The organism is Synergistaceae bacterium, assembly GCA_017450125.1.
GTDB lineage: Bacteria > Synergistota > Synergistia > Synergistales > Aminobacteriaceae > JAFUXM01.
The window spans coordinates 1-57,671 of sequence record JAFSWZ010000017.1 but is presented as its reverse complement, the minus strand read 5'-3'; the positions used below and the strand labels follow the sequence as shown (position 1 = coordinate 57,671).

The following is a 57,671-nucleotide window of genomic DNA, read 5'->3' as shown; positions in this document are numbered from 1 at the left end:
CAGCCGAACTCCTCAGTCCTGAACCCCAGAGACTGCATTATCCTCCTCACGTCGTGGGCGCGTGTAGTGTCAATCAGTATGTCGTAGTCGGACATCTCGCGCATTCCGAAGCGCGGATAGTAATCTTTCAGCACAGCACCTTTCAGCGGCATGTACCAGATCCCCGCTTCCTCAAGACCAGCAAGAACTTCACGGTTCGCCGCCTCAAAGCATACGCTCTTCCTCACCGAGAACGCTATATGCTTCCGAATGTCCCTGCCCGTGAACCCTGCATCTTCGAGCCCCATCGCGACAACCGCACCCAGCATGTGATACGACGCGAACGACAGCAACGCTCCGAAGTCTGCTCCTGCGAGCCTCTCTGCATCCGGCTTCGTACCGTTCACCGCACAGGAAGCGAGGTATATCACCGCCTCCGCCGTGCCTGTTATCATCGCCCGATCAGCCCCTTCACTGAACGCTTCAAGAATATCCGCAGAGGAGCAATCTTCAGCCACACGAACGAATATACCCTGTACGCAAACTCCTTCACGCTGTGTTCTCTGCCGCTGCGGATGAATGAGGTCATCACTGCCAGAATGTCGCCGTCCTGAATGCCGTACTCCTTCGCCGTGCAGTTGTCGCCAAGAATAACATAATCCTTCTCCCGAACCTCAATTACACGGTGAAGCACGTACTGACGCTTCCGGCGGTAAAGAACCACATCACCGGCTCTGCAGCGTTCAGCCCCCTTCTTCTCTAAGAAGAATAGATCCTTCCCTTCACGCAAAAGCGGCAGCATACTCACTCCGACATTCGCGGAGATTACGCGTCCGTGTTCTGACAGGTATTGTTCAAGGCTGCTCAATTAATGCCCCCACGCTCCGCAGAACTTCTACTGCTTTCCTGACATCAAGCTCTATTGCTCCGTCCGGCGCGCTGTACTTTTCACGCAGAGCCTTAACGATTTCCGCTTCTGTCGTGTCAGTCTTCAAGAGCTCGATGACTTCACCGAGTGATTCATTGCCCCTCACTAATCCCCGAAACTCAACGTTTCCCGACGGCACTAAGTACGCTTCACCGCCGCTCGTGTGGGTCAGAAATTCATCCCTTAACCTCATAGTCTATCCTTTCATCGCGCTGTAAGACATTTCCGCCGCCTCCAGCTCCTGATTGCAGGAGAGCCTGTAGAACCTCACAGCTTGGCCAAGACCGTCCAGAAGCTCCAGAGTCCTGCCGAGCATCATTCTGTCCGACGGGTGATAAGTCTGCTGGAGAAGCACTGGGTACACCTCGCTGAAGCCCGCCTCTCTGATGCTGTTAGTCTCCGAACGCTCAAGAACGCAGACTGCCTTCAACGGTACTGATATGTTCGTGTTCAGGCCTTCCTTCCCGCTGTACGGGCTTCCGCAGACTATCGCTTCACCGTCGGCAACCCTGACAAACGGTTTGTCGTCGTTCACCATCACGGCCCGGCCTCCCAGAAGTTCGCGCCACAGCCTCGCGTGCGTTGATTTCCCCGTCCCGCTCTTCGCCGTGAACAAGTAACCTTCCCCGTCAACAGCAACTGCAGAGCCGTGAAGCATGAACGTACTGTACTCCGGCATTCTCTCCGCTATCTTCCTGAACACCGCAGAGACCTCCGCCCATCCGCCCGCAACTTCCGCGCTTACCGTCCTGCGTTCGGCCTCAATGTCCGCATACGTTGTCTCCACCTCAAAATCAGGCTCGCTGTCCGTCTGGTATTCAGCGCAGTAAACGTGAATGAACGAGAACAGCGAGCTGATCCGTATGTTCCTGTCTGCTATACGGTAAACCTTATCCATGATAAGGAGTAGTAGTAGCTCCGTCGCTTGTCGTGATCACGTCTTCGTACTCGTAATCTACGACCTCAATCTCAAGCCTCTTGTACTCTGCTTTATGCTCCATTCTTAATTCACCTCCTTCCTGCTAGTCCGAATACCCTGCCGCTGTCCTGTAGGCCTGATTCGCCTCGTAATACTTGTACAGTGCAGCAGCAAGCTCCGGCTCATACGCATAATCAGTGCTGTCCGTCAGAACGGCGTAAACGTACGACATTGCCGACACGTTCACTTCGCACGAGCTGTTTCCGGCGTTTATCACAACATCGAATGTCTTGGTGAGTTCGTGGGCAGGTATGTTGTCCAGCTCGATAAGATAACGGTTATTGTCCTGAGGCACGACCTGAAGCCCGCCTCCGTTCTTGAGGGACGCTGTTACCTCTGAGGCCGAGTTCACCAGTACATTGATGGTCGTGTACGAGTCCAGCGCAAGGCTGAAAGTTACTTCTTCAATGTCAGAGCCGCTGATAGTCTTGCGGAAAGCGTATTGCTCCGTCGCCGACTTAATGCTGTTCACTAGAGTTACATCACTGCTCGCGTAAGTGTTCTCGTTCTCGATCGGAGCATAATCCCCGCCGAGACTCCAGCCCCTGTACGCAGAGAGCATCAGCTGTGCGTAATGCCCGTAATCCTTGATTGCCTTCATCAGGTTTCGGACTGCGACGCTGTAATCATCATTCCCTGCATACTTCTCATCTGCGAGCATGTCGTTGAGGTACTGCCTCGCCGTGTAATCCTTGCTGACGACCAGACCATCACCGTAATAGAACTCGGCTCTGATGTTGTTCGCCATCTCGATGGACTTGATTCCGCAGTCGAAGTAGTAATATTTGCCCGTCCCGTCGGTGAAGCTGTCGGTCTCATAGAAAGGCTTGCGGTTGTTTGAGGTTCTGTCGCCGCTGATGTCGAACATCATATAGCTTCCTGAACGCACCGTCTCATCAAGTGAAGATAGATCCATCGCGAACCTGACCGCTATCTTCCCGTCGAGCACGAGAGCCTGATACTTGAACTTAGGCGCGCCGGACTCTGGTGATGTTCCGCCGTTCTGCTCCCACACTGCGGAATACGCGCGGTTTCCCGTCGAGCCCTGCGCAATCGTTACGGTCTGTGTTGCTTCGGTGAGGTCTGTACCAGTCCAGCCCTTGAAGGTGTAACCGTCCTTCGCGGGGTTCGTCAGGGTTATGGGTGTGTCCTCGACCGTGTAGCTCGCGGGGTTGCTCACGCCGTCTGCAAGACTGCCGCCGTCAAGGTTGTACGTGATTGTGTAGGGGATTGGCGTAAACGTTACGGATATAGTTACGCTGACAGCAGGCATCGTGAACGAATAGACACCGTTATTAGCGGTTATTTCCGTGTCGTTATAGCTCACCGTGCCGATGCTGTAGCCATCGACGGGCGTAATAGTCAGGGTAACAGTATCACCCTCGACAGCCCCGGACTTGCCCGCAGTAACTCTGCCATTCTCAATGCCGCCAGCAACGGTGATAGTGTAGTGCTTCTGTGTGATGACTCTGCGGTCGCCGTCCTCGCTGATGGTGAAGTAGTCGGTCTTGTTGGCGGTTACGTTGGTCTCGCTGTGCATATAGACCACGCTGGTGAAGTCCTTGATGCTCGAAGCGTCAACCTTGTCGATGCCGTCATAAACCGTTACTGTTCCGATTGCGTTTGTGCATGGGCTGTAGGTGTATCCTGTTCCGATTCCGTCTGCATCAGTGCCGCCTGTTGCCTTTACCGTGCCGCCCTTGATGGTGATGTTGCCGAGTCTTGCGGTCTTCGCGCTGCCGTTACCATAGATAACGCCCGTGCCGATACCTGCGCCCCAATAGCCGCCGTTTGCAGTGATAGTTCCGCCCTCGATGATAATATCGCCGCCGATGACATCATTGGCAGGATCCCAAGCACGACTAAGGCCGATCCCTGCTGAATGTTGGCCGCCGGTTGCCGTCAGCGAGCCGTTGCCCTTGATAGTGAGCGTTGTGTTCTCTCCGCCGACCTCGATACCTGCCTTTTGGGTTGCGCCCGTCGCACTGTTCGTACCGACGAGGGTAATCGTAGCCGTGCCGTTGCAGACTATGCCGCCGCCAATGCTCACATCGGAAAGCGTAATGCTTGCTCCGTCGGGAATCGTTACCGTGCCGGAGGTCGAACCTGTCAGCACGTCGCCGTTCTGTGCCGTATAACTCTCGCTTCCCGAAAGGGTCTTGTTCGGTTCAGCAGCTTTCTTTATCGTGGCGGTAATGGTGATGTCTGCATTTCCTAAAGCTACAGTATAAATACCGTCTTCGTCTGCGGTCAGCGTTTCAGTTCCATTCTTTACGTCGCCGTCAACCACATAATCCGGCGCAGCCTTGAATCTGATATTTGTACCTGACGGATATTTACCGCCGACCGCCGCATTGTCAGCACTGACGATAATCATATTCTCAGGCAGAGTTACACGATACATCTGCCCCTGCGTCCACAGTGCGTACAGCGTCATATCAGAAGTAACGCTGCTGTCAAAGTCCCACTCATTACCATCCGTGAAGTCCTCATCGGTGTACCATCCGCCAAAGCTCCAGCCCTCGGCTGTCGGCTCAGTCGGTTCAACCAGCTTATAGCCGCTTAACAGGCTTACCGCTTCAATAGCAGAGCCGTGCCCTTGAAGGTCAAAGGTTACGGTTCTCATGGCTGTTCCGACAGCAATCTCCGTTCTGTCCTCATTCTAGCCCATTACGAGCGTTTGGCCGTTGTTGTCAAGCGAAAAGTATGTGCCGAGCGATATATTGCTGTGATATGTGCCATAGCCGCTTGTGATCGTAACGGGCGCATTGTCGGTGGGTATGCTGCCGCCACCTTCCGTGATACCGATATTTGCTCCAGCGGTCAATTCGCCCGCAATGGTCAAGACAGAAGCGTCGCCATAATACAGCATGACATTTGCGTTGGTATTATTCGCGATGACAGGATTGCCTGACACGGAAACGCTGTTGGTCTGCGACCATATTCCCGTAGTGTTGCCGCTGATTTCACCGCCGGATACCGCAACATTGCCATATGAATGAATACCATATACATCACCGGTAATCTTTCCGCCGGAAATGGTAATGTTCGAATTATTAGGGGCCAAAACCGCACTGTTATATTGATTGCTCGTGTTTCCGATAAGCGTACCGCCTTGCAGGGTGAATACGGGGTTGCTATTCTCACTGTAAACCAAAACGCAGGAAACATGTTCAGTGCTGGAGTCCATGCCGCCCTTTATCGTGCCGCCCGTGCCGCTGTCTGTAACCGTCAGGCTGCCCTCAACCCGGATAACCATTCCGTTCGTTATGGCACTTGTCAGCCCACGGTCAATAGTATGCCCGGCAAGGTCGATTGCAGCCGTAACGCCTTCAGGAACGTAGATATATCCGGCGGTGTTGACATCTTCTGTCAGCGTATAGGTCTTGCTTTCGAGGGTGTAGTAACCGCTTGCGCCGTTTGTCCCGGCGGTCAGCGTTCCGAAGACGGTTTTCAGCACTTCGTCCGCCGTAACTTCATGAGTGCAGGCTTCATCGGTGAAATACTTGCTGCACACGGAGCATTGCCAATACTCAATATGATTCGCGTCTGCTTCGTGGTGTACGCCTGTGTGGGGAATCTTATCAATGAGGCCGTTGCCTACGGTCAGCTCAGTAGTACCGTTTGCATCCGAGAAATACTTGCCGTCGTTTCGCAGATAGCCGCCACTCGACAGACCGTATTCCGTGCAGGTCGCAGCCCTTGCGGATACAGGGGTATATGTAAACTGGGCATAAATCTGCACTTCGTCCAAGTCCACCTTCATTGTTGTGCCGACTTCGTAAACCTCAAATCGGAAATACTGATACTGATTGCCCGCGTCGTTGGTGCAGGCAATCTCGAAAGTCTTTCCCGCACCGAGCGTTGTCGTTGAGGAATGAATGGCAGTCCATTCGTCGCCCTCGTTCAGTTTCGCCTTGAACGCCCACTGCACGGGTTTCCAGAAGCCGGCGTTCTCACTGTCGCAGGTCAGGACATAGCCCTTCGGTATGACAGGCGAATCGGCGTGGAACTCCACAAATGCGGGGTCTTCCGTGCCGCCTGCGAAATCATTCGTTGTCCCATCGTCGTAATTTTTCAATGCACTCCAGTCGGTATTGGTATTGCCGTCCACAAGCTTAGCGTAGTTCTTGCCGTTTCCGCCCGTAGCGGTGAAGCCCGTGAACAGCAGGTAGTCCGTGCCGCTTACGGTGATGGTCGAGGTCGTCGTCGCCCAAGCCGTGCCGGATGACGCTAGGAACAGTACGATGACGAGCGCAATATGCCTCAGGAATTGCGGGAAGTTACAGTGTGGAGAGTATAGTTTGACCGTGAGCCGTGAGCCATTATACCGAGTATCATTCACTTGTGTCAATCCTTTCTGTGTGGGATTCATGGGTGAATTATCGCCGGTTTTGCGGGGAAATTCAATCGGCGGAGAGAACGTTCACGCAGGAAAATCAACTTTCGCGCAGAACTCAAAAGTTTTTCAGGATGTCGTGATGCCCTATGTCAACAAGAGCAACTAGATTTTCTCCCTCGTAAAACCAGATGACTCGAATATCCATGTTGACGCTGAACTCAAATAATCCGTCAGTACCCTTAATGTGTTTCGTTCTCAGCGAAGGGTGAAGTGGATTATCCGCAAACACATCGAGCTTCCGCCTGAATTGAGCTTTCTCGTCCGCTGAAAGTTTCTTGTAGTGCTTCTGGAAACGTTCAGAGTAAGTGATTTTCAGCATCAGGACTTCTCCAGAGCCTCAATCATCGCGTCAACGCTATCGAACACAGGCTGTTTCCCTGAAGATATGTTATCTCTGAGTTCTGCCGTCTCTTTGCGGAGCTGTTCAACGTAATCAACGGGGTAAACTGCTACAGGTATCATGCTTATTGTTCCGTTGTCAGCAAAAATTTCGAGCTGGTCGCCCTCTTTCAGCCCCAGACTTGAGATAACAGAAGCAGGAATTGTTATCTGTGAATGTGAACGCAAGACCGCCACTGCCAACGCTGTCTCCTCCTTTCCTGCGGGAAAAATTCAAGAGGGCGGGGAAGTCCTCTGACGCTGTCAATCGTCATCGTTGAACATCACAGCTTCCCATCCCTCGAGGTATCCGATGCGCTCATACGTCGCTATAGCGTATGCATTGTAGTCGTCAAAGCCGTCATTCATGTACTTCCTCGCGGCTCTGTCCCGCCCGGACTTTATCCAGTCGCGCTGTTCCGCCTTAAGCATCTCGAACACAGAACGTGCAGGCTTAGTGATTTCGTCCTCGATTCTGTGCCATACTGCGCCGAGCTTCCTGTCTGCCTCGCGGAAGACGCTGCTCTCCCTCTTCATCCTCGTGTAATCCTTGTCGCTGAGGCCGTACGCTGAACCTGCGAGCACCGCGACCAGCAGCAACGCTGAAAGTATACGCTTCACTGATGTTTCCTCCTTTATCATTTTTCTTGGCCGTCTTCTCAGGCTTTGCAGAATAATTATAGCCCACGTTATTGTATAATCGCCTCATCTCGGGAGGTGCAAATCACAATGAAGAATTACACGCTGCTGTTTCTGGTTCTCTGGCCGATGTTCGGAGGACTACTCTCCTACGTAGCAGGACGCTACAGCCGGAAAGTCCGCGATTACGCCGCAGATGCCGTCTGCCTCGTTGAGCTCGCCGCAGTCCTGACGCTCTACAAGCACATAGGCTCGGAGCTCGAACTTCCGGGAGTCTGCGGGCTTGGCATAAAGTTCACGCTTGACGGCTTCAGGTTCATCTACGCGCTGATCATCGCCTTCATGTGGGCGGCAACGACAATCTTTTCGCGCGAGTACCTCAAGGGGCACAGAAACCGCAACCGCTACTACCTTTACGTTCTCTTGACGCTCGGGAGCATAATGGGAGTGTTCCTGTCTGCGGATCTCTACACAACGTTCATATTCTTCGAGATGATGTCGCTGTTCTCGTACATCATGGTTGTTCAGGACGAGACACCTGAAGCCCAGAGAGCCGCCGAAACCTACCTGGCCATTGCGATAATCGGAGGCCTCGCGACATTGACGGGGCTGGTGCTGCTCTACGCTAAGACCGGCACGCTTGACATCGCGGCACTCTACCGCCTCGAGGACAGAAGCGGCTTGTACTTGGCCGGAGTGCTGGTGTTCATAGGTTTTGCGGCGAAGGCAGCGATCTTCCCGTCGCACATCTGGCTTCCGACCGCACACACTGCCGCTCCTGCACCTTCAAGCGCACTGCTCTCAGGCCTGCTCACGAAGTCAGGACTGTTCGGAATCATCGTGCTGTCTGCAGGGCCGTTCCTTCATGACCCGCTGTGGGGGTTCATGCTGCTCATTCTTGCGGTGATTACGATGGTGCTCGGGGCTGTCCTGGCCGTCTTCTCCGTCAACATCAAGCGCACCCTTGCGTGTTCGTCGATGTCCCAGCTCGGCTTCATCCTGACGGGCATAGCGATGCAGTGCTTCTTGGGCAAGGACAACGACCTCGCGATACGAGGAACAATCCTCTACATGGTCGGGCACTCGCTCGTGAAACTCGTTCTGTTCCTCTGCGCAGGTGTCGTACACATGAACACTCACCAGCTCAACCTCAACGACATTAAGGGTTTCGGCAAGGGCAAGAAGACGCTGATGTTCGCGTTCGTCATGGGGGGGCTTGGCCTGATGGGTGCTCCATTCTGGAACGGGTACTTAGGAAAAACACTCATCCACGACGCAATTGTCGAGCACATCCACGAGCTCGGAAACGTAATGCGCGGAGCGTCGGGAACTCTGCCGTTCATGACAGCGGGAGGAGAGGCGGCACTCTTCAGCGTGTGCGAGTGGCTGTTCCTGATCTCGGGCGGCCTCACAACCGCTTACGTCATCAAGCTCTTCGTTGCGCTGTTCGTCGCTTCGCCGTCGCCGTCAATGCACCAGAAGGACATCTACATCTCCCGCAGCAATGCCTTCATCCTCGCGTTCTCTGCTCTGCTGCTGCCGGTCATCGGAATGATGCCGTACAGTGTCGGCGACAAGATAAGCATTCTCGGAGCACCGTTCATGAACAGCACGGGTCATCACCACATAATCCGCTACTTCTCCTCCGAATGCCTCGAGGGGGCGATAATCTCGATCGGCATCGGCATAGCGGTCTACTTCCTGCTGATACAACACTTCCTTCTTGAACGCAGGGGCGATAATGTCGTCTACCTTGACCTGTGGCCGGAGAAGCTGAACATTGAGAACGCGTTATTCCGCCCGGTAATAGGGACGATTCTGCCGTTCATCGGGGCATTGTTCGCGCATGTTGTTGACCTGTTCACGGCCGGGCCGGTGTCGTGGATGCTGTCGAGGGCTTCGCGCGTGAAGTTCGTTCGTCCGCCGGAGGACACAGATTTCGGGTACTACCAGGAAGGGCCGAAGGGAGAGACTGCGGGGAAACTGCTGCCGTCGAGCCTGGCTTACGGGCTGATGACGTTTGCGGCGGGGCTGCTGTTCGTGATTGCGTTCATGATGGCATAAGGAGGGAGAAAGAATGATTGCGGACATTGAAGAGATTTTCGAGATAACCGTACAGCTGGGAGTTCTGCTGATGGAGTGCGTAGGTGTTACTGTCCTCATGGTAACAACCTTCAAAAGTATCTGGGGCTGCCTGAAGAGAGACCCTCACGTGAGGCTGACGCTTGCGCAGGGGATTGCGCTTGCGCTGGAGTTCAAGCTGGGCGGGGAGGTCTTGAGGACGGTTATTGTCCGTGAGTGGAGCGAGCTAGCGATTCTCGGGGCAATAATCGTGCTGAGGGGAGCATTGACGTTCCTGATTCACTGGGAGATAAAGACGGAAGAGGCACACTTAGGCTGATGTGCTATCATTCGGGCACAAAGGAGGAATCATTCATCATGAGAAAACTTATCGCACTATCACTGTCTCTCCTGCTTCTGGCTTCGTTCGCCCACGCCGAACCCCGCGAACAGTGCTGGGATCTCGAGGAGCTCACAGTCCTCAACAAGCAGGACGTAGCCGGAGGACGCGGAACGCTCTACGGGGAGTTCGCCTACACGCGCGACAAAGCCGGAGACGACTGGGCCATCAAGGAGATCGGCTTCATGACCCTCAAGCACGGCGACTTCATCGGCCTTCATGCCCACGCCGACAACGAAGACGCGTACCTGATACTTTCGGGAACAGGAATCTTCACCGACGGAGAAGGCAACTCTTGGACGGTCAAAGCCGGAGACATGACGATAGCCCGTCCCGGGCAGTCTCACGGGCTCGCAAACCTTTTCGGTGAAGACCTCGTGTTCCTCGACATCATCGCCAAGAACGCCAGCGCAGACCTCGAAGCACTCAAGGCTAATCCGACTCCGCAGGTTTTCCCTGCCGAAAGACTACGCAAGCTCAACAAGCAGAACGCAGGAGGAGCGGGCAAGGGAACTCTTTACGGGAAGTTTGCCTTCCGCCGCGAGGACGCAACACCAAATCAGGCCATCAAGGAAATCGGAATGATGACGCTCAGGCCGGGAGACAGCATCAGCCTTCATTCACACGCGGACAACGAGGACACGTACATTATTCTGTCGGGCGAAGGAATGTTCACTGACGGGGACGGCGGAGAATACGTCGTAGGGCCTCAGAGCGTAACTCTTGCCGGACCGGGACAGTCCCATGCCCTAGAGAACACCGGCAGCGAGAACCTAATCTTCATTGACCTCATCGCACAGAACCACGCCCTCAAGAAGTAAAACAATCCCCCCCTGATTCGTGCAGAGGGGGAAACTCTTTCTCTACCTCAGGAAATCCAGAAGGCTCGGCTGAATCAGTCTCGCTATCACCGCAAGATTCGCCTGATACATGTAATCCGCCATCATCAGCTGGCTTATCGCGTCCGCAGGGTCAATCTTCGCCAGACTATCGTACGTCTCCTCCATTATCGCATTCTCCTGCGTGAGGCGTTCGCCGTTGTAGGTGTAGCGCGCCTGAAGTGCTCCGTCCTCCGACATCACAGAAAGCAGGTTGCTGATGAAGTCGTCAATCTTCGGGAGCATCTTGCTGGACAAGTCGTCCCTGTTGCCCGACTCTATCGCCGCAATAATGTCGTTGATCACTCCGAAGCCGTTCTGACGCATAGTGTTCGCGCCGCTCCGTATCGTTGCGTTCTGGCCGTGCATTCCCGTGCTGTACATGTCGTTAGCGTCAATCCCGCGCGTCTGAGCTCCGCCCTCGAGGTTGTACCCTCCTCTGTAGTAGCTCCGCGACGAAGACTCCTCGCCGAGAAACGTTGCTGTAACATCAGACCCGTTATTTGTGAACTCCGCCTCTACGGAGTACCCGCGCAATGACCATATCATCAGCTCGTTGTCCCTGTTGACCTCTGCGCGAACGTCGTAGTCCTGCATTCTGGCATTGATGAACTCCGCGATGTCGTCCGCCTGAATCAGTCCGTCGGGGTCAGGCGTAACGCTCCGAATCTCCGTAAGGTCAATCGTGTGAGAGTAGCCCGCCACAGTGAGCGTGAGTTCTGTCGCGGGGAAGCTATCGTTCTCAATGTCCCACACGAAGCTGTCAGACATTATGCCTTCTCCTGTGCCGTCGGGGTTAAGACGCGTCTGAATGCCGGTGCTCAGTCCTAGATTGTCCTGCGCTACATGCCCCTTCACATCGAGAACGCTCACCGCAGAACCATCCTTCGACGAGAGCGAGATTATCGGGTAGTCGCCGGTGTTGCGGGTTGCGTCCTGCCCCATGTGCTGATCGTAGTAGTTCACGTACAGCCACTCTCCGGCCTGAGTGCGAAGCCTGTCCAGAACGTCCTTCACCGTGTCGCTCTCTCCTACGTCGATTTCTACGCTGTGCGAAAGGTTCGCGAAACGTATCGTCCCGCCCCTGAAGTCCTCAACAACTGCACCAAAAGTATCGTTGTCCTTTATGGGCTGTTCGGTCTTGGCCAAGTTCGAGGTTACTCCGCCGTGAATGCCCATCTGCGCCGCTATTCCGCCTGAATAGTCGTTCCATTCAGGGTCGTTGAAGGGCATATCCACGACGGTGAAGGCTTCGCCAGACAGGAAGTATATTGCGCTCGAGTCCGCTATCTCCTCTCCCGCCGCGTCAAGGTGAACCGTGCAACCCATAACTTCATGGCCTTCCTGAGCGTTCACCTCGTCGACAATCGCCCGCATCACTTTTGTGCGGTCAACAAAGCCCGTCTTTACGTTGATGACTTCTGCCCTCTTGATGTTTATGTCGTAGTACATTCCGCAGTTCATCTGCACCCTGAGCGGTATTCCTACGTTGTCGTCAACGCACGGAGCAGAGGGGAAGTTCACGCACTTAGTGCCCGTTCCCGCCATGCTGCTGGTGTAGCCGTCTGTCCGCAGAACCGTAGACAGCCCGGCCTGATCCGCGTAGTTGTACTCGTTCATGTCCAGCATTATGACCTGCTCGCCGTCGAAGCCACGCATAACGATTCTCTGTGTCTTGGCCTCGCCGTCAGTGATGTTTGCTGTAAGGCCTGTCTCCGTAGAATCTTCCTCTAGCGTAACTTCAAGCCATCCCGCACCGGCATTCTTGAGCCGGTCCGCGAGCTGCTCGAGCGTGTAGGACATTCCTCCGTTCAGCTTGATGTCCGCGCTCCGTCCTCCGCTGATTACGCGCCAGTGAAGCTCTGTTCCGGCCTTGACCTCAAGAGTTTCCGTAGGGTCAAATTCCCTGCTCTTCATCGCGGTTTCCATCCCCAGAACGTCGAACACGTCCATGTGGCTATGGTCAAGCTGCCTGCGCGTCGCTGTCGCCTTTAGTGAGTTCTCGCCTTCCGGGAAGTCGAACAGTTCAGCAGCTCCGCCTTCGCCCGTAATCGTCATCGCAGGGTAATGCAGCTCTTCCGCCGCGTCGTTGTTCGCGAGCCTGTCTTCAGGAGCATCGCCTATCCTCTGCGCAATCACCGTGAGGCTCGTTCCGTCAGCGTTTGTCCGCGAGAACAGTCCGCCTATGCCGTTAATCTTCTCCGCAACGTCCTCAAGAGAGTCGTCGTCGTTGATGAATATCTTTGTTGTGCCTTCCTCTTTGCCGCCGACGTTTATTGTCAGTGATGAGGTCGTGCTTGAGATTGTGCCTTCCTTGCCGAAGAGCTCGCCGATGTTCCCGGAGACCGTGATTTCTCCTTCTTCCGACTGAAGCACAAGCCGCCCCTGAAGGTTTCCTGACGACAGCGACGCAAAAGGTGTCCCGTCAGAGATTCCCGAGAACTCCTCGTTGATGGCCTTCACGAGGTCGGTTGATGATGCCATCGACGACAGGTTGAACGTCTCCGTTCTGTCTCCGGCGGTAATAGTCATTGTTCCGGAAGTGCCCTTCCAGCTGAGGATGTTCGTCTTGCCCATGAGGCCGTTGACGCTTCCCTCTCCGCCTGTCTTCCACGAAGAATCATCGTCCGCGAAGGTCTTGCTGGTTGCCGTCGCGGGTATCGGCATGTAGTCAGTGTCAGGCCAGCCAGTTATACCTATCTTCTCGCCGGTGTTGGACTTCATGATGAGCTGCTGCGTTCCGGCCTCCATGTCCTTCTCTACGGTAACTTTCACCAGCATGTCAGCTCCCTGCTCCTCAAGGGATCTGTTCACGATTTCGGCCAAGTCATCGAGGGTTATGCCTGTGTGTTCGCGCGGGTCTCTGAACTGGTTGTAGTCGGTGTAGTTGATGTCTCTTGTGCTGGTCTTTGTGGTGTCGATGTCGCTCCAGTCTTCGGGAATGAACACTGAAAGCGTCCTGCTCCCTACGGTGATCTGTACCTTCTCCTCGCGTCCCTGCCACGTCCAGTCTATAGGGACATTGTGCGAGCATATGAAGTACGAGTCGTCGTCTGTCGGCACAATGTCGCTCCCCGCAAACGTAACATCCCCCAGCAGCCCGTCGCTCACTGCGTACTTTATGCGCTCGTCCGAACCCTGATAGACTATGCTGCCGTCCGGCTTCTCGACGAAAGGCGGGGTTGTTGTGTCCGTTCCACCGAAGATATACTGTCCCGCAACCCGCGTGTTGAGGTTGTCGAGCATTATCTTTTTGTTCGCCTCAATCTGCGCCGTGATGTCCTTGAGCTGGCTGCTGTCTAATGAGCCGTTCCCTGCCTGTATGATTAATGAACGTATCGCCTGCGCCGCGTCGAGAACGTTGTTCAGTGCCCCGTCAGCGTAGCGCAGCATCGTTACCGCGTTGACGGTGTTCTGTGCATACTGTGCATTGGCGTTCAGAGCGGACTGCACCTGAAGAGAACGCGCAACCGCCGAAGGGTTGTCCGCAAGATTAGTGTATTTGTTCCCGGAAGCTATCTGTCTCTGCAGATCCTGAATCATTTTCTGGTTCTGCTGTAACGAGTCCATCAAGCTCCCGTACATTGTTGCTGTAGTTAGACGGCTGTACATGATAACTTTCTCCTTATACAAATATACCCCCCGCATCCTTCGGAGGGTTTGTCTCGAAAACTTCAACGGGTCTGCAGAAATTATCGGCCTACAAGACCGAAACCGTTAATTATCTTGTCGAGCATCTCATCATACGTCGTAATGTACCTCGACATTGCGCCGAACGCCCTATTGAGAATCACCATGTCCATGAGTTCCTCGTCAAGGTTTACGCCCGAACATGCCTGACGCTGTGAGTTAATCTGTTCCGCGACGGTAGCCTGTGTGGTGTACATGAGCTTTGCGCTCGCCGCCTCAGTGCCTATCTGTGAGAGCATTGCGTCATACATTCCGCCGACGCTCAGGGTGTGGTTCTCGAGAATCTTGCTGAAGTTCAGGCTGACCATGCGTGAAGCGTTTGTGCCGTCTCCGCTTCCGCCCGTTGTGCCGGTGAGTGCGAGGCCGTCAGCGTTCTTTTTGCCCATTGCCGCACCGATGAGCGACGGGTCAGCCGACACCCTGTCATCAACGCTGAGCTTCTCTGCCGCTCCTGCCTTAGTGTTCAGCGTGTTGAAGAACGCAACGCCCGTCGTCGTAATGTCCCCTCCGACACCGTAGCCGGAATACTGGTAGGCGTTCACGTGCTTGGCCAGACCGTAAGCCATGCTATCGAGGTTGTCTTTGAGGTCGGGTATTATTCCGTCGCGGATCTCCTCGAGTGCCTTCATCGAGCCGTCCCGGATGTGATGCCGAACGTTGATTGTCGTTGAGCCTGCGGCCTTCAGGTTCAGCCACATTCCCTCGCTGACTTCGCTGAGTTCCTTGCCGCTGTAACGTTCCCGTGAATCGCCGGTGAGTGCGGGGATTCTTCTTGCCCGGTTGAACTTGTTGTCCGACGAGAGATAGCGCACGTTGTTCAAGGTGAACGACGCATCACGCGCAACACCTGACTCCGGGATGTAGGCTATCTCCCTGTAGCTGAAGAGTGCATTGCCTTCGTCGTCGGTTATGTCGGTAGCTATTCTCTGGTTCGCAGTCAGGCCAAGACGGCGCAATACCTGCATGTTTCCGTCCGTGCTGCCCATCAGCGTAATCCTCTGCGCCTCGCCCGCAACGTTCGCGGAAATCTCTAGGTATCCGTTGTCTACAGAGGCATGTACCCACTGCTCGGGCTCTGTGAGGCCGAACTCCTCCTGATACTTCTCGTTTATCTTGTTGCGTATGGTTATAAGGCTGTCGGTGTTCTCTACGTCAATCGTGATTATGGGGTTGGGATTGGCGATACCGAGCTGTTCGGCCAAGTTACCTTCAACGTCGGAGATCGACAGCAGATAGTTATCATTCGACTCGAGGTAGAACTGTGTTATCGTTCCTGATGATGCCTTGCCGGTTACGACTCTCATTCCCGCAAGAGCAGGGTTGTCTGCGTTCGACGCATCAATGAACGTCTGCGAGATGAAGTCCGTCAGATCCTTCACTGTAAGAACGTGCTCGCCTTCGCTGTTGACGCTGTCGACTATTCTGCTCTCAGTGCTCAGGTCAGAGTTCAGCACCCACTTGCCTAATGAGTTGTTCCACGACACGGAGAAATCCGCCTGGTCTCCCGACACTCCGACCCTGAAGGTGTACTTGTCGCCTGCTTGGCCGGGATTCAGAATCTCTCCCTCGCCGAGCTTCTTGCCGCCGTTCTCCTTGAAGTTGTTTGAGGTTACGCGCGTTCCCTGAGTTCCTACCTGAATCCTGAATGACCCGGACAAGTTCAGTGCGTCTTCCACGTGCGCGGGGGTTACCCTCATGTTTACGCCGGTGAGTTCGCGCCTGGCCTCAGTCAGTCCGCCCAGCATCCCGCTGTAGTCCGTGAGCTCGACGGGCGAGTCGTAATCAGCCGTGAACATAAGCGCGTAGGTGTCGGGGTCTTCGCTCATCTGCACTTCCTCAACAGAGAGGTTCATCCCGTCTTCGCCCGCATTGGCCGCAGCATTAGTGATGAACGCCTCCAAGTCAGTCGTCGTGAGCGTAGCCGCTCCTGTATCGGTGGTCATGTCGTCCATCGCAACACCGTCCGCCTCTGCCCTCAGCATCCACGTGCCAGATTCTGTCTTGTCTATCTTGATGTTCAGCACCACAGGAGTCCTGTCCTCATTAAGCGTCCTGAACTGCAGCTTGTAGGGTATGTCCTCAGAGTTCGCGTCGAGGATTATTCCGTTGTTGAAGGCTGAAGTCCGCACCGCGTAAGTCTCTATGCAGTGCGCGTTTCCGCCGCCCGCCGTCCACTCAACGCCGTTAGCCACACGGTCAACAATGAGCTGATATGTCCCGTCCGGGCCCGTCGCCAGAGCATCAGCTACGCTGGGGTTGCTAACAATGTCAAACTCGTTCTCCGACACCTGAACGTCATAGTACACCTGCTCGTCCCACATGAACGCATGAGCCGCCAGCTCCCTCACGTGAGTTCCCTGCACGAGTACCCTGCCGTTCACTGACAGAAAGAACTCTCCCTTGATGCCGTCGCGTTCAAGCGGTTCGTTGTAGGAGATGTCCATCATGCTGGATAGCTTGTCGAGGATGAGGTCTCTCTGGTCGTAAAGATCGTTGGCATTCTGGCCGAGTGCCTCTGCGTTGGATATCTTGAGGTTTATCATGGCAAGGTTGCGTAGCATTGTGTTCGCCTCGTCAACGGACTGCTTCAGCTCCATGTTTATGCGCTCATTGTAGGTGTTGAAGCTGTCGACGAGGTTGCCGAGCATCATGCCCAGAGAGTTCGCGGAAGTTACGAGAGCCTGACGCGCCGATGTGTCTTCGGGTGTCTGCTGGAGGGTCTGAATGTTCGTGAAGAACGTATCCATCGCCGAGCGTATCCCGGAAGATGCCGGCTCTGAGATGTAGGTCTGTATCGAGTCGTATAGGTCATTAACCTTCGTCCAGTAGCCCAGCGTCGCCTGTTCGTCCCGGAACTGGAAATCGAGGAACTCATCACGGATTCTCTCGATCTCCGCAACGTTCATCCCCTGCCCGAGCTGTCCTACGTTCGGAATGTCCTCAGGAGTAACCGTCTTGAACACAGTGCGCTGTCGTGAATAACCCTCCGTGTTCATGTTGGAGATGTTGTGCCCTACTGTCTGCATCCCCAAGCGGAAGGCGTTAAGCGCGCTCCTGCCCATTTCCATGCCGCCGAATGTACTGCTCATTCTATCTACCCCCTGAAATCAGCCCCGCCAGACTGCGAAACCCTGTCCCCGTTAAGCCTCTGCCATTCAGAGAGCAGCATTGACGTATACTGTTCGTTCTGGTCTATCAGGCCGTTAAGTATAATCATTTCGCTCTTCAACACAAAAACGGACTGCGTGAGTCTGTCCGCAGCCCCGTTGAAGATTGCACGTTCATCATTATCCATCTTTGACGCAAGAGAACTCGCTGTAGGTTCGCAGGAAAACTTTGCGGCTAACTTGTGCGCTAGGTCATTGCGGAGTGCGTCCTGCGTCTGTGTCTCGAAAAATATATCGCGCGTCTCATCCATGAGAGCATTCACGGAGTCGATGTCGCGTTCAGTCATTGCCTCGCGCTGTTCGCGTATGGCATCTATAAGGTCATCTATGCAGTCCGCCGTCCCGGCAACAGCATCAATAAGCTCCTCAACTTCGGCACGCATAGCATGTTATTCTTCCGTCGCGTCGAGAATACCGGCTATGTACAGCGCATTCGCCACTTTGTCCAGCGGAGGATTATAGCTGCCGGATTCTACCTGTGCTTTCAGGGCAGCTACTCTGTCTTCACGGATTTCGGGGATGTTCCTGAACTCGGCATTCACTCTCGAGAGCAGTGAGCCGAACGAACTGATGTCTGCGTTGTCGGATTCCTGCTGGTATCCGCTTCCGTAGGAGACATTGTGCCTTGATTTTCTGCGGTTGAGGGCTTCGGTTGAATACTGCCCTGATATTCTGCCAATCATCTCTGTTTTTCCTCCTTCTTCGTGAGATTCATAACGCCCCAAGTGTTGCAATAATTCTCGGTGATTCCCGCGATTATCTTTAACAGCTTACGCGTTTTGTTAATGTATAATTGCATTTATGAATCCAAGACGATTAATAGACATTCTTATGACCATTGCCTTAATGCTGCTGATGTCGAAGCAGATCACCGAGCAGGCAGGACATGAATACATCGGAATCACAATGTTCGTGCTGTTCCTCGTCCACCAGTACCTCAACCGCCGGTGGTACGGAGCAATCTTCAGGGGCAGGTATACGCCCGCACGGGTTCTCTCTGTGCTCGTGAATCTCTCGCTGCTAGTGTCGTTCGTGATGACTGCATTAAGCGGCATCATAATCTCTGAAGAGTTCCTGTTCCTCAACGTCGAGGCTCTCACGTCGTTTGCGCGGACGGCACACCTGTGCTGCTCGTACCTGAGCTTTGTCCTGATGGGAGTACATCTCGGCCTGCACTGGGGAATGATTGCGGGCAGGATAAGTTCTGCTTGGCGCGGACTTCTCGGGAGCGCGCTTGCGGGCTGGGGATTGTATGTGTTCATGAACCTTAGGCTTTACGAGTACATATTCTTGATTAACGAGTTCGCCTTCATCGACTACGACAAGAATCCTCTGTTGGTCCTCGCAGAAAATATTGCTATGCTGTCTTTCTGGACTCTTGCGGGCTATCAGGCAGGACGTATTCTCTCGGGAAAATTCCTGCGTCCGGCAGTAAGTGTTGCTGTTGCACTGGGAGTGTTCGCGGTACTTGTTGTGTGTCTAGGGCTTCAGGAGGCGATGTTCTAGCATGAACGTAGCGGGCGTGGTCATCGGGCTGTCATGCTTCGTGATAATCGGCATCTTTCACCCCGTCGTAATCAAGTGCGAGTATTACTTTGGCGCGCGGGTCTGGCCGGTGTTTCTGGTGCTGGGACTGGCAGGGTTGGGAGTGTCGCTCGTGGTTGAGGACGTGATTCTGTCGGGAGTTGCGGGGGTGTTCGGGTGCTGTTCGTTGTGGAGCATAGGGGAGCTGAAGAAGCAGGAAGAGCGTGTCGCAAAGGGATGGTTTCCGCGAAATCCTAAGCGCAGATAATCCGTGTGATATAATTGCACAAAATTTCACTGGGAAGGAAGATTTGTGAAATGGCAGAAAAAACCTGTGTGTATTGTCATAAACCGTTGAAGCTCAAGGAAGCCGGTTACCCTATGGGAAGCGCGCTCCTGAAAGCTGACAGGGTTCACGTGGACATCTACGAGTGCCCGGAGTGCGAGAGGATAGAGCTTTTTGCGGCGGAGAGCGATCTCGTTACGTGCCCGAAGTGCGGTTCAACCCACAGCAAGAAGGAGAAGTGTGCGGTCTGCGCAATGAACGCGGCTATCGACGAGGCAACCAACAAGTAGGCAAGACAACAATAATCCCCCTGCCCTTGATGAGCGGGGGGATGTTCTTTATCCTTTGACGAGCCTCTTCAGCATATCATACGGTCCGGGCAGCAGCTTCCTAATGAAATGCTTGATGTTAGGGAGGGATAGAGACGACACAGGTACAGTTGGAACATGATGAAGCCTCAGCCAGCGGTTGGCGATCTTGAGGCGTTTGAGTTCTGTTCGGTGCTCCGACGGAGGAATGTACTCGCAAGGCCTGCCATTGATGACATCATCAAAGAGCTTCAGCCACCGCTTCACGAGAACTTCCGGCAAAAACGCCTTCTCCGCAAACTCTTTCGCCTGCCTGCCCAGCCTTATGTTGAGATCCCTGTCCTTCAGCAGAAGTATTATGTACTTCTTTATCTCATCCGTGTTCCGGCCAAGATAACCTGTAGTTCCGTGTTTGATTACGTCCTGCACACCTCCATGTGCCATATTGACGACGGGAAGACCGCAGCCTTCCATTTCGAGCATACTAAGGCAGAACGTTTCCATCCCGAAATTGGCGATCCCTACGCTGGTTCTGTAATACACTTCCACCTTATCAGTTCCGAGATTCCCCATGAACTTGACTGACGGCAGTATCTCTCCGCTTTCAGTCAGGTACTTCATGAACACAGCCTCATACTTCGCATCAGCCAGCCTGTAAGGCCCTAGCTCCGCGTACTTGTTATAGAGCCTGCCGCTGCCTATAACGTAGAATTTTGCGTCTGGCACTTCATGCAGAATATCCTTCCACATTGCGGCTAGGACGTGGAAGCTCTTGTCCGCGTACAGCCCGCCTGTATAAACTACTGCAGGTTCCTGCGGAAGCTCCCTCAGCCTGCAGTGCCGTCCGTCATACATGTTGTGAATGTACGTTGACTTCATGATAGCAGGATGGTCGAGGTAATAATCATAGTGTTCACGTCCGACCATTACGATCCGCCTTATCGCCTCTGTCCTGCCGAGATAGCTTATCAAGTCGTAGGGCATGTAGTTATGAGACCAAGCGACAACCTTGATTCCGGCTTCCGCAGCACGTTCGTATAAGTCATAGAACGCGGGAGTAGGCTGTGCCCTGAGAATAACTACATCATTTCCGTCGGCCTTGACCTGCCTGATAAGGTCTGGGTTGCCGCTGACAACATGAACTTTCACGCCGTCAGGGTAGATGTTGCTGTCTTCATGGCAGTACAGATTGACTTCAGCATCAGAGAATCTGGCGAGAGCATAGGACAGCATGATAAACTCGTATCTCGTCCCACATATTCCGGGATTGCCGAGCTGAGGATTCCTGAAGTCTGTATTGCGGAAAGAAGGTATGTTATTGCTGTAATCGTGTAGGTGAAGGGCTATCTTCATCGCGGAAGTCCCTCCGCAAATGAAGAAACGGTGAAAAGACAGACTAAGCTACTGCGAACTGCGAAATTATACAGACTTCGCGCATTCGTGTAAACCTCCTTTGTACAGAAATTCCCCGCCATGTTTCAGACGGGGATTAGTGATTGCTATGCTCTTATTGCTTCTGCCCTTCCCGGGTAAGCAGCTATAGCGTTCTTCAGAATGTATAACGCCCTCTCTATGTCTTCCTTCTTGAGGACATATGCCATTCTAACTTCATCGAGGCCAAGACCGGGCTGCGCATAGAATCCGCTTCCTGGTGCGGCCATCGTGGTTTCTCCGTCAATGTCGAAATTCTCCAGCATCCAGATTATGAACTTCTCCGAGTCATCAACCGGCAGCTTCACCATCGTGTAGAATGCTCCCTTAGGCTCGTGGCACACAACGCCGTCAATTGCAAGAAGCCCCTTGTACATCACGTCGCGGCGCATCTTGTACTCCTTGTTGACCTCCTGAAGGTAGCTCTTCGGGGTAGTCCTGTACAGCGCGGCAACTCCTACCTGTTCGACCTCAGAGACGCTCAGCCTGCCCTGACACAGCTTCATCACCTGCGCGTTGAACTCCTTGTTCTTTATGGCTATCCAGCCTATACGCGCACCGCACACGCTGTAACGCTTCGACACAGAGTCGATCATTATCACCCTGTCCCGTGCGTCCTCAACCTGCCCGAAGCTCACATAATCATCAGCCTCGTACACAAACTCACGGTAAGCCTCGTCCGCAATCACGAAGAGGTCGTGCTTCTTCGCGAGACGGCACAGCATGTGGACTTCATCCGGCGTGTACACAACTCCCGTAGGGTTGCAGGGATGCGACACCCAGAACGCGCGGGTTCTCGGGGTAATCAGGCTCTCGACGACTTCTTCAGGCGGAAGGTGGAAACCCGTCTCTGCCTTCGTCGGAATCGGCACGATTTTTGCGAGGGACAGGCGCGCAAAGGTGTTGTAGTTCGCGTAGAAAGGTTCGGGAACTAACAGCTCGTCGCCGGGATCGCAGAGAATGTTCACCGCGAATGACAGTGCTTCGCTTCCTCCGCAGGTGATGTAGATGTCGTTCGGCTCAAAGGGAACACCCAGAGCGTTATAGTACTTCGCGACTTCTTCGCGCAGAGGAAGAATACCCTGCGAGGGCTGGTAGGCTATCGTGTCCGTCGTGAAGTTGTGGATTGCCTCAAAGTATCCTGCAGGAGTCTTGATGTCGGGCTGTCCTATGTTCAGGTGATAAACCTTCTTGCCCTTCGCCTTCGCCGCGTCCGCATAAGGTATCAGCCTGCGGATTGGCGAGATCTTCAACGCCTGTATTCTGTCGGAAAAATGCATGATGCTTCCTCCTTGCGCTACTTCTTTGCGCTGCCCTGCGAGGCTACTGCTGCCTGTGCCGCCGCGATTGCCGCCGCATCACCAAGATAGCGGTGTGAAATCGGCTTAAGGTCATCATTAAGCTCGTACACCAGAGGCACGCCGGTCGGGATGTTGAGCTCGAGAATGTCCTTCTCCGAAATGTTGTCGAGGTACTTCACGAGGGCGCGCAGTGAGTTTCCGTGTGCCGCAATGATAATCTTCCTGCCGGACTTTATCGCAGGCACGATGCTCTCCTGCCAGAAAGGCACAACACGGGCTACTGTGTCGGCGAGGCACTCTGTGAGCGGAAGTTCTGCTTCAGTGAGGCCGGTATAGCGCGGGTCATGTCCGGGATAACGCTCGTCCTCCTTCGTGAGCACTGGGGGCTGAATGTCGTAGCTTCGCCGCCAGATCTTCACCTGAGCGTCGCCGTACTTGGCCGCAGTGTCCGCCTTGTTGAGGCCCTGTAACGCTCCGTAATGCCTCTCGTTGAGCTTCCACGAGTGCTGTACGGGAATCCACATCCTGTCCATCTCCTCAAGGACGAGCCACAGAGTCTTGATTGCTCTCTTCAGCACCGACGTGAACGCGTAGTCGAACGCGAAACCCTCAGCCTTAAGCAGACGGCCTGCGGAACGTGCTTCCTCTATGCCCTTTTCCGAGAGCGGTACGTCTGTCCAGCCGGTGAAGCGGTTCTCTTTGTTCCATGCTGACTCGCCGTGGCGTATTAACACGATTTCGTACATGATTGATTTATCCTCCTGTTTGTCTGTAGAATTTTGCAGGTAAGATTAGCAGAAAGTTCGAAAAATTCAAAGCCTCACAATTTTTTCACGCTCTCAGGGTTATAATCTATGCATACCACACTAAGGAGAAAGGCATTCATGGCTTCACAGAATAATACTCTCGGCTACATGGTCATTGAGGGAGGAGAAGGACAGCTCAGAGGCATCGCGCTGGTTGCTGACGCGAGGGGAATACCAATAGACTTTCGGTACACAGACCTGATTCGTCCCAAGAAGCTGGAGCGGATACTTTACGGCGACTCGTGGGACACTTACTTCAAGCAGGAGATAATCCTAGAGAGCCTTCTTGACGCGATAGAAGCACCCGGCCTGTGGATCTGCCAGGACAGCGACATCCTCAACTCTCTGCGCGAGCTCTCGAAGGTCAGGACTGTACTGCTCGAGGAATCTCCTCACGTGCCGCTTGATGCCGCAGGAAGCATCGAGAACACTGCAGAGCCCGGAGCGTTCCTGATTCAGGCAGACCCTCACGGCAACCCGTTACGTGCAGAGTTCCCGGACGGAGTACGCTCGGATGAGGTTCAGGCCGTCGGAGCAATCCTCACCGAGTGCGCGCAGACGATGACCCTGCTCGAGCCCTTCACGAGAATACAGCGTCTGATGTCCGCCCTTGCCGCAGGAGCTGACTGATGCTCGGCAACGTCAGAGGCTACATCGCACGCAAAGCCTCTCAGCACGTCGAGGTTCACACGCTCGATGAAGCGTTCGTTACTGAGCTCGTCGAGGCACGAACCACACGCCGCGCGGTCAGCACGTACACGCTCACTCAGGACACGGCGGTTGCCGTCCACACAGCAGATCTTCACGCCGACCACAAGTGCACGGTCTCGGGCTTCAAGGTCAAGCGCGGGGATGTTTCTGCGCGGGGCTTCAGGGTGAAGCTGTACACCAAGCATGACGCGAAGGTTCGCGGACTTCCTCCGAGACGGAAGACTAATATCTTTTCAGGCTTGAAGAGGATGCAGGCAATGCCCATAGAGCTGGAAGACAAGCTGAAGTTCCAGAGGAACAGACCCGCTGTCCTGCGCAACGAGGTTATTATTGCGTGGTACTGGCCTATAGTTGATAACGCCGTGATAAAATTAGCGTTGAACAAACAGCGCGGCACTCTTCTTGTCTGGTACAAGCCCGGAAGTCGGCACGGCAAAGCCAAAGGACTTTACCTCATCCGCCGTCTGGGGCAGGCAAAACCTGAGTGGCGTTGGGTGTAACCAATCTTTGACGAACTATTAAGGAGTTTCTCATGGGAGAGGCCGACATTTTGAGCGTAGGGGAAATAGTGGACTGCACCGTTGAGCAGATAATGCCTTACGGAGCTTTTGTGAGAATTGCGAAGAACGGGCGCAAGGGGATGATACACATTTCCGAGCTGTCGTACAGCTTCGTGAAGAACATATCTGATGTCCTGAACATAGGGGATAAGGTTCAGGCGAAAGTGATCAAGATAGACGAGAGAGGCCGCATAGACCTTTCCATTAAGCAGACACAGCCGCAGCCTCAGGCTCACGCAGGCGGTTTCCAGCACAGGACACAGCGCACGGGTTCTGCTCCGTCGCGGCCGTCCCGTCCGTCGGGAAGGGATTTCACTCCGCGCGAAGGCAGGCCTCCCAGAGAGCGTGAGTTCCGGGACACAAGGGATTTCCGCGCGATGCAGGAGACTTTCCGCGAGACCAGCCCGGAAGAAGCCGACACTTTCGAGAAGAAGATGGCATCGTTCCTGAAGACCAGCGAGGCCAAGATAACGGATCTGAACACACGAAATTCATCGAGGTCAGGCCGTCCGTCAAGGCGGAGGCAGGGCGGTCGGGACTACTGATGACGAGGAAGAAGAACTTTTGCGGGGGATGCCTTCGGGTGTCTCCCGTTTTTGCTGTGGAGCTCAGAGAGTTATCGGCGCGGTACTCGGACAACAAGCAGAGGTTTGACCCGTCATTGATTGCGGGATGCGTGCGGTGCAGGTTCGGAGGGATTCAGGTTCTGGTTTGCCGTCCGTTCACGGGGAAACGTATTTTCCCGACGACGTTCTGGCTCGTGTGCCCGTACCTCACGAAGCTGGCGGGAACTCTCGAATCTCGCGGAGGAGTAAGTGAGCTCGAGAAATCGATAAAGGACGTTCACGAGTGGAGACGCTACAACATGCTTCATCAGGTTATACGGCTCGGGCTTGCGGGAAAAGTTCAGCGGAGGTTCATGCAGAAGTACCGTGCCAGCGTTTACCGTTCGGTTATGCGTTCGGGCATCGGCGGAATGAAGCAGACTGACGGCGTAAACGTCAAGTGCCTGCACCTTCAGGCTGCCTCAATGATTGCGCTCGGCCGACATCCCGGCGGGGAATGGCTCAGGACTGCGGGGCTGTGCTCTGACTGCGGAGAGCGTCATTCATGCTGCCGGTCCTGTAGCCCTGCAGGTCAAGGGTAACATACGAGAACCCCAAACCCTTAAGCTCGTCGTAAATTTGTGTGCGCAGTTCAACAGCCTTCCTGAAATCTTCAGGCAGAACCTCGATGCGTGCAAGCGTACCGTGAAGCCTGACCCTCATCTGCCTGAACCCTAGACCTATCAGGAAGCTTTCCGCGCGTTCAACCATGATGAGCTTCTCGGGCGTGATCCTCTCGCCGTAAACGAAACGTGAGGCTAAGCACGCATAAGAAGGCTTCTCCCACGTCGACAGGCCAAGTTCGCGGGAGAGAGAGCGTATCTCGTTCTTGGTTAGTCCGGCATGACGCAGGGGGCTTTTGATGCCGAGCTCCTCGATTGCGCGGAGGCCGGGACGGTAATCGCCCAAGTCATCAACGTTCGAGCCCTCTACTACGTGAGAGAGTCCGTGCTCCCTCGCAGTCTCCAGAAGGTTCGTGAACAGAGAACGCTTACAGAGGTAGCACCTGTCGGGGGGATTGTCCCTGAAGCCGTCTATAGCAAGTTCGTCGACAGTCAGAATTATCTGCTCAGCACCGAGCGCACTGCAGAAAGCCCGTGCTTCCTCAAGCTCCCTGTGGGGGAAAAGAGATGAAACCATTGTTACAGCGACGGCCTTATCACCCAGCACGTCATGAGCGACACGGAGCAGAAGCGTCGAGTCAACTCCCCCAGAGAACGCAACTGCAACGCTCCCTAATGAGGCTATGTATTCACGCAGAACAGTATACTTGTCCTTCATTTATCTCACTCCCACTGACGGTAGATCCCCGCGTCCCTCTTGGCCTGCGCCTTCTGCGAAATGTGAGTTCCCAGCACAATGTTAGCGAAGCCCTTGCGGACTAAGAGCATCTTCATCCTGTTCATGAACGGGCAGGGCTGGCGGTGTGCATTGTCCGAGCACACGCACGACGCAAAGTGCACTGCAACATCTTCCTTCTGGATTCCTTCCTTGCGCAGACGCATTCCGAGATTCTCGAGCTTGGGGGTGAGGAGATTCCCGCAGCATCCTCCGCAGGTTATCGTCATGTACCGTGTCTCCGGCGGGTAGCCCGCGAACTTCCCGGCCTTGTCGTAGAAATCTCTCATGCACAGGAAGCCAGAGCACCTCTTTACGACATCTTCACACTGTATAATCACAACAAGTTCCGGCGCGTCATCAATTTTTGCAGACTGCATTATAATCTGCACATCCTTTCAGTTGGAGATGATTTTATGAAGTATAACAGAATATCCATCGACGGCCTCAATATCTTTTACCGCACGGCAGGAGACCCGGCAAAACCCGCAATGCTCCTCCTTCACGGCTTTCCTTCCGCAAGCCACATGTTCCGCGACCTGATGCCGATGCTCGAGGACAAGTTCTACCTTGTTGCGCCGGATTATCCGGGCTTCGGACAGTCTGACATGCCTTCACGCGGAGAGTTCACATACACTTTCGACAACCTCGCGGAAGTTGTTGACGGGTTCATCTCTGCCCTGAACATCAGCAAGTTCTACATGTACGTGTTCGACTACGGAGCACCGATAGGCTTCCGAATCGCCATGAAGCACCCTTCCTCCATTCTGGGAATAATCAGCCAGAACGGCAACGTTTACGCAGAAGGTCGCGGCAAAAAGTGGGAAGCCCGCGCGGAATACTGGGCACACCCGACACCCGAACTCCGCGAGCAGTACAAGAGCGCGTTTGCACCCGAAACGATAATCGGACAGTACACCTTCGGCACAGAAGAAGGCAGCGTTTCGCCGGACGGTTACACTCTGGACATTCATTACACGCAAAGGCCGGGCTACGACGAAATACAGTCTGACCTAATCTACGACTATCAGAACAACGTGAAGCTGTACCCAAAGTTTCAGGAGTACCTGCGAACGTACAAGCCCAAGCTGTTAGCTGTGTGGGGGAAAAATGACCCGTCATTCATTCCTGCAGGGGCTGAGGCATTCAGGAGGGACGTACCTGATGCACAGATTCATTTTGTGAACAGCGGGCACTTTGCGCTGGAGTCATGCTGTAAAGAGATTGCTGGCTTAATCCGTCAATTTTCCGCGTAAAAATTATTCAGGCTTTAGGCTATAATTGAACAATCCTAATATTTTACTCATTCAGGGAGGTAAAGATTTTCATGTGGCTTTTCCTAGTATTCGTTACTCTGGTCTTCGGCGTTCTGGCCGGACTGTACGCATGGACGGTCTACCAGAAGCTCGAAGAGACCCAGATAGGTCATCCCCGCGTAGCTGAATTATCCTCAATCATTCATCAGGGAGCTATGGCATTCCTCAAGAAGGAGTACTCATGGCTTGCCCCGTTCGTCGGAGTCGTAGCAGTCCTGCTGATTTCTGCGCTCGGTCTCGGAGCGGCGTTCGCGTTCGTTCTCGGAGCTGCCTGCAGTGCAACAGCCGGATGGATCGGCATGTACGTAGCAACCAACTCCAACGGACGCACAACCTACGCTGCCCTTGCCGGAATCGAGGCACAGGAGAAAGTTGCCCTCGACAAGAGCGAGCCGGAGGGAGACGGCGTTCTCTCGAGTGCTGCCGGTGATGCCCTCGAGGTTGCGTTCTCCGGCGGAAGCATCGTCGGAATGGTCGTCGTAGGTCTGGGACTTATCGGCCTCAGTGTCGCGTATCTGTTCCTCAACGACGTAACTGCACTGACTGCGTTCGGAATGGGAGCGAGCTCAATCGCACTGTTCGCACGTGTCGGCGGAGGCATCTACACTAAGGCGGCGGACGTAGGAGCAGACCTTGTCGGCAAGGTTGAGGCAGGAATCCCTGAGGATGACCCGCGCAACCCCGCAACAATCGCTGACAACGTAGGCGACAACGTAGGCGACATCGCAGGAATGGGTGCAGACCTCTTCGAGAGCTACGTCAACTCAATTCTTGCGGCTATGGCCATCGGTGCAACTTTCTCGTTCACAAAGGGCGGCGAAGCACTTGGCCTGTGGGGAATCGGCTTCCCGATGTTCCTGTCGGCTCTGGGAGTTCTCGCGTCAATCATCGGATGCATGATGATTTCACAGAAGGCTGCCGGTGCATCAGTCGTCAGGTCAGTTGCCTGCAAGCTCCTTCCCAACGTAATGAAGCGCATTGACGAGGGTGATGCTGCATTCGCGCTCAGAACCGGAACGTTCGTAGCAGGCGGACTTATGATCGCAGGTACGTTCATTCTCAGCATCCTGTTCTTCTTCTCGAACTCAATGAGCGTGTTCCTGTCGGTTACGTCGGGAGTTATCGCCGGAATCCTTATCGGCAACGTTACGGAAATCTACACGTCGGGTGATTACCACTTCGTGAAGAACGTTGCGGCAACGTCAGACACAGGCAGTGCTACCGTCATTCTTTCCGGCATTTCGCTGGGTATGATGTCGACGGGTATCCCTGTGCTGCTTATCTGCCTTGCGACGCTCATCAGCTACTACTTGGCCGGAATGTTCGGCGTTGCGGTCTCCGCAGTAGGAATGCTCTCAATCACGGGAATTTCCCTGAGTGTTGACGCATACGGCCCTATCTCCGACAACGCGGGCGGCATCGCTGAGATGAGCGAGCTTCCTGAAGGCGTGCGCAAGATTACCGACCACCTCGACGCAATCGGCAACACGACGGCGGCAATGGGCAAGGGCTTAGCGATTGGTTCAGCGGCACTTACTGCACTGGCTCTGTTCGTGGCGTACTCGCAGGCGGCCAAAATCGACAAGATCGACATCATGAACCCCTACGTCATCGTCGGACTGCTCATCGGCGGAATGCTTCCGTTCATCTTCTGCTCGCTGTCGATTGACGCGGTCAGCAAGGCGGCAGGCTCAATGATTGAGGAAGTCCGTAAACAGTTCCGCGAGATTCCCGGCATCATGGAGGGCACGGGCAAACCTGACTATGAACGCTGCGTCTCAATCTCGACACACGCCGCGCTTACGCAGATGATTATTCCTGGCGTGATGGCTATCGCAGTTCCCGTGATTGTCGGCTTCACGCTCGGCAAAGAGGCACTCGGCGGACTTCTGGGCGGCTCAATCGTTACGGGCGTAATGATGGCACTGTTCATGTCGAACTCCGGCGGTGCGTGGGACAACGCGAAGAAGTACATCGAGGAAGGGCATTACAACGGCAAGGGCTCGCCGAACCACGCGGCGGCAGTTGTCGGCGACACAGTAGGCGACCCGTTCAAGGACACGGCCGGTCCTGCGCTGAACATCCTCATCAAGCTGATGACGGTTGTTGCGCTGGTGCTTGCTCCGCTGTTCTAGGAGAAATAATTTCGCGAAAAGGTTGCGGGAGGTGTCCTGAGCTGGGGCATCTCCCGATTTCGTTACTGACATCATGAGCAAGGTATTTTTTGCACGACAAAACGATTACGAGCAGGCAGGAATAGACTCGGCAGTAAGGAGAGTCTTTGAGCACTTCGGGGGAATATCTGAGTTCGTGAAGAAGGGCGAGCGCGTTCTCCTGAAGGTGAATCTCGTCTCAGGGCACGACATTGCGCGGAGGGTTACGACAGACCCCGCAATAGTCCGTGCAGCCGCAAAGCTGGTGATTGATGCTGGAGGAGTTCCCTTCATCGCGGACAGTCCCGGCATCGACAATTTCCGCAAAGCCGCAGAGAAAGCAGGTTTCGTCGGGGTAGCTGAGGAGCTGGGCATTGAGTGCCGCGAGCTCACAGACCCGGTTGACCTCCCGGCAAGCGAGGGAGCGGACTTCAAACGTATTCAGGTGAGCAGGCAGGTGCTGGAAGCAGATAAAGTCATCAGCTTGGCCAAACTCAAGACGCACGGGCAGATGTACCTGACGATGGGCACAAAAAACCTCTTCGGGACAATTCCCGGCCGTCTCAAAGCCGGCTGGCATTACAACGTAGGCTTGAACCGCGAGAAGTTCGCATCACTCCTGCTGGACATTTACAGGGGAGTAAGGCCGTGCTTCACGCTTCTTGACGGCGTTATAGGGATGGACGGCGACGGCCCGACTAGCGGAGACCCGTACCCGTTCGGGCTGATTGGGGGAAGTGCTGACGCGCTGACTATGGATTTTCACCTCTGCAGGATGCTCGGCGCAAAGCTGGAAGATTATCCTTTGTACATGGCCGCAAAGAAGAGAGGCTTCCCCGAGTGCAAGCTTAACCCCGCTGATGTTGAGGGAGATTTTTCCGCTGAACACGTTTTCCCTGATGTGAAGCTCCCCAAGACACGGACAATGCGGCTTCTTCCGCGCCTGCCGTTCATCGAGCGTCTGATGACCTCGAGGCCTGTGCACATTCCCGAGCTGTGCATAGGGTGCGGGCGATGTGCGGCTGTTTGTGCGGCAGGAGCATTGAGGCACGAGAACAAACACCTGTACTTCGATTACGGGAAGTGCATTCGGTGCTACTGCTGCCATGAGATGTGCCCGGTGAAGGCGATAAAGTTTCAGGAGAGCGGGCTTGTGAGGCTGGTGAATTTCTTCACGCGATAGCCTATGAACCGTAATAAAGTTTTTACCTGTGTCGAAATATGCGCAGGTGCAGGAGGTCAAGCGATAGGGCTTGAACGTGCGGGCTTCAGGCATTCTGTGCTTGTGGAGATTGAGCCGGAATACTGCGCAGTCCTTAAGCGCAACCGTCTGAACTGGAACGTAATCTGCAGGGACGTGCGAGAGTTTGACGGCAGAGAATATAAGGGAACTGACCTCTTGGCCGGAGGCGTTCCGTGTCCGCCGTTCAGTTCTGCGGGAAAACAGCTAGGCAGAAACGACGAGCGCGACTTGTTTCCGGAAGCGTTGAGGCTTGTGCGTGAAATTAAGCCCCGTGCCGTAATGCTTGAGAACGTCAGGGGATTCTTTGACAGGAAATTCGACACCTACAGGGGGGAAATCCTGAAAGATATGGAGTTGCAAGGGTATACGGTTCACGTTAGACTGATGGATGCTTCGCGGTTTGGAGTTCCTCAGAAGAGGCTTCGGGCTGTAATTGTTGCAATACGCAATGACCAGCACACATTGTTCACATACCCAGAAGGAAGCTCTGAGACTGTGAGCGTCGGCACGGCTCTACGGGACTTGGTCTCTGCAGGAGGCTGGGAAGGTGCGGACGAATGGGCGGAACTTGCGGACAGTCCTGCTCCTGCGGTTGTCGGCGGCTCGAAGAAGCACGGAGGGGCGGACTTGGGGCCTGTGAGGGCACGGAGGGCGTGGGAACTGCTCGGAGTTGACGGAAGAGGAGTCGCCGACGAAGCTCCTGAACCCGGACACGCAGGGCTTATCCGTCTGACACCTAGAATGCTGGCTAGATTGCAGGGTTTTTCGGACGATTGGGAGTTCAGCGGTAAGAAGACTGCGGCCTGCCGGATGATAGGGAATGCTTTTCCCCCTGCTGTGGCTGAAGCTGTGGGACGAAAGATAAGGGAGTGCTTGATTGATGAGTGAGGCTTTAATCTCGGAAGCAAAAAAGATGTTTCACCGGCACATGCTAGAGAGCAGCACATTAACCGTTACGAAAGAAGGCACAGCTTCAAACGCTGATTCATCGAGCGCGTCCTCAAAGGCTGTGGCATTACGGACAGCAGAAATCATATCCGATAACTGCGGGTGCAGAATTAACGTCATGAACAAAGCGGCTGGTCAGACGCTCGGAAGACAGTTCGAAGTTCTTGTGTCGGAGTTTCTGCGGAATACGTTTTTGCGGCTGGACAGCATACGTCCGGGCAAATGGGGGATTACGTGTTCAGGCGCAGAGGTGAGCAGTTTTGCGCAGTACGAGCATCTTGCAGAACTGGGAAAACTCATCAGCAGGAACGCACAGCTTGCGGCGGTACTGGGCAATGATTACGTCATAGCACCTGACATTGTGATATACAGGGAACGTTACAGCAATGAAGAGCTTAATTCACATGAACAGCTTGTAGATGGCAGCTCAGCCTGTGCTTCTGACATAAGGGAGACCAGCGGGAGAGCACCGATACTTCATGCCAGCATTTCGGCCAAGTACACGATAAGGAGCGACAGAGCACAGAACAGCCGGACGGAAGCACTGAACCTCATACGCAACAGGAAGGGGCATCTTCCGCATATTGTGGTGGTTACCGCCGAGCCCATGCCGGGAAGACTGGCTTCAATTGCACTGGGAACGGGAGATATTGACTGCGTGTATCACTTTGCACTGTACGAACTTGAACAGGCTGTGAATGAATGTGCTTCTGACGATTCAGCAGAGATGCTTCACACTCTCATTGATGGGAAACGCCTCAAGGATATATCAGATTTGCCGCTGGACTTAACTGTATAAATAAGCCCCCCGCCATTAACCAGCAGGAGGCATCATCAAATCTTTCTCTACGCTATAGTTACGTCCCTGCACAGGTACACATCCTGCACAGCGTTGATTATCTGCACTCCCTCGCTCATCGGACGCTGGAACGCCTTCCTCCCGAGAATCAGTCCCATTCCGCCGGCCCTCTTGTTGATGACCGCAGTACGTACTGCCTCGCTGAGGTCGCTCGCCCCGCCGGAAGCTCCGCCGGAGTTGATGAGCCCTGCACGCCCCATGTAGCAGTTCGCCACCTGATAGCGCGCCAAGTCTATCGGGTGGTCAGTCGTCAGCTTGTCGTATATCTCGTGCGATGTTTTGCCGTAACCTTTGCCCATCGCCATGTACCCGCCGTTGTTCTCGGGGAGCTTCTGCTTGATGATGTCCGCCTCAATCGTTACGCCCAAGTGATTCGCCTGTCCCGTAAGGTCCGCACTCGCGTGGTAGTCCGTAACCTTGTCGTCCCTCTTCACCTTGAAGGCTGAGTTCCTCAGGTAGCACCACAGAATCGTCGCCATTCCCATTTCGTGCGCCGCGTGGAATGCCTTAGAGATCTCCTGAATCTGACGCGTCGACTCGGGGCTGCCGAAGTATACTGTTGCTCCGACTGCTACTGCTCCGAGATTGTAGGCCTGCTCGACCGACGCAAATAACACCTGGTCGAACTGGTTGGGGTACGTCAGAAGCTCGTTGTGGTTGAGCTTGAGCACGAACGGAATCTTGTGCGCGTACTTCCTTGCTGTTGCGCCGAGAACTCCCAGCGTCGTGGCTACTGCGTTGCACCCTGCCTCCATCGCCAGCTTGATGATGTTCTCCGGGTCAAAGTATATCGGGTTCGGCCCGAAGGACGCTCCCGCTGAATGCTCAATGCCCTGATCTACCGGCAGAATCGAGATGTACCCCGTGTCCGCAAGCCTGCCGTGTGAGAACAGCGTCTGCATTGCGCGCATTACGGGTATGGGACGGTCAGACATGCTGATTACGCGGTCAACAAAGTCCGGGCCGGGAAGTGAGAGCATATCCTTGCTGATTGTCTCGCACTTGTGAGTAAGAAGGGACTCCGCCTCTGAACCTAAGAGGGCTTCGATTTTTCCGAGTTCCATCGTGAAGAAAACCTCCTGAACAGAAATTTACTGCCTGCACATTATACAACCTTCAAGGATCGTCAATACTCCCATAACCGCCAGCGTACCCGCCATTATCATCATGAACATCACCGACAGCGAGACGTTCAGCGGAGACATGAACATTACCCCGCCCAGCACGACGAGCACGACTCCGTGAAGCAGCATCAGCCACCATCCGCGCACTCTTGCGCCTCCGAGCCACAGGGACATTCCGACGCGCGAGAACCCTACACTCACCAGCCACAGCCCGACAACGAACGGTATCACCAGTGCGGCAGCTCCGGGCTGAAAGGCCATGTACAGTCCAGCAACGAAATCCAGAAGCCCGAGCAGGATAAACCTCTTGAGGCCGAAGAAGTAGAACGCGCTGAAGTAGTTTATCCCCGACGCAATCAGGCCAAGCCCCATGAAGAACCCTACCGTAACGAGGGCTTCAACCGGCCGCGAGAACGCGAAACCTCCGAGCACAAGCATTATTGCTCCAGTGATGAAGCAGTTGATGCGGAAATCTCTCATGTCTATTCCTCCTTCAACAGTGAATCAAGTTCACGCTGTACTTGCTGCAATGTCCCGAACTGTATCGCCTTAAACCCGAACTCCCTTGCCGCCTTCACGTTGCGTTCTATGTCGTCGATGAACACGCATTCCGGCGGGTTGAGGCTGAACTTGTCGGCTATGCACTGGTAGATTTTGCGGTCGGGTTTTATCAGCCGAACGTCGCACGAGAAGACTCCTCCTTCCAGAAGCGGCAGGAAGTCCAGAACGTCCGGGTTCTTGGCCATCACGTAGCGTGAGTAGTTCGACAGGTACAGCAGACGGTAACCGTGCGCCTTCAAGTCCTTCAGCCAGCCCGGAGTCGCAGGCCTCTTCTTGAGCGTGTCGCCGACGTTCTCGAAGACTTTGCGGAGTTCGGCCTCGTGGTGCGGTGCGTGGGCAATAATGTTCGCGAAGACTTCTTCAGGTTCGTCGCCCGCATCGAGCCTGTCCCAGCGTCTGCTTCCCCAGACTGCCTCATCAAGCTCGTCGATCAGTTCTTCACGGCCGGGAAACATCCTGTGAATGAACCCGTCCCAGTCAAAATCTATCAGTACTCCGCCGATATCGAAGATTATCGTGCTAATCATGAACGTCAACCCCGATTAACATCTTGCCCAGCATTTTTGCGGCATCCCTGAGGTATGGCGGGCATATAACGTAAAATCCGGCTTCCTTTGCGGCCTCGCAAGCCTTCTCGTCGTCTGCGGCAAATATGCTCTTGGCCGGAATGACTCCTTCAATGTCTCCCGGAGCTTGCGGCTTGACGAACTCAATTGTTCCAGACACGGCAGGGTATTTCGACATGCACACGACTCTGCAGCCCTTGTCCTTGAGCAAGGCAGCCCACAACGGAGCGTTTGGCCTCGAGCCGAGAGAAGCGAAAGCATCACGCAGTTCCTGTTCACGTTCTGGTGCGGCAGATATTGCGGTGGCAAGGAGTTTTGAGGGCTCGCCTTCTCCCCATTCTTCCCCGAATGCTGACTTGGATATTCTTTCAATGATGCTCTGTGCAGGCTTGATCTCCTCTCCTTTGTGAAACACACTCCATAGTGCTCCGTAGCAGCACTTTACTACAAGCGAATCCCCGAAGCTCCCTCCGAAGATTACGGTGCTGAACCTGCCGAGTCCTTCCCCGAGTTCGGAGAGTTCCTCGAGAGTTTTCTTGTGGCCTTCGCCGTCAACCCAGCCCAAGAGCGACGCAGATATCTCAATGTTCCTCCAAGAGCCTGCAAACGCTAACACGGTCTCCTTGACGCAGAACTCCGTAGCTATTCCGCAGATCAGCACGTCCTGCCCGACGACTTCACTGAGTGTCTTCTTTGCTGCTTCGTTCCAGGCTTCGTAGGCAGAATATTCTTCGAGGTCGTCGTCCTCGCCCTTGCGGTAGACGTTCGTGGCGTTGGGACGCTGTGCAGGGTTCACGATGTCCGTGCTGAACGACGCGTGAAGCTCAGCACCGTGAGTTCCCGCTTGGCAGTGCACCGGCCACGTTCCGCCGTTGGGAATGTAGCTGCAGTGTTTCGGGCCGTGCCAGTCCGCAGAGTAGAATACCCGAGCGTCAGGGTGGGCGTTGATGTAGGTGATGATGTTCTTCACGGCCTCTTCCGCGTGTGCACAGGCTAATGTTCCGTCGATGAAGTCATACTGGCAATCGATTACGAGTATATCTTTCATGGTCATTCTCCTTTCAGGGAGACGAAATCTCCCATGCCGTTAATTATAGCTAGTGCGTCGTCAATTATCTGCATCATAACTGCACCCCCCGTCCCTTCACCGAGCCTCATTCCCAGCTTCAACGACGGCTTGAGGTTCAGGAACTTGGCCGCATGCATAAATGCAGGCTCCGGCGACTTGTGCGAGGCTAGCATGAACATTCGCGCGAGAGGCTCAAGCTGGCTGGCCAAGAGTGCGCCCGCTATCGAGATTACCCCGTCGACAAGAACAGGCACGCGGTAGATTGCTCCGCCGAGAAAGACTCCTGTTATCGCGGCAATGTCCAGACCTCCGACGCACGAGAGGATGTTCATCGGGTCAGTGAGATTAGTAGCGTGAAAAGCAAGTGCCTCGAGAATCACCTTCCGTTTCCGTGCAAGTCCTTCGTCGTCGAGCCCCGCCCCTCTTCCGACGAGCGAAACATCACGAGAACCCGTAGCCGCCATAATGCACGCACAGGCTGTGGTTGTGTTGCCCATCCCGACTTCTCCCGTGCCTATTACGTCAGCTCCCTCCGACTTCAGCTCCCTAACAACATCAACCCCTAACGCTATAACCTCTTCTGTGAGCTCAGCAGTCATTGCGCGTCCGTGAAGGAAGTTCGCCGTACCGTCGGGAAGGAACTTTCGGGTGATGATATTGCGGTGAGGCGCGAGGCCTTTCACGCCCAAATCATAGAGTCTGAGCTCAGCCCTTGCCTGACGTGCGAGAACGTTTATCCCGCCGTCCTGCCTCTCTGCGTAGACGTGCATTAATCTCCGCGTGAAGTCTTGGGGTGATGAGCACACACCTTCTTCGTAGATGCCGTTGTCTGCCCCGAACAGACAGATGACCTTGCGAGTGAAGGCGTTATGCGCTCGGCCGGTTATTCCTGCGAGCTGTATCGCGATATCCTCGAGAGCTCCGAGACTGCCGGGCGGCTTGACCTTGCCGTCAATCAGAGTCCGTGCTTCGTTCATTGCCTGTGTGTCTAGTGGTGTTATATGTGGAAAGTTCATTATGTCTCCTATCTGCTAGCGGGAAAATTTTTGCACCAATTACGATATAATACAAGCATTCACACTTTTAACACACAATCTATTTTGAGGGGAGTGCTGTATCACTATGAACCTGCCGACGTTTTTAGGCGGTGTGCATCCGCCTGAAGGCAAATCTCTCACCGAGAGCAAGCCCGTCGAAATCCTCAAGCCGACGGATGTGATGGAGTTCGTCTATCCTATGGGACTGCACATCGGTGCGCCGTGCCAGCCGCTCGTGAAAAAGGGTGATGCTGTTCTTGCGGGACAGAAAATCGGCGACACTGATGCGTTCGTCTCAGCCCCGAAGTATTCCGCAGTGTCCGGGACAGTCAAAGCCGTAGAGCCCCGCATGGTCTACACCGGCGCAATGGAAATGTGCGTGGTTGTCGAGAGCGACGGGCAATATACCCCAGCTCCTTCACTGCACGAAGCACTTGGCCACAAGCCGACACCTGCCGACTACGTGAAACTAATCCGCGAGGCCGGCATTGTCGGGAGCGGTGGAGCTTGTTTCCCGACGCACGTAAAGCTGTCTCCTCCGAAGGACAAGCCCATCAAGCACATCATCATCAATTCTGCAGAGTGCGAACCGTTCCTGAACTGCGACAACAGGCTGATGATCGAGGAGCCTGACGAGGTGCTTAAAGGCTTGGAGTTCGTGCTGGAGATTTTCCCTGAGGCTGAAGGCGTAATCGGCATCGAGAACAACAAACCCGAAGCCATCGCAACTATGACCGCGCACAACAAGAACCCGCGCATTAAGGTAATGCCCCTGCAGGTCAAGTACCCTCAAGGCGCAGAGAAGATGCTCATCTGGTCAGTAACCGGCAAGGAAGTTCCGTTAGTTCCCGCCCTTCCCGCAGATGTGGGGTGCATTGTCCTGAACACGCGCACTGCTTGGCAGATCTGGGCGGCAATCGAGAAGGGGCTTCCTGTTCACGAACGGATAATCACTGTAACAGGAGACGCAATCGCTGAACCCAAGAACCTCCTCGTTCCGCTGGGCCTGAGCATGAGAGACCTTATCCACGAGTGCGGAGGTTTTGTCGAAGAACCCGTGAAGGTAATCTCCGGCGGGCCGATGATGGGAATTGCTATGCGTTCAATTGATGTCCCCGTCGTCAAGGGCACGTCAGGAATCTTAGCCCTCACGAAGAAGTCAGCCTACTTTGCCGAAGAGAGCGCGTGCATAAGGTGCGGAAAGTGCGTTGAAGCCTGCCCGATGCACCTCGAGCCCACGAGCCTTGACCACGCTGTGAGGCGCAGGGACTACGCGGAGTTCGAGGCACTCGGCGGAATGAACTGCATAGAGTGCGGAAGCTGTGCGTACACCTGCCCGGCATCACGGCATCTCGTTCAGAGCTACAAGGACGGCAAAGCTACCGTAACCGCAAACAGGCGCAAGGCAGCTGCGGCGGCAAAAGCAAACGTAACGGAAAAACCGGCTAAGCCGGCGGAGGCGAAATAAGTCATGGACACGAAATTAACCGTATCAACTTCCCCGCACATACATTCGGAGTTCACCACCCGCAATATCATGGGCATGGTGATTTATGCTCTTGTGCCTGCGGGAATCATGGGAGTGTATTTTCTCGGCCTCCGTTCGCTCGGAGTTATAGCTGCCTGCATCATTGCTTCTGTCTTGGGCGAATGGGCGTGGCAGAAGTTCGTCATGCACACAAAGTCCACAATCTGCGACCTCTCGGCTGTAGTTACGGGGCTTCTTCTCGCGTATAACCTTCCTCCGACGATTCCGATTTGGATGGCTGTAGTCGGGAGCTTGTTCGCGATAATCATCGTCAAGCAGTTCTACGGCGGAATAGGCTGCAACATCGTCAACCCCGCGTTAGCCGCACGTGCAATGATGCTCATCTCTTGGCCGACGGCAATGACCACCTGGACGCTCAACGGAATTTCCGGCGCGACACCTCTTGCGGCGATGAAGGCCGGAACGACAGCAGGGATGCCCTCACTGTTCGACATGCTGACCGGCAACATGGCAGGATGCATCGGCGAGACTTCATCACTGCTCCTGATTCTGGGCGGGGCTTACCTCGTCTGGGAAAGAGTAATCTCCGCGCGCATACCCTTAACGTACATTCTGACGACGGCGATTCTGTCTGCACTGTTCAATCACGGAGGCGGGATGTTCCCGATTCACGAGATGCTTACGGGCGGACTGTTAATCGGAGCAATATTCATGGCTACGGACTACACGACATCACCCATGAGCGAGAAGGGACAGTACATTTACGCGGCAGGGTGCGCGCTTCTCACTGCGTTAATCCGTACGTGGGGCGGCTATCCTGAAGGCGTGTCGTTCTCAATCCTTATCATGAACATCGCAGTTCCGTTAATCGACAGGTACACTTCACCGAGAGTATTCGGCGCGCCGAAGAACGGATACTTTCAGAGGACAGGAGGGAAATAGTCATGAGCGATAACGTATCAGCTGCCGATTACATCAAGAAGGCAATACACTTGGGCGGGACGCTGCTGGCGGTTACCGCAGTAACGGGAATAATTCTCGGTGTCGTCGAGCACTACACTAGCGCGGCGATAAAACAGGTTGAGCTTGCGGCCAAGAACGAGGCGTTCAAAAACGTTATGCCCATAGCCCAGACCTTCGAGGCTGTCGACAAAGCAGATGATGACTGGGTCATTGATATTGTGCAGGCAAAAGACGGAGATAATGTTGTGGGCTGGTGCATGACCGTCGAGACCAAGAGTTACGGCGGGCCTCTGCAGTTCATTGCCGGCATCACTAAGGAAGGCACGGTGAAGGCGGTAAACATTCTGAGCCATTCCGACACTCCGGGACTCGGAGCAAGGGCAACTGAGCCTGAGTTCTACGGACAGTTCACGGACAAGACGGCTCTTCCGCTTAAGGTCGTGAAGAACGGTGCGAGCAATCCCGACGAGATAGCTGCAATCTCCGGCGCAACAATAACATCAACCGCAGTAACCGACGGCGTGAATGCGGCTGTGAATTACTGGAGCAAGAACCTGAAAGGGGGTAACTAGACTCTATGAGCCAGAACAAGCTGAAGATAATCACCAACGGAATACTTACGGACAACCCGACGTTCGTTCAGTGCATCGGCCTGTGCCCTACGCTTGCGACGACGACCAGCGTAGCTAACGGCATCGGCATGGGCATAGCGGCAACGTTCGTCCTCACTGCGTCAAACATCGTAATCTCCATTCTGCGCAAGATAGTTCCCGACGAGATACGCATACCGATTTTCATCGTGGTAATCGCTGGATTCGTTACGGTTATAGAGTTCCTGATGAAGGGATTTGCCCCCGAGCTGAACAAGTCGCTGGGAATCTTCATCCCGTTAATTGTCGTGAACTGCATAATCTTGGCCAGAGCAGAAGCCTTCGCGTCGAAGAACGGAGTGTTTGATTCCGCGCTTGACGGCATCGGTATGGGCTTGGGCTTCACGGTTGCGCTGTCCCTTCTGGGCTCGGTGCGCGAGATTCTCGGTGCTGGAACGTGGATGGGTAATCCTGTCGTGAGCTTTGACCCTGCAATGCTGGTTGTGTTAGCTCCGGGCGGGTTCATCATTCTCGGGTGCAGTATGGGGCTCTTCCGCGCAATTCAGGCACGTGCGGCCAAGTTCAAGGGGCTTGCGGCAACACCTGCTGAGGCACGTCCTGCGGGGTGCGGTTCGTGCATAATGGCTAAGTTCTGCCAGAGAGACGCAGAAGAATGCGGGGAGGCGAAGCAGTAATGTCCATAACAGAATTATTCCTGCTGTTCATCAGCTCAATCTTCGTGCACAACATCCTGCTGTCGCGCTTCTTGGGGTGCTGCCCGTTCATGGGAGTAAGCTCCAAGCTCAAGACTGCTCAGGGAATGGGCGCGGCTGTCGTGTTCGTCATCGTTCTTGCGTCGTGCATGACGTGGCTCACGTACAACTACCTTCTTGTTCCTCTGCACCTCGAGTACCTGTACACGCTCTCCTTCATCCTTGTGATTGCGGCTCTCGTTCAGTTCGTGGAACTTGCGCTGAAGAAGCTCAACCCCGTGCTGTATAAGTCTCTGGGAATCTTCCTCCCGTTAATCACGACGAACTGCGCAGTTCTCGGTGTTGCAGTCCTCAACATGAATGAAGGCTACGGACTTGCGGCGGCACTGGTTAATGCTCTTGGCTCGTCGCTGGGCTTCCTGCTCGCAATCTCACTCATGGCCGGAATACGCGAGCGCATCGAGACTAACGAGGGCATTCCCGACAGCCTCAAGGGGCTTCCGATGGCGTTAATCACTGCAGGCCTGATGTCAATTGCCTTCATGGGCTTCAACGGCATCATAAAGTAAGGAGGGTGTAACTATGGATGTAGGACATGTAATGGTAGCTCCCCTTGCGTTAATGGGAATTATGGGCGGAGTGTTTGGAGTTCTGCTCGCGATAGCATCGATAGTGTTCCGTGTTCATCAGGACGAGAGGATAGGCCTTGTGCGTGCGGCTCTTCCCGGTGCGAACTGCGGAGGCTGCGGCTATCCCGGTTGCGACGGCTACGCGTCGGGCGTTGTAGAGGGCGGAGCTCCTGTCAACAAGTGCGCTCCCGGCGGTGCGAAGGTTGCTGAGGCAATCGCGGCGATAATGGGCGTTGACGCAGGAGCTGGCGTTCCTGTACGTGCATTCCTGAGGTGCAAGGGCACGTGCGAGGCTTCCCCGAGAACGCTGAACTACGACGGCATAAACGACTGCCGGAGTGCGGTAACGATTCCTGGCGGTTCGCCGAATGCCTGCCCGTTCGGCTGTGTCGGAATGGGTACGTGCGTAAGTGTCTGCCAGTTCGGCGCGCTCTCGATGGGTGAGGACGGACTCCCGAAGGTCGACGTGAGCAAGTGCGTCGGGTGCGGTGCGTGTGTCGAGAACTGCCCGAAGGGACTCTTCGTGCTCGTGCCTGTAACTGCTGATGTCATCGTCGCGTGTGCTTCACACTGGAAGGGCCCTGCGGTCAAGAGCGTGTGCAGTGCTGGATGCATCGGGTGCACGCTGTGCGAGAAGAAGTGCCCGAAGAAGGCCATCACGATGGATCATGACCTCGCTGTCATCAATCAGGATTTGTGCGTGAAGTGCGGTATCTGCGCGAAGGTCTGCCCCGCAAAGTGCATCAAGCAGGGAGAAAAGTTCGTAGTTGTCGAGAAATCGGCGTAACACAGTGAAATAACCTTGTCCCCTTGCCGTAAAGCAGGGGGATATTTTTATCGAAGGAGTGATATTGTTGTTCAGAATGTTTAACCCTTTTGTACTGATGCCGTGCCTGATCTGTCTCTATGACATACTCAGCATGATATGCCCGCTGAGAGTTCCAGTGTGGGCAAAAATCCTTCTGGCTCTGGTTCTTGCCTGCGGCCTGCTGAAAATCTTTCTGCTAAGAATGACTCCAGCTGGCTTTGACGTGTACGAGCTTCCGAGACCTGTTGCACTGCTGCTCTCCGCACTGTTCAGCTTCATGGTCTGCGCACTGTTTATGCTTCTTGTGAAGGACGTAATCTATCTCGTCTGGAAGGCAGTTGTCCGCCAGCAGTTCAGTGCACATTACGCGTCGCTGTCCGTGCTGGTGATTGCGGTCTGCGCAACGTTGTGGGGAGCGTATCAGGGCACGAGAGTCCCTGACGTTGTGCATCACGAGGTGAAGATAGCGGGGCTCGGCCAAGACTTCGACGGCCTGAAAGTCGCAATGCTGGTAGATATTCACGTCGGGAGCGTGAACCGCAGGGACTTCGTGAGTGCAGTTGTGGAAAAGACGAACGCTCTCAGCCCTGACGTTATTCTGATTCCGGGCGACTTTGTTGACGGACAGGTCAGGAACAGGAGCGGAGACCTTGAACCCTTGAAGGACTTGCGCGCGAAGTACGGCGTTCTCGCGGTAACCGGCAACCACGAATATTATTACGACCTTGACGGCTGGCTGAAGACGATTGCTGGCTTCGGGGTGAAGTGGCTAGAGAACGAACACGTAATCCTTGAGAGCGGGGACTCACGGCTTGCGGTTGCGGGAGTGCCTGACCCGACGGGCGGAAACAGGGACACTCCCCGTGCGCTCGAGGGGATTCCTGACGGCACGCCGATAATCCTTATGGATCACCAGCCGCGTTTTGCGCACGAGAACACGAAGCTGGGCGTAACCCTCCAGCTTTCGGGACACACGCACGGCGGGCAGATGCCGGGAATAAAGCAGCTCACCGCGAGGGCGAACGGAGGCTTTGTGCGTGGATGGTATGACGTTGCGGGAATGAAGCTCTACAACAGCCCGGGAACGTCGCAGTGGGACGGGTTTATCATCCGGCTGTTCGACCCGTCGGAGATCTCGCTGTTCACCTTGCACGGAGAGTAGGAGCTCATGAATGATTGAAGTCAAATTATACGAGACTGAGGACGGCACAGTCCCGGTGCAGGAATTTCTGGATGGCGTTACTAAGGAGATGAAAGCTAAACTTTTGCGGACAATATCAATGCTCGGCGAGCGCGGTTACGAACTTCGTGCACCCTACTCAAAGCCGCTGCAAGATGGTATATTTGAGCTGAGAGCACAATTCGGCGGGAACATCTCAAGGGTGCTGTATTTCTTTGTGGTGAATGGGCGGGCAATCTTGACGCACGGCTTCATCAAAAAGACGCAGAAGACTCCTAGACAGGAAATAGAGCGCGCGAAGAGATACCGTGAAGATTATCTCAGAAGGGAGCATTAGTTTATGTCAGTAGACTTTCAGGATTTCTTGAACGAGCAGATGAAGGATCCCGAGTTCCGTCGTGCATACGAGGCCTTAGAGTTCGAGACAGGGTTAGCACGTGCCATAACCGAAGCCCGTGAAGCCAGAGGCCTGACCCGCAGGCAGCTCGCGAAGATGGCGGGTGTTAAGGAGAAAGAGGTTGAGGACTTCGAGTACGTGAACAAGGAATCCACAATAAACCTTTTCCACAAGCTGGCCTCCGTGCTTGGCTTGAAGCCGGAACTCCTGCCAGCATAAAGAAGATACCTTTTCTCGTCCCCTTGCTATCTTGCAGGGGGATTTAATGTATAAAACATCCATTCACGAGCAACTTACCCTGAAATATTTTCACCATTTCCCTCATGTTGTAGAATACTCGCTAAAGATTTCCTGCTTTGTCTCCGAAACATTACATATCCAAGCAATAGGGTAACAAGCTCGCGTAACAGTGAACGCTACATCATTTCACGGATGAAGATTCGGTGTGAGCTGTGCGGGAGTGAGTGTAAATTGACCGGCAGTACTTGAGGAGGTGGTTAGTGCGTTTACACCAGAAAATGTGCGCACGAAGGCGGGCACTCGTGAAGTAGGGTGCTCAAGGAAAACTAACGAAGGTCTTTCCCGCGAAGGACGGGGAGACGAACAAGGAGGTTAATGGTATGAAGAAAAGCGCGTTTATGCTGGCTATCTTGGCCGGGGTGTTGCTGTCGTTCGCTGCGCCTGCGATGGCAGACTATTACTTCAAGATAGACTCTGTTGAGGTTGACGATATTTATGACGCTGCCGTGAGGGTCAACCAAGATGTAACGGTGTCCTTCTACGTAACTGTGTCAGGTGTAAGTCCGTCAACAAGCGGGTATTACAAAAACGCCAACGTCGTCAAGTGGGAAGTCGCAGGTGCATCAACAGGTTCGGATAGTGATGTCTTCACTGTCAAGTCTACGACTGTTACCAATACCGATGTAGAGAATCAGAATGCAGCGAATCAGTCCTACTATAGGTTCACGAAGGGTATTACCGCTGATGATAATACTGCTATGGGACCTACCACGCTCAGAATCGACGTAACCGGTACATTACTGAAAACAACAGGAACCTTCCCTGTTAAGGTATACCTTTGCAACTCTGACGGAACGACTAACGGCTCAATCATTACTACTGATGCCGCTGCGGAGACTGCTAGAAAAGTTGACGCGTCTGAGAATGCAAGTGGAGAGATCGAGATTCACGCAAAGTTCGACTACGAGAACGATCCCGCCAACCCCGAAGGTGCCAAGTGGGACGGCAAAGACCCCGTCTTCGAGAGCGACCCCGGCAACAACGCAACCGCCAAGGCCAAGCCCAAGCTCGGCAAGATCGAGAAGGAAGCACTCACCTTCACGTCAGGCACCGCCGGAGAGCTCACCATCCCCATCAGCGGCCCAGTAACAGAAGTTGACGTTTACGTCGCCGCCAAAGATGCCATCAAGCTCGGCTGGCTTCCTAAGGGCTCAACGAAGAACATCCGCCTCGACCAGGACAACATCGCGGAGTACCAGATCCCCTTCAGGATCACGAGCTACGACTTCAGCGGCAACACCGGCCTCACTGGTGCTACCGACAAGGACGGCAAGAAGGCTGACAAGGAGACCGCCAAGAACATGTCCTCCACGCTGACCCTCGCTTTCAACGGCGGGTACTTCAGCTACAAGGGCTTCCCGGTAACTGTCTCCCTGAAGAACAAGCAGACCTCAAAGCCTGTCGCTAAGGCCGTCAAGATCAATGTTGAGCCCAACACCGACTCGCCTCAGTGGTGGTTCAATGACTACCATAACGTGGAGACAGCACTTACCAACGTCCCGCTCGTAACGGAGAATGCTGAAGGTGTGAGGACAGCGAGGGAATTTGAGGCAGGAGATACGCTCACTGGCGCGATAATCAGCTTCGATGAGGAAGCTCGTTACACCGACTACGTGAACGGCGGCGACCTTGCCTTCACGCTCAGCACAGGCAATGCCTACTATGATGCTGAGAATTATGTATGGAAGGTTTCAGATGATGTCGGCGATGCGACTGACGTAACAGCCACAGTCTCGGGCACACATATTGAGTATAATGAACCCTATGACCACGTGATCGACACCAAGAGCAACCCGGCAGACAAGAAGCTCGAGATCGCCATCCCGCTTGTCGCTGGGGACGAAAACTTGGGCAAGCTCTCTGAGGCAGCCGAGCATCTCCTTACCTACTACATCAGCGGAGATTACGGCCCGTTCGTCATCACCCAGAAGGGCGCGGACAAGACCAAGAACGGCATCGAGGTAACCATCACCTCGCCTGACTTCAACTACAGGGGCGAGATCGGCAAGGACAACGAGGGCGAAGATACGGGCAACATAGGCTCTGTAACGTTCGGCGGAAAGCTCACGAAGACCGACAAGGAGAGCAAGACTGCCGTAACCCTCACGGTAACCAACCCGATGACCAAGAAGAAGGGCACCGCGAAGATCACGGTAATCGGCAAAGTTCCTGCGTCGTTCGACGTCAAGAAGTACCCCGTCTCGAAGGATGACGACAACCACAGGTGGTTCACGACGAAGCCCGTCGAGGCCGGCAAAGTTCCCAGTGTGAAGCCGAAGGCCATAGGCTCGAAGACGATAACCTACTATGTCGACGATCTGGAAGCTCTCAACGAAGTAGGCCTGTCGTTCGACGAGAAGAAGGGTGCGGTAATCGATTACCCGAAGGGCTCTAAGAACACTATTCCTACGTCCAATGACGGCGTGTATGAGCCTATAGAGGTTATAATCTACGCCACTAATGAGGTCGGAGGTGAAGAAGATGCCTCAGTTCACACGATGATGGGCATCACGGGCGCGAAACCGTCCCTCAACGTCAAGAAGGTAGAGTTCGCCGGAAATGAGTACGTGAACGGCACGATCAAGACCTTTGCGCTCAATGCAGGTAAGGCTAAACCCGTAGCCTCCAGCGCGGCAGGAGCGAACGTCATTGTTTCGCCCGATGCGGCAGGCAAGAAAACACTCGAGGGACTCGGCCTTGAGATGATTACTTGGAAGAGTGTCATGGCATTGGAGAGCACCGATACTGAGGCTACAGACAATATGGAGATAGTCCCGAGCGGCGACAAGACTCCGTACAAGCTCCTGAGCGGCGACAAGGAAACAGTCCTTGCGGAGAATGTCTATGACAGCGGTGCTTACACGGAGAAGGTCGCAAGCGGTGCTATAAACGTCAGCCTTGATAGCCAGCCTGCTGAAATTACGGCAGTCTGGCTGAGGAAGGGCAGCCATGAAACCACCGAGCCTGACGAGAACTACAAGAACTTGGGCATCATCAGGGTTGCGGACGCCAGCAAGATGAAGGAGACCAAGAAGGCCAAGATCAACGTTACGCTCGACAACATCGGCGCAGCAGGCAAGGGCACAGTGGAGCTCAACATCGCGGCGAAAGCCAGTACTGACAACACCGGCGCACTTCCTGCAAACGCGAAGGCAGTCTATGTCGCCCCCGAAAGCACGGCCAGCACGCCCGTCAGAGTCAAGGCCAAGAACGGCAGCGCGAGCTACCAGACATACCTTGACACTAAGGCAAAGGCAGAGGCTGAGAACGGCGCAGAGGGCGAGGAAGCCGGAGTAACCTTCGGTGCACCGAGAACACTCGCGAACCTCACGGCAGAACAGAACGCGTTCTTCGCCAAGAATGGTTACACGGTCGTCGCGGTACTTCCTGAGATCACCGTCGAAGAGGACGGCCAGTACGACATCAGCGCAGAGCTCGACGAGAATGCTCCTGAGGGCGCAAAGCTCCTGTGGTTCGCATTCCCTGACAAGGCGACGCATGATGAAGACATCGTTGATTTCTATGACGAAGCAGGCACACCGGTTGAAGGAGTTCCTGCAAGCCATAAGATCATAGCCTCTCCGTGGCTTAACGCCGGAGTGAAGTACGCACCGGTGATCGCGATCGAAGCGGAGTAAGGCAAAACGTGAGGAAACAGAGTCCAGGCATCTGCTCATGCTGAAGACGAAGTAAACTCACAGGTTGGCAGCCGGCCCTGTCTGGAGAAATCCGGGCAGGGCTTCTTTCATGGTAGAATTTCACTTATCCGATAACTATAGCAGACAAAGGAGGTCATGGCTCATGAAGAGATATATTCACGTTTCCGCGCTTGCTTTGGGGATGCTTCTGCTCTGTGCTTCGGCTTGGGCAGGAGGAGGCTACACGATCGAGAGCATCACGGCAGGCCTGACGGACATCTACAACGCCGCGAACAGGACGGATGAGGACATCGGCATCAACATCAAGGCACTCGTACGCTACTACCCTTACGACACGGACTCAACGCTCACGTTCAGGAACGGCATCAGTGCTCCTGTAACAAGAATTACGGTTGAGACGACGGAGGGCGGCGAGCTGTGGTCAATGGAGGGTACTGACCTGTTCAAGAGTGCCCAGCACGGAGGAACAACGACTGCGGAGGATCAGGCGGCCTTCTTCGAGGGACGGACCAACCCCGCGAACGGTCCGCTTTTTGCCGGAGTGAAGAAGGACGTTGTAGCGGCGGCGCGCAAAGAGGGCGTGATAATCTCCGGCTTCGGTGATGCAGACCTCGAGCACAAGAAGTTCACCCTCAACGCCAAAGCCGAAGAAGATACGGCAGTGGGGATAAGGATTCTCTACGAGACCAACACAAGCGGAGCAAACCCTTCACTGTCATACACGGAGGACACGGATTCGGATGCTTACGGCTGGGCTGACTGCCTCAAAATCTCTGTCGGCGACGCTGATGGCGTATTAGTTCTCACTGACAGCGAGAAGTCGGAGTACAACGTTCTGGAGCTGGAAGGTACGGCGGTCTATGAGACAGTTCTTACCGCAAAGCCCAGCGGGATTTCGGGCAAAGTTACGGTTACCGCAGAGCTCGTCAATGACGATGGCTATAGAGTTGTTGCGAACAGTGCGGTTGTCGTTATGAGCACATCCTTTGACGTTCACGAAGAGCCCGGCTCGGACGCTGGAACTCAGCCCGTGAGCCTGAACGTCTCCAATCTTGCAGGCACGGCCTCAGACCCAACGCGGGACGGCTGGGACGGCATTGACCTCTACGCTGGCGAGAACGACGACGAGAACAAGACGAACAATCCCGGGCCGGGAACGGCGGGCAAGGCGAAGATAGCCGCAATCTCTGCGACGAACTTCACTGCAGGGAACTTCAGGGATCAGCCCGCAGTAATCACCGTCAAGGGAGCTGCCCCTAACGTGTGGGTGTACATCGCCAGGAAGGACGCGAAGACACTGTTTCCCGGTGAGGATGGAGAAGTCCCGGAGGAGAACATCTACCTCACGCAACAGAACATCATACAGTACGGGCTTCCTTTCCGCGTAACGGGCTTTGAGCGCGGCGGGGACACGAAGGATGCCGAGAGCAGCTTAACCATCACCTTCAACGGAGCAAAGACAGCCTTCACGAACTTCCCCCTAACTGTTGCCGTCCAGAACTCCGCGATGAAGTCTCCAGCCACAAAAACCTTCAAGCTGAGTGCCAAGCCTTCTGAGCTGATACGCTGGAAGATGACTTCACTAGACGAATACGGCAGCGAGGCGGAAATTTACGCTCCGGGCAAAATAGCTGTTACCGTTCCGCTGTCTGAGGATTCTGACCTTGACAGCGCGACAGTCCCGACGGTCTACACTGTGAGCGGGGAAGGGCACTACATCATCACGGTGAAGCCTGCGGAGAAGAACGGCATAGAAGCTGAAGTAACACAGCCGGAGTTTGACGCGTTCGGAGGAGTCGTAACGCCCGGAAGCGTCGAGTTCACCGGCAGCGTCGAGGCGCAGGAGAAGGAGAGCAAGACGGCATTCACTGTAACGGCGGCAAACACTTTCACGAAGAAGAAGACGACGCTCAAGGTCAGCGTAGAGGGCAAGATAGGCGCTACCATCAAGGACAAGACCGGCTCGGCAGACGAGACCGGCCTTCAGCACATTGACCCGAAGAAGACGAAGAGTGTCGCTGCGGGGAAAGTTCCTGCTGTAACCCTAAAAGCTGCGGGCTCGAAGACGATAACGTGGAGGCTCGGCGATGATGAGGGATACCTTGAGGATGACAGCATAGAGACAAGCGATTATTATGCGGCGGTGCTTGCAGGAGTTGGGCTCTCGTTCGACAGCAAGACCGGCAAGCTCAAGGCTCTGACAACCGCAAACGCCATTCTTCCGACGACGAACAGTGCCGGAGAGTTCGAGTCGTTGGACATCGTGGTGAACGCGACGAACGGCTACGGTCCAGGCGACTGGGCGCGTCTGTGGGTAACGGTTACCGGCGCGAAGCCGTCTCTGGCCACGACGAAGCTGACGCTGAGCAGGGATGCCTTCAGGTCAGGCGATATTGCTGGGGTGGTGAGGGCGAAGGTCGGCAAGACGGAGCTTACTTCCAGCGACACAGCGGGCTTCAGGGTGAAGTTCTCTCCCCTGAACAAGAAGGGCAAGAACGAGGACACTGAAGCACTTGCCGCGCTTGGCCTGGAACTCATCGAGAATGATGCTTTGCCGGGCAGTGAGTACTACAACTGCGGGCTTCTGCGTGTCAGAGAAGGAGGACTGAAAGCCTCGAAGAACGCGAAGGTCTCTCTGCGTCTCGAGAACATCGGTGCGGAGAGTAAGGGCACGTTGTCCCTGACGATAAATGACCCTGTCCCCGAGATTGATACCGACCGCACGGGAATGAACCTCAGCACGGGCGGAAGCGTGCCTTATGTTACGCTCACCGGCTCGAAGACGGCGAAAGTCAGCAGTACGCTCACTCTCTGGATAAGCGACGAGACAGCCCCCACCTCCGACAGCACAAAGATAACGTGGAAGGTCTCGAAGCCGCAGAGCAGCAACATCACTGCTTCAGTGAAAGCAGATTCCGCGAGCAAGGGACGCAAAGCAACGGTAACGTTCACTCTGGCCAAGAACAAGCTGACTGCAGAGGAGGATGACTTTGTCGTTCAGGCCACGAACGCCGCCAACAAACAGAGCGGTACGATGACGATTCACGTTGCCGCGAACAAGAGCACATCCGACGAAGCCAGTGCTCCAGCGAACAATGGCGGCAGTTCTCCCGAATCATCCCCTGAGGCACGCACATACGGCAACAATGAAGCCGGAACTGTTGACGTTTATTATGATGAGGCTGTTAGGTTGGGAGTTCCGCGCACACTCGCTCAGCTTTCGCCGGAACACCGCGCGTTCATTGAGGGCAAGGGGTATGTTGTGGTTGCTGTACTGCCCGAGCTTTCGTCAGAGACAGAGGGACAGCACGAGCTGCCTGCGGAGCTTTTCGAGGACGCGCCGGTCGGGGCAAAGCTGGTGTACCTTCCCTTCCCGAAGGACGCGGAAGAGACCGAAGACGACAGAATCGCGGACTTCTACGACACGGACGGAGCACCTATCGAGGAAGTGCCCTCATGCCGCACAATAACTGTAGATGCGTGGCTGAGAGCAGGAGTAACGTACGAGCCTGTGATTGTCGTAGAGAAGTAGCAGAGAAAAAAAATCACCCTGTCCGCGAAGGGCAGGGCTTTTTTTGTGCGGCTATTCCGGCTTAACTCTCAGAGTTCCCGGGTTGGTGTAGGTTACGAGAGCGACAGTTCCCGGCACAGAGCGAACATACTTCCTCTCCGTGTAGTCAATCGGCACAGAGCCCGCGCCTTTCCCCGCCGAATGTCCCGCCGCAAGTCCTGCCGCGTACTCGAGGATGTCCCGCCGTTCGCCTTCAAGCTCCTGACGCTTCAAGCCCCTGATTATCACGTGTGCACCAGGCATCTCGTGCGCGTGAAGCCAAATATCGTCCGGCCGTGCCGCCTTCAGCGTAACGTACCTGTTGCCGCGTGCCGACAGCCCCACAAGAATCGTAACCCCGTCCCGCGTGATGTTCAGGTGCGGAGGGAGCGAGGAAGCCTGCTTCTTGCGGTGGTGTCTTGCTGGTTCAGGGCTCAGCCACTCCTCGAGATCCTTAACTGCCTCAGAGAAACTTTCCGGGTCATCGACCGCCTCAAGAAGCGCGTGCTGTTCCTTCAGCTCGTCTATCGCCGACGTTATGGCCTCAAGGTTCGCGCTTATCTCCTCAGGGTTGCCGGATGCCTTGCGGTAACGCTTGAAGTAACGTTCTGCGTTGCGCGAAGGCGAGAGTTCCGGGTCAAGGGCTATCGTGAGGACTGTTCCGTCCCAGTCGGTGAGGGTTACGGTGTCAGCGCGTTTGGGTATCGCGTAAATGTGCGATAGTATAGCTTCTCCCTTCTGCCGGAAAACTTCCGCGTCCCGGCATTCCTTGAGCTGCTTGGCGATGCCGTCCCGGTGGCGTTCTTTGGCTTTCACCGCGCGCTTGATCTTCGCGTCAATCTCGTGCAGCTTCTTTTCACGCCCCCTCATCAGCAGAGGCCGCAATACTCCGTGTGCCGAAGCCCTCAGCACGTCCCGGCCAAGTTCTGCGGTCTCGGGAAGGGAAAAGTCCAGCCGCGTCATGTATCCGTTCTTCGTGATGACCCTGCACATTACGTCGGAGTCCTCGTCGAGAAGTTTGCCCAGCGCGGACTGCCACGACAAAGCGTCGTGCTCCTCCCAGTGATTCACGGCCAGCCTCGCTAACGGACGGCCTATCCCCCGAAGGTTCTGCACGTCTTCAGGCTTCAGGCTCTTGACGCTGTGGAGGTCAACTCCCTCGAAGACAGGCGGCGGAGTGTACGGGTGTCCGGGAAGTATCGTCCTGAAACGGTTTGTGTCCGGCGTTGAATGCCTGGCCGCCTCGTCTATCTTCCTGTTCTCGTCAAGCAGAAGGAAATTCGCTACGGGCTCGGTAATCTCTAACACAAGATAATAATTCACGCTCACGCCCGCAGAAACCCTCCGCCTTGCACCGAGCTCTATCACTCTGTCGTTGTTGAGCTGCCTGACGGAGAAAATCTCTCCCCCGTGAGTTAGCCTGCTCTTCAGTGCCTCGCTGATTGATGCTTTTGACGGGGAAATGTCCTTGAGGGCGTTCATCTCGCTCTGTGAGGCCGTGCAAATTCCCGCCGCGCCGGAACTCCACGACAATAACAGCCACTGTTCGCCGGAAAACTTGAGGGCTGTCCACGACTCGCCCCCCTCAATACGATTGACCCGCAGAGGCAAGATCTTTCGTAGTGCCCCTGCGAGTCCTGAAATATATTCCGGGCCGAATGCCATTTACGGTAACAGCCTCATTATCGTGCTCTGCTGAATCTGGTTTGCCTGAGCCAGCATCGCAGTATTCGCGTCCATCAGAATCTTCTGCGTCGTGAAGTTCATGATCTCCGTCATGTAGTCCACATCACGAATGCGCGAGTTAGCTTCGGTGAGCATCTCGGTTTCCTTCGTGAGGTTGCCGATGTGGTGCTCGAGCCGGTTCTGTGCCGCCCCTAACTTGGCCTGCTGCATCGATACCCTGTCTATCGCCGCGTCAATCAGCGTCGTCGAGTAAGCTGCTCTATCCCTGCTCATCACGTTCACTCCGTCGAGGCCGAGAGCATGAGCCCTCATGTCCCCTATCGCGACCATAACGTCGTCGCCCTCGCTGTCTCCGGCCTGGAAGATTGTCGTGTTGTCCGCAAGGTGAAGCACTACGTCAGTTCCGTTGTCGCCGCCCGTGTTGGTGAAGTCGAAGCTCTTGGTTTTGTCGTTCCACGCAACGCTTACGTCCAGCATCGGGTCGAACTCCACGTCAATATTGCTGTGTATCACGCCGACGAGCATATTTCCCGTGATGTTCACTTTCTGTGCTATAAGTTCGCCGTCGTGTGCATCCCTTACTGTAACTTCATACGATGTCTCCTTAGACTCCTGAATCGTATTGAGGGATAAGGTTTTGAGCAGGTCTTCATTGCCCGAGAGCGTGATTTCCCCCTTAGTGCCCGGTAGCACGGAACGTATTACCAGCGTACCTTCTACGCCTTCCTGTCCAGGAGTCGCACCTTCTACGAATGACACGAAATTACCAGAATCGTCAACGTACTTTGCCTGCCCCAGACCGTTAGCTACCGCGTCATTCAGTTTGCGCGTGAGGTCTCCTACCGTGTCGTTGCCGTAGAGCATAATCTTAGCCTGCCTGCCGTCGCCCTGCGTGAGGGTCAATTCTTTGGGCTGTTCGAGAACATATATTCCTTCGTTCGTCCAGAATTTGTCGATGTCGCGGAGCTTCGTTGAGCTTGTCGCAACTTCCCCGACGTAACCCGCCCTGAACGATGCCGCAGCGTTGTTGTTCTCGGGGTTGATCTCTCCTCCTGCGTCGGCGGCCTTGAAGTTGGCGTTTGTCCTGAGGGTTATGTTTCCCTGCGAGACGCTTCCGTTTTCGCTGTTCACGAAGAACTGCCGGAAGTTCAGCTCAGAGCTCGCGTTGGTCTCGCCGTTGAGGAGATACTCCACCTGTTGTCCGCCGAAAGCTCCGCCGCTCCAGCTTTCAGGGTCTGAGCCTTCAGGAGTTGACGTGATGTTGAGCTGTATGGGGTTATCGTTGCCCTCTGCCTCTGCTCCGGCCTTGATGGAATACACGAACTTTGCGCCCTTCTGGATGGGAACTGTGCCGTTCTCGCCGAGAGTTATTGTTGCTGCGGGGCTGTCGTCCGTTCCGCCGAAGAGCTTGAAGAGGCTTACGGTGTTAGGAGTTTCACCGTCCGCTCCCATCGTGAGAATGATGTTGTCCTGCACGGCCGTTGTGGCTCGTCCGTCCTGTGAGAGCTTGCTTGCTGTGGCTTTCAGGGTTACCATGCCATTGACAGCGTCCATGTTCGTAACCTCGAAGAGAACGCTTGCGTTGTCTAAATTCTGGTCAGTTACCTCGACAGCAAAAACCTCGTCCGCACCAATCCTTACACTGTCTGCGGCCGTCGTCTCCGTAACGGGTGCTACACCTGGTGCTTCGGTCTCGTAGGAGATTGTGATTCCTGTCGCGTCGCCGTTGAGCCTCTGTGCTGTAAGGTTCAGCGAGCCGCTCTCACTGTCAGCTTCCTCGAAGCCGGAAAGGATTATGCCTTTTTCGCGCGCAGAAGCAATAACCTCGTCCTTCACTCCTACGAAAGCCGGTCCGTTCGTTACGTCAGTCCTGCCCTCAAAGAACGCTGACTGATCCGCCGCAGTAGTAACACTTCCGTTCCTGACGTTGCGGAAGAGGTCTGAACCTGACGTGCTCCAGATCTCCACGCCGTCAGTCGTCGCTACGGTTATCTTGGTTACAGGCGCGCCTATTTCTTCAGCAAAGGTTACCGCGTTCTCCGTACCGTTCAGCATCCCGCCTATGCCGTATGAGCCCGTGAGGACTCCTTCTGTCGCGGGCTCTGCGCTCTCCGCGAAAGTTATGCTGTAGTCGCCGGACGGTACATTGCTGGCCGATACACCGACTACCCCCGATTTCGTGTTCAGTGTCTTGAGCTCGGTTGTGCTGTCGTGCTTAATCTTGAGGATGTCTGTCTTCTGAACCTGTGCTTTGCCGACCTCTGCCTTGACGGTAATCCTGTAGTTGCCGTCAACCGCGTACTTCTGCCCGTAACTGTCTATCGAGCGCAGTCCTCCGTGAACTACCGCCTTGACGTTCTCGTTCGTGCTGCTCCACAGGACCGCGTTGTCTCCGCTGAGGATATTCTTGCGGTTGAACTGCGTGTTGTTCCCGAGATTGGTTATCTCGTCGCGAATCTCGTTTATCTCAACCTGAATGTAGCTCCTGTCCTGCTGGGTGAGCGTGTCATTCGCCGCCTGAACGCTGAGCTCGCGCATCCTCTGCAGCATTGACTGTGTCTGATCCAGCGCGCCTGCCGCCGTCTGAATCATGCTGATACCGTCTTGGGCATTCTGCAGAGCCTTTTCCTTGCCGCCAATGCGGGACATCATCGTCTCGCTTATGGCAAGCCCGGCCGTGTTGTCAACATCCGCAATCTTTGTCCGCAGTCCTGTCGACAGCTTCTCGAGGGAACGCTTCATAGCGAGGGAGTTCCTCTGCATTATGCGCTGTCCCATTATTGCGGTCATGTCGTGATTCATTATCATTGACATGCTTCACTTCACCGTCCTTAGTGTGTGTAAAATCTCTTCCCTGAAATATACAACCCCCCCGACATTACGGGTTTACCGCAAATGCGGGGGAAAACTCACATTGTCATATCGAGCCTGCGTCCTGAAGCCCGGCCTGCCGCACGGAACTTCTTTGCGAACCCGATTACCGTATCTGGAGGAAACTTGCGCACTATCGTCCCGTCCTCAGAATTAATCACACTTACCTGAACAATAGCGGCATCCTCTATCACCTCGTACTGCAGGTGCCGGCGTGCCCCGACCTTCGCGAACATAGCTTCTTTGTGCTTCTCGGCCTGCTCGTTGGATTCCTGCCTGTCCTGATCTTGCTTCAGGCTTCGTCTCTGGGCTTCCAGCCTCTGCCGGAAACTGTCTTCACGAGCCTCGCCAATCCGGCCAAGCGTCTTGGTCTTGGTTACCGTACGCCGCTCTTCAGCAGTGGTTTGCCGGGGAACCGGGACTTCTATCCCGCCTGCCATTGCCAAACCGCCTGCCTTCCGTCATGTCAGCCCGTATTCGTGTATCAAAATAGGGGAGGAGGATTTCCCCCCTTCCCCCATTAATTGCTTACGTTCGTATCAACGATACGGGTTATGCGACTTCAGAATACCACTTAGGCGGCTTTAGGCCTAGCGGATAAGGCTGAGGACGTTGTTAGGCTGCTGGTTTGCCTGCGCGAGCATGGAGTTGCCAGCCTGAAGCATAATGTTGAGCTTCGTGAAGTTCATCATTTCCTTCGCCATGTCTGTGTCGCGGATACGGCTTTCTGCGCTGCTCAGGTTCTCGCTTGCGGTCGTCAGGTTGCTGGCCGTGTACTCTAACCTGTTCTGGTACGCACCGAGATTTGCCCTCTGCGTGCTTACCTTGTCGATTGCGTTGTCGATGATGGTGATTGAGCGTGCCGCCCTGTCGTGGCTCATGACGTTTACGCCGTCAAGTCCAAGTGCGTGGCTTCTCATGTCGCCGATGTTCATCGCGAGGTCTTCGCCTTCGTTTGCACCGATCTGCAGAACAGTCGTGTTGTCGGCAAGGTGGAGCGTAGTCTCAGTCGTAGCGGCCGAGTAGTCGAACTTGTTGGTGTTCTTGTTCCACTTTGCGCTGATGCCGGAAAGCTCGCTGAACTCTACGTCAACGTTCTCGTCGATGAGACCCTTCGCGACGTTGCCGGTGATCTTCACGCCCTGCTTGATGAGCTCGCCGGTGTGTGCATCCTCAACGTCAACCGTGAAGGAGGTCTCCTTAGACTTCTGGATCGTGTTCAGGGAGAATGCGTTAAGAACCGCCTCGTCGCCTGAAAGCGTGATTTCGCCGCTCTTGCCGGGAACGATTGAACGGATCAGGAACGTGCCGTCAACTGCCTCAGAGTCTGTCGTCGAGCCGTTGCCTACAAACGTTACGAACTTCGTAGCGTCGTCGACGTAGTTCTTCTGGCCGAGACCGTCAGCAACTGCGTCGTTGAGCTTCTTTGCCACGTCGTCAAGCGTGTCGTTGGCGTAGAGCGTTACGCTTGCTTTATTGCCATTGCCCTGATTGAGGGTGATGGTCTTCGGGTCATCGAGCATGAACACGCCCTCAGAGTTCCAGAACTTGTCGAGGTCGCGGAGCTTGGTGTCGCCGGTTGCTACCTT

At 54.7% G+C, this 57,671-nt stretch carries 53 protein-coding genes (1 of these 53 running past the window's edge); 26 read left to right on the top strand and 27 right to left on the bottom strand.

Annotated features, from left to right (window positions below):
- The 9 genes from IJT02_03720 to IJT02_03680 all read right to left on the bottom strand — a co-directional run.
- Nucleotides 1-434: the 5' end (the start) of a nucleotidyltransferase family protein gene (locus IJT02_03720; protein ID MBQ7544033.1), read on the bottom strand. The gene continues 640 nt to the left of window position 1, outside the view; 434 of the gene's 1,074 nt are visible here — the first part of the coding sequence; it begins with the start codon at nt 432-434; its stop codon lies off the left edge, out of view.
- Nucleotides 431-847, bottom strand: coding sequence for a S26 family signal peptidase (locus IJT02_03715; GenBank protein MBQ7544032.1), 417 nt, complete (start codon nt 845-847; stop codon nt 431-433). Before IJT02_03715 ends, IJT02_03720 begins: the two co-directional genes overlap by 4 nt.
- Nucleotides 834-1,100: a PqqD family protein gene (locus IJT02_03710; GenBank protein MBQ7544031.1), complete on the bottom strand. Its 267-nt coding sequence runs from the start codon at nt 1,098-1,100 to the stop codon at nt 834-836. The genes IJT02_03715 and IJT02_03710 overlap by 14 nt, the downstream gene beginning before the upstream one ends.
- Nucleotides 1,101-1,103: 3 nt before the next feature.
- On the bottom strand, nt 1,104-1,805 hold the full coding sequence (locus IJT02_03705; protein MBQ7544030.1) for a hypothetical protein: 702 nt from the start codon (nt 1,803-1,805) through the stop codon (nt 1,104-1,106).
- Nucleotides 1,806-1,929: 124 nt separating this feature from the next.
- Nucleotides 1,930-4,512, bottom strand: a complete 2,583-nt coding sequence (locus IJT02_03700; protein ID MBQ7544029.1) for an InlB B-repeat-containing protein — start codon at nt 4,510-4,512, stop codon at nt 1,930-1,932.
- Nucleotides 4,513-4,548: 36 nt separating this feature from the next.
- Nucleotides 4,549-6,231, bottom strand: a complete 1,683-nt coding sequence (locus IJT02_03695) for a hypothetical protein (protein MBQ7544028.1) — start codon at nt 6,229-6,231, stop codon at nt 4,549-4,551.
- Between the two features lie 112 nt (nt 6,232-6,343).
- On the bottom strand, nt 6,344-6,607 hold the full coding sequence (locus IJT02_03690; GenBank protein ID MBQ7544027.1) for a hypothetical protein: 264 nt from the start codon (nt 6,605-6,607) through the stop codon (nt 6,344-6,346).
- Entirely contained in the window at nt 6,607-6,870 is a 264-nt protein-coding gene (locus IJT02_03685; GenBank protein ID MBQ7544026.1) for an AbrB/MazE/SpoVT family DNA-binding domain-containing protein, read from the bottom strand. Before IJT02_03685 ends, IJT02_03690 begins: the two co-directional genes overlap by 1 nt.
- 60 nt (nt 6,871-6,930) lie before the next feature.
- Nucleotides 6,931-7,287, bottom strand: a complete 357-nt coding sequence (locus IJT02_03680) for a hypothetical protein (protein ID MBQ7544025.1) — start codon at nt 7,285-7,287, stop codon at nt 6,931-6,933.
- A 108-nt stretch (nt 7,288-7,395) separates the two neighbouring features.
- On the opposite strand from IJT02_03680, the gene IJT02_03675 reads away from it, so the two are divergent.
- The 3 genes from IJT02_03675 to IJT02_03665 are packed head-to-tail and all read left to right on the top strand — an operon-like array spanning nt 7,396 to nt 10,587.
- A complete protein-coding gene (locus IJT02_03675) occupies nt 7,396-9,369 on the top strand; it encodes a hypothetical protein (GenBank protein ID MBQ7544024.1) in 1,974 nt (657 codons plus the stop codon).
- Nucleotides 9,370-9,382: 13 nt separating this feature from the next.
- Entirely contained in the window at nt 9,383-9,706 is a 324-nt protein-coding gene (locus tag IJT02_03670; protein ID MBQ7544023.1) for a DUF1622 domain-containing protein, read from the top strand.
- Nucleotides 9,707-9,744: 38 nt separating this feature from the next.
- Nucleotides 9,745-10,587 carry a cupin domain-containing protein gene (locus IJT02_03665; protein ID MBQ7544022.1) on the top strand — a complete coding sequence of 281 codons (843 nt, stop codon included), beginning with the start codon at nt 9,745-9,747 and terminating at the stop codon, nt 10,585-10,587.
- 42 nt (nt 10,588-10,629) lie between these two features.
- Here the strand turns inward: IJT02_03665 and flgL are convergent, their stop codons facing one another.
- From flgL to flgM, 4 genes are all read right to left on the bottom strand, one after another.
- The gene (gene flgL, locus IJT02_03660; GenBank protein MBQ7544021.1) at nt 10,630-14,256 is read right to left on the bottom strand and encodes a flagellar hook-associated protein FlgL; all 3,627 of its coding nucleotides are present in this window, start codon (nt 14,254-14,256) and stop codon (nt 10,630-10,632) included.
- Nucleotides 14,257-14,336: 80 nt separating this feature from the next.
- Complete coding sequence (gene flgK, locus IJT02_03655; protein ID MBQ7544020.1) at nt 14,337-17,423, bottom strand: flagellar hook-associated protein FlgK; 3,087 nt, start codon at nt 17,421-17,423, stop codon at nt 14,337-14,339.
- A gap of 5 nt (nt 17,424-17,428) precedes the next feature.
- The gene (gene flgN / locus IJT02_03650) at nt 17,429-17,884 is read right to left on the bottom strand and encodes a flagellar export chaperone FlgN (protein MBQ7544019.1); all 456 of its coding nucleotides are present in this window, start codon (nt 17,882-17,884) and stop codon (nt 17,429-17,431) included.
- 6 nt (nt 17,885-17,890) lie between these two features.
- A complete protein-coding gene (flgM, locus tag IJT02_03645; GenBank protein ID MBQ7544018.1) occupies nt 17,891-18,184 on the bottom strand; it encodes a flagellar biosynthesis anti-sigma factor FlgM in 294 nt (97 codons plus the stop codon).
- A gap of 148 nt (nt 18,185-18,332) precedes the next feature.
- Here flgM and IJT02_03640 point away from each other — a divergent pair, with 148 nt between their 5' ends.
- From IJT02_03640 to IJT02_03630, 3 genes are read left to right on the top strand one after another with little or no spacing between them, the layout of a single operon-like run.
- Complete coding sequence (locus IJT02_03640) at nt 18,333-19,007, top strand: DUF4405 domain-containing protein (protein ID MBQ7544017.1); 675 nt, start codon at nt 18,333-18,335, stop codon at nt 19,005-19,007.
- Nucleotide 19,008: 1 nt separating this feature from the next.
- Nucleotides 19,009-19,293 carry a DUF4491 family protein gene (locus IJT02_03635; protein ID MBQ7544016.1) on the top strand — a complete coding sequence of 95 codons (285 nt, stop codon included), beginning with the start codon at nt 19,009-19,011 and terminating at the stop codon, nt 19,291-19,293.
- 50 nt (nt 19,294-19,343) lie between these two features.
- Nucleotides 19,344-19,601, top strand: coding sequence for a hypothetical protein (locus tag IJT02_03630; GenBank protein ID MBQ7544015.1), 258 nt, complete (start codon nt 19,344-19,346; stop codon nt 19,599-19,601).
- Nucleotides 19,602-19,649: 48 nt separating this feature from the next.
- Here IJT02_03630 and IJT02_03625 read toward each other — a convergent pair whose 3' ends face one another.
- The 3 genes from IJT02_03625 to gpmA form a co-directional block, all read right to left on the bottom strand.
- Nucleotides 19,650-20,972 carry a glycosyltransferase gene (locus tag IJT02_03625; GenBank protein MBQ7544014.1) on the bottom strand — a complete coding sequence of 441 codons (1,323 nt, stop codon included), beginning with the start codon at nt 20,970-20,972 and terminating at the stop codon, nt 19,650-19,652.
- 146 nt (nt 20,973-21,118) lie between these two features.
- Nucleotides 21,119-22,330: a pyridoxal phosphate-dependent aminotransferase gene (locus IJT02_03620; GenBank protein ID MBQ7544013.1), complete on the bottom strand. Its 1,212-nt coding sequence runs from the start codon at nt 22,328-22,330 to the stop codon at nt 21,119-21,121.
- A gap of 17 nt (nt 22,331-22,347) precedes the next feature.
- The gene (gene gpmA / locus IJT02_03615) at nt 22,348-23,097 is read right to left on the bottom strand and encodes a 2,3-diphosphoglycerate-dependent phosphoglycerate mutase (protein MBQ7544012.1); all 750 of its coding nucleotides are present in this window, start codon (nt 23,095-23,097) and stop codon (nt 22,348-22,350) included.
- A gap of 138 nt (nt 23,098-23,235) precedes the next feature.
- On the opposite strand from gpmA, the gene IJT02_03610 reads away from it, so the two are divergent.
- Genes IJT02_03610 through IJT02_03595 form a run of 4 tightly spaced genes read left to right on the top strand, consistent with a single transcriptional unit; the run spans nt 23,236 to nt 25,575 of the window.
- Nucleotides 23,236-23,787 (top strand): hypothetical protein, encoded by a 552-nt coding sequence (locus IJT02_03610; protein ID MBQ7544011.1) that lies wholly within the window; start codon nt 23,236-23,238, stop codon nt 23,785-23,787.
- Nucleotides 23,787-24,368: a hypothetical protein gene (locus IJT02_03605; protein ID MBQ7544010.1), complete on the top strand. Its 582-nt coding sequence runs from the start codon at nt 23,787-23,789 to the stop codon at nt 24,366-24,368. Before IJT02_03610 ends, IJT02_03605 begins: the two co-directional genes overlap by 1 nt.
- 32 nt (nt 24,369-24,400) lie before the next feature.
- Nucleotides 24,401-24,973 carry a S1 RNA-binding domain-containing protein gene (locus IJT02_03600; GenBank protein MBQ7544009.1) on the top strand — a complete coding sequence of 191 codons (573 nt, stop codon included), beginning with the start codon at nt 24,401-24,403 and terminating at the stop codon, nt 24,971-24,973.
- Nucleotides 24,973-25,575: a DUF501 domain-containing protein gene (locus IJT02_03595; protein MBQ7544008.1), complete on the top strand. Its 603-nt coding sequence runs from the start codon at nt 24,973-24,975 to the stop codon at nt 25,573-25,575. Before IJT02_03600 ends, IJT02_03595 begins: the two co-directional genes overlap by 1 nt.
- On the opposite strand, the gene larE is transcribed toward IJT02_03595, so the two are convergent.
- Together larE and IJT02_03585 are read right to left on the bottom strand one after the other, a co-directional pair.
- Nucleotides 25,496-26,314, bottom strand: a complete 819-nt coding sequence (larE, locus tag IJT02_03590; protein MBQ7544007.1) for an ATP-dependent sacrificial sulfur transferase LarE — start codon at nt 26,312-26,314, stop codon at nt 25,496-25,498. The genes IJT02_03595 and larE overlap by 80 nt on opposite strands.
- A 5-nt stretch (nt 26,315-26,319) precedes the next feature.
- Entirely contained in the window at nt 26,320-26,751 is a 432-nt protein-coding gene (locus IJT02_03585; GenBank protein MBQ7544006.1) for a CGGC domain-containing protein, read from the bottom strand.
- A 36-nt stretch (nt 26,752-26,787) separates the two neighbouring features.
- Here IJT02_03585 and IJT02_03580 point away from each other — a divergent pair, with 36 nt between their 5' ends.
- The 5 genes from IJT02_03580 to IJT02_03560 all read left to right on the top strand — a co-directional run bounded on the left by IJT02_03580 (nt 26,788) and on the right by IJT02_03560 (nt 32,830).
- Complete coding sequence (locus tag IJT02_03580; GenBank protein ID MBQ7544005.1) at nt 26,788-27,627, top strand: alpha/beta hydrolase; 840 nt, start codon at nt 26,788-26,790, stop codon at nt 27,625-27,627.
- A 71-nt stretch (nt 27,628-27,698) separates the two neighbouring features.
- Nucleotides 27,699-29,822, top strand: coding sequence for a sodium-translocating pyrophosphatase (locus IJT02_03575; protein MBQ7544004.1), 2,124 nt, complete (start codon nt 27,699-27,701; stop codon nt 29,820-29,822).
- A 73-nt stretch (nt 29,823-29,895) separates the two neighbouring features.
- Nucleotides 29,896-31,023: a DUF362 domain-containing protein gene (locus IJT02_03570; GenBank protein MBQ7544003.1), complete on the top strand. Its 1,128-nt coding sequence runs from the start codon at nt 29,896-29,898 to the stop codon at nt 31,021-31,023.
- Between the two features lie 3 nt (nt 31,024-31,026).
- Nucleotides 31,027-31,971, top strand: a complete 945-nt coding sequence (locus IJT02_03565) for a DNA cytosine methyltransferase (protein MBQ7544002.1) — start codon at nt 31,027-31,029, stop codon at nt 31,969-31,971.
- Nucleotides 31,972-32,011: 40 nt separating this feature from the next.
- Complete coding sequence (locus IJT02_03560) at nt 32,012-32,830, top strand: hypothetical protein (GenBank protein ID MBQ7544001.1); 819 nt, start codon at nt 32,012-32,014, stop codon at nt 32,828-32,830.
- Between the two features lie 47 nt (nt 32,831-32,877).
- Here the strand turns inward: IJT02_03560 and IJT02_03555 are convergent, their stop codons facing one another.
- From IJT02_03555 to cobT, 5 genes are read right to left on the bottom strand one after another with little or no spacing between them, the layout of a single operon-like run.
- Nucleotides 32,878-33,954 (bottom strand): class I fructose-bisphosphate aldolase, encoded by a 1,077-nt coding sequence (locus IJT02_03555; GenBank protein MBQ7544000.1) that lies wholly within the window; start codon nt 33,952-33,954, stop codon nt 32,878-32,880.
- A 27-nt stretch (nt 33,955-33,981) separates the two neighbouring features.
- The gene (locus IJT02_03550) at nt 33,982-34,494 is read right to left on the bottom strand and encodes a DUF308 domain-containing protein (protein ID MBQ7543999.1); all 513 of its coding nucleotides are present in this window, start codon (nt 34,492-34,494) and stop codon (nt 33,982-33,984) included.
- Nucleotides 34,495-34,496: 2 nt separating this feature from the next.
- Entirely contained in the window at nt 34,497-35,102 is a 606-nt protein-coding gene (locus IJT02_03545; GenBank protein ID MBQ7543998.1) for an HAD family phosphatase, read from the bottom strand.
- Nucleotides 35,095-36,195 (bottom strand): isochorismatase family protein, encoded by a 1,101-nt coding sequence (locus IJT02_03540; protein ID MBQ7543997.1) that lies wholly within the window; start codon nt 36,193-36,195, stop codon nt 35,095-35,097. The genes IJT02_03545 and IJT02_03540 overlap by 8 nt, the downstream gene beginning before the upstream one ends.
- Entirely contained in the window at nt 36,192-37,226 is a 1,035-nt protein-coding gene (gene cobT, locus IJT02_03535; protein MBQ7543996.1) for a nicotinate-nucleotide--dimethylbenzimidazole phosphoribosyltransferase, read from the bottom strand. Before cobT ends, IJT02_03540 begins: the two co-directional genes overlap by 4 nt.
- Before the next feature lie 106 nt (nt 37,227-37,332).
- On the opposite strand from cobT, the gene rsxC reads away from it, so the two are divergent.
- From rsxC to IJT02_03480, 11 genes are all read left to right on the top strand, one after another.
- Nucleotides 37,333-38,715 carry an electron transport complex subunit RsxC gene (gene rsxC / locus IJT02_03530; GenBank protein MBQ7543995.1) on the top strand — a complete coding sequence of 461 codons (1,383 nt, stop codon included), beginning with the start codon at nt 37,333-37,335 and terminating at the stop codon, nt 38,713-38,715.
- A 3-nt stretch (nt 38,716-38,718) separates the two neighbouring features.
- A complete protein-coding gene (locus IJT02_03525) occupies nt 38,719-39,678 on the top strand; it encodes an RnfABCDGE type electron transport complex subunit D (protein ID MBQ7543994.1) in 960 nt (319 codons plus the stop codon).
- Nucleotides 39,679-39,680: 2 nt separating this feature from the next.
- A complete protein-coding gene (locus IJT02_03520) occupies nt 39,681-40,271 on the top strand; it encodes an RnfABCDGE type electron transport complex subunit G (GenBank protein MBQ7543993.1) in 591 nt (196 codons plus the stop codon).
- Between the two features lie 5 nt (nt 40,272-40,276).
- Nucleotides 40,277-40,984, top strand: a complete 708-nt coding sequence (locus IJT02_03515) for an electron transport complex subunit E (GenBank protein MBQ7543992.1) — start codon at nt 40,277-40,279, stop codon at nt 40,982-40,984.
- Nucleotides 40,984-41,571: an RnfABCDGE type electron transport complex subunit A gene (locus IJT02_03510; protein MBQ7543991.1), complete on the top strand. Its 588-nt coding sequence runs from the start codon at nt 40,984-40,986 to the stop codon at nt 41,569-41,571. The genes IJT02_03515 and IJT02_03510 overlap by 1 nt, the downstream gene beginning before the upstream one ends.
- 13 nt (nt 41,572-41,584) lie before the next feature.
- Nucleotides 41,585-42,418: an RnfABCDGE type electron transport complex subunit B gene (locus IJT02_03505; GenBank protein ID MBQ7543990.1), complete on the top strand. Its 834-nt coding sequence runs from the start codon at nt 41,585-41,587 to the stop codon at nt 42,416-42,418.
- Nucleotides 42,419-42,485: 67 nt separating this feature from the next.
- On the top strand, nt 42,486-43,601 hold the full coding sequence (locus tag IJT02_03500; GenBank protein MBQ7543989.1) for a metallophosphoesterase: 1,116 nt from the start codon (nt 42,486-42,488) through the stop codon (nt 43,599-43,601).
- A 10-nt stretch (nt 43,602-43,611) separates the two neighbouring features.
- The gene (locus tag IJT02_03495) at nt 43,612-43,956 is read left to right on the top strand and encodes a type II toxin-antitoxin system RelE/ParE family toxin (GenBank protein ID MBQ7543988.1); all 345 of its coding nucleotides are present in this window, start codon (nt 43,612-43,614) and stop codon (nt 43,954-43,956) included.
- A gap of 3 nt (nt 43,957-43,959) precedes the next feature.
- Complete coding sequence (locus IJT02_03490; protein MBQ7543987.1) at nt 43,960-44,235, top strand: helix-turn-helix transcriptional regulator; 276 nt, start codon at nt 43,960-43,962, stop codon at nt 44,233-44,235.
- A gap of 401 nt (nt 44,236-44,636) precedes the next feature.
- The gene (locus IJT02_03485) at nt 44,637-47,954 is read left to right on the top strand and encodes a hypothetical protein (GenBank protein MBQ7543986.1); all 3,318 of its coding nucleotides are present in this window, start codon (nt 44,637-44,639) and stop codon (nt 47,952-47,954) included.
- Nucleotides 47,955-48,117: 163 nt separating this feature from the next.
- The gene (locus IJT02_03480) at nt 48,118-51,507 is read left to right on the top strand and encodes a hypothetical protein (GenBank protein MBQ7543985.1); all 3,390 of its coding nucleotides are present in this window, start codon (nt 48,118-48,120) and stop codon (nt 51,505-51,507) included.
- A gap of 51 nt (nt 51,508-51,558) precedes the next feature.
- Here the strand turns inward: IJT02_03480 and IJT02_03475 are convergent, their stop codons facing one another.
- The 4 genes from IJT02_03475 to IJT02_03460 form a co-directional block, all read right to left on the bottom strand.
- Nucleotides 51,559-53,190, bottom strand: a complete 1,632-nt coding sequence (locus tag IJT02_03475; protein ID MBQ7543984.1) for an NFACT family protein — start codon at nt 53,188-53,190, stop codon at nt 51,559-51,561.
- Nucleotides 53,191-56,025 carry a flagellin gene (locus IJT02_03470; GenBank protein ID MBQ7543983.1) on the bottom strand — a complete coding sequence of 945 codons (2,835 nt, stop codon included), beginning with the start codon at nt 56,023-56,025 and terminating at the stop codon, nt 53,191-53,193.
- A 95-nt stretch (nt 56,026-56,120) separates the two neighbouring features.
- The gene (locus tag IJT02_03465) at nt 56,121-56,522 is read right to left on the bottom strand and encodes a flagellar protein FlaG (protein ID MBQ7543982.1); all 402 of its coding nucleotides are present in this window, start codon (nt 56,520-56,522) and stop codon (nt 56,121-56,123) included.
- A gap of 150 nt (nt 56,523-56,672) precedes the next feature.
- Nucleotides 56,673-57,671, bottom strand: a 999-nt coding sequence (locus IJT02_03460) for a flagellin (protein ID MBQ7543981.1), incomplete at its 5' end; no start/stop codon positions are given.

What these genes read in the sequence shown, in the direction of transcription:
- IJT02_03710 (MBQ7544031.1), bottom strand. Translation starts at nt 1,100, where the DNA reads ATGAGGTTAAGGGATGAATTTCTGACCCACACGAGCGGCGGTGAAGCG.
- IJT02_03705 (MBQ7544030.1), bottom strand. Translation starts at nt 1,805, where the DNA reads ATGGATAAGGTTTACCGTATAGCAGACAGGAACATACGGATCAGCTCG.
- IJT02_03700 (MBQ7544029.1), bottom strand. Translation starts at nt 4,512, where the DNA reads ATGAGAACCGTAACCTTTGACCTTCAAGGGCACGGCTCTGCTATTGAA.
- IJT02_03690 (MBQ7544027.1), bottom strand. Translation starts at nt 6,607, where the DNA reads ATGCTGAAAATCACTTACTCTGAACGTTTCCAGAAGCACTACAAGAAA.
- IJT02_03675 (MBQ7544024.1), top strand. Translation starts at nt 7,396, where the DNA reads ATGAAGAATTACACGCTGCTGTTTCTGGTTCTCTGGCCGATGTTCGGA.
- IJT02_03670 (MBQ7544023.1), top strand. Translation starts at nt 9,383, where the DNA reads ATGATTGCGGACATTGAAGAGATTTTCGAGATAACCGTACAGCTGGGA.
- IJT02_03665 (MBQ7544022.1), top strand. Translation starts at nt 9,745, where the DNA reads ATGAGAAAACTTATCGCACTATCACTGTCTCTCCTGCTTCTGGCTTCG.
- flgL (MBQ7544021.1), bottom strand. Translation starts at nt 14,256, where the DNA reads ATGTACAGCCGTCTAACTACAGCAACAATGTACGGGAGCTTGATGGAC.
- flgK (MBQ7544020.1), bottom strand. Translation starts at nt 17,423, where the DNA reads ATGAGCAGTACATTCGGCGGCATGGAAATGGGCAGGAGCGCGCTTAAC.
- flgN (MBQ7544019.1), bottom strand. Translation starts at nt 17,884, where the DNA reads ATGCGTGCCGAAGTTGAGGAGCTTATTGATGCTGTTGCCGGGACGGCG.
- flgM (MBQ7544018.1), bottom strand. Translation starts at nt 18,184, where the DNA reads ATGATTGGCAGAATATCAGGGCAGTATTCAACCGAAGCCCTCAACCGC.
- IJT02_03640 (MBQ7544017.1), top strand. Translation starts at nt 18,333, where the DNA reads ATGACCATTGCCTTAATGCTGCTGATGTCGAAGCAGATCACCGAGCAG.
- IJT02_03635 (MBQ7544016.1), top strand. Translation starts at nt 19,009, where the DNA reads ATGAACGTAGCGGGCGTGGTCATCGGGCTGTCATGCTTCGTGATAATC.
- IJT02_03630 (MBQ7544015.1), top strand. Translation starts at nt 19,344, where the DNA reads ATGGCAGAAAAAACCTGTGTGTATTGTCATAAACCGTTGAAGCTCAAG.
- IJT02_03625 (MBQ7544014.1), bottom strand. Translation starts at nt 20,972, where the DNA reads ATGAAGATAGCCCTTCACCTACACGATTACAGCAATAACATACCTTCT.
- IJT02_03620 (MBQ7544013.1), bottom strand. Translation starts at nt 22,330, where the DNA reads ATGCATTTTTCCGACAGAATACAGGCGTTGAAGATCTCGCCAATCCGC.
- gpmA (MBQ7544012.1), bottom strand. Translation starts at nt 23,097, where the DNA reads ATGTACGAAATCGTGTTAATACGCCACGGCGAGTCAGCATGGAACAAA.
- IJT02_03610 (MBQ7544011.1), top strand. Translation starts at nt 23,236, where the DNA reads ATGGCTTCACAGAATAATACTCTCGGCTACATGGTCATTGAGGGAGGA.
- IJT02_03605 (MBQ7544010.1), top strand. Translation starts at nt 23,787, where the DNA reads ATGCTCGGCAACGTCAGAGGCTACATCGCACGCAAAGCCTCTCAGCAC.
- IJT02_03600 (MBQ7544009.1), top strand. Translation starts at nt 24,401, where the DNA reads ATGGGAGAGGCCGACATTTTGAGCGTAGGGGAAATAGTGGACTGCACC.
- IJT02_03595 (MBQ7544008.1), top strand. Translation starts at nt 24,973, where the DNA reads ATGACGAGGAAGAAGAACTTTTGCGGGGGATGCCTTCGGGTGTCTCCC.
- larE (MBQ7544007.1), bottom strand. Translation starts at nt 26,314, where the DNA reads ATGAAGGACAAGTATACTGTTCTGCGTGAATACATAGCCTCATTAGGG.
- IJT02_03585 (MBQ7544006.1), bottom strand. Translation starts at nt 26,751, where the DNA reads ATGCAGTCTGCAAAAATTGATGACGCGCCGGAACTTGTTGTGATTATA.
- IJT02_03580 (MBQ7544005.1), top strand. Translation starts at nt 26,788, where the DNA reads ATGAAGTATAACAGAATATCCATCGACGGCCTCAATATCTTTTACCGC.
- IJT02_03575 (MBQ7544004.1), top strand. Translation starts at nt 27,699, where the DNA reads ATGTGGCTTTTCCTAGTATTCGTTACTCTGGTCTTCGGCGTTCTGGCC.
- IJT02_03570 (MBQ7544003.1), top strand. Translation starts at nt 29,896, where the DNA reads ATGAGCAAGGTATTTTTTGCACGACAAAACGATTACGAGCAGGCAGGA.
- IJT02_03565 (MBQ7544002.1), top strand. Translation starts at nt 31,027, where the DNA reads ATGAACCGTAATAAAGTTTTTACCTGTGTCGAAATATGCGCAGGTGCA.
- IJT02_03560 (MBQ7544001.1), top strand. Translation starts at nt 32,012, where the DNA reads ATGCTAGAGAGCAGCACATTAACCGTTACGAAAGAAGGCACAGCTTCA.
- IJT02_03555 (MBQ7544000.1), bottom strand. Translation starts at nt 33,954, where the DNA reads ATGGAACTCGGAAAAATCGAAGCCCTCTTAGGTTCAGAGGCGGAGTCC.
- IJT02_03550 (MBQ7543999.1), bottom strand. Translation starts at nt 34,494, where the DNA reads ATGAGAGATTTCCGCATCAACTGCTTCATCACTGGAGCAATAATGCTT.
- IJT02_03545 (MBQ7543998.1), bottom strand. Translation starts at nt 35,102, where the DNA reads ATGATTAGCACGATAATCTTCGATATCGGCGGAGTACTGATAGATTTT.
- IJT02_03540 (MBQ7543997.1), bottom strand. Translation starts at nt 36,195, where the DNA reads ATGACCATGAAAGATATACTCGTAATCGATTGCCAGTATGACTTCATC.
- cobT (MBQ7543996.1), bottom strand. Translation starts at nt 37,226, where the DNA reads ATGAACTTTCCACATATAACACCACTAGACACACAGGCAATGAACGAA.
- rsxC (MBQ7543995.1), top strand. Translation starts at nt 37,333, where the DNA reads ATGAACCTGCCGACGTTTTTAGGCGGTGTGCATCCGCCTGAAGGCAAA.
- IJT02_03525 (MBQ7543994.1), top strand. Translation starts at nt 38,719, where the DNA reads ATGGACACGAAATTAACCGTATCAACTTCCCCGCACATACATTCGGAG.
- IJT02_03520 (MBQ7543993.1), top strand. Translation starts at nt 39,681, where the DNA reads ATGAGCGATAACGTATCAGCTGCCGATTACATCAAGAAGGCAATACAC.
- IJT02_03515 (MBQ7543992.1), top strand. Translation starts at nt 40,277, where the DNA reads ATGAGCCAGAACAAGCTGAAGATAATCACCAACGGAATACTTACGGAC.
- IJT02_03510 (MBQ7543991.1), top strand. Translation starts at nt 40,984, where the DNA reads ATGTCCATAACAGAATTATTCCTGCTGTTCATCAGCTCAATCTTCGTG.
- IJT02_03505 (MBQ7543990.1), top strand. Translation starts at nt 41,585, where the DNA reads ATGGATGTAGGACATGTAATGGTAGCTCCCCTTGCGTTAATGGGAATT.
- IJT02_03495 (MBQ7543988.1), top strand. Translation starts at nt 43,612, where the DNA reads ATGATTGAAGTCAAATTATACGAGACTGAGGACGGCACAGTCCCGGTG.
- IJT02_03490 (MBQ7543987.1), top strand. Translation starts at nt 43,960, where the DNA reads ATGTCAGTAGACTTTCAGGATTTCTTGAACGAGCAGATGAAGGATCCC.
- IJT02_03485 (MBQ7543986.1), top strand. Translation starts at nt 44,637, where the DNA reads ATGAAGAAAAGCGCGTTTATGCTGGCTATCTTGGCCGGGGTGTTGCTG.
- IJT02_03480 (MBQ7543985.1), top strand. Translation starts at nt 48,118, where the DNA reads ATGAAGAGATATATTCACGTTTCCGCGCTTGCTTTGGGGATGCTTCTG.
- IJT02_03475 (MBQ7543984.1), bottom strand. Translation starts at nt 53,190, where the DNA reads ATGGCATTCGGCCCGGAATATATTTCAGGACTCGCAGGGGCACTACGA.
- IJT02_03470 (MBQ7543983.1), bottom strand. Translation starts at nt 56,025, where the DNA reads ATGTCAATGATAATGAATCACGACATGACCGCAATAATGGGACAGCGC.
- IJT02_03465 (MBQ7543982.1), bottom strand. Translation starts at nt 56,522, where the DNA reads ATGGCAGGCGGGATAGAAGTCCCGGTTCCCCGGCAAACCACTGCTGAA.